This window comes from Streptomyces sp. SID14515 (assembly GCF_010548505.1).
GTDB lineage: Bacteria > Actinomycetota > Actinomycetes > Streptomycetales > Streptomycetaceae > Streptomyces > Streptomyces caviscabies.
In genome coordinates, this window is the sequence record NZ_JAAGMH010000040.1 from 115344 (window position 1) to 171361 (window position 56018).

Genomic DNA, 56018 nt, shown 5'->3' on the forward strand with positions numbered 1-56018 from the left:
CTGGCGCTTGGGCTGCTGGCGCCGGTGCGCCTGGCTGCCCTCGGCATCGGCGGTGGCGGTCTCGCTCTTCTGCACCGTGCCGTCCTCCTGGGGCGCGAGACCCAGCTTGCCGAGACCGGTGACGAACTTGCGCTCGATGTCGTTGCGGTCGGTCCCCTTGGCGACGATCGCCTTGACCATCTTGCGCCGGGTGCGGCCGCGCACTTCGCCGTGGGAGGTCACGCTCTTGAGGAGTCGCTGGAGGTAGGCGTCCTGCGCCTTGCTGCCCGGCGTCGGGTTCTGGTTGATCACGTACATCTGCTGACCCATGGTCCAGACGTTGGTGGTCAGCCAGTAGACGAGGACACCGACGGGGAAGTTGATGCCCATCACGGCGAAGATGACCGGGAAGATGTACATCAGCATCTTCTGCTGCTGCATGTACGGGGTCTTCACCGTCAGATCGACGTTCTTCGTCATCAGCTGGCGCTGGGTGAAGAACTGCGAGGCCGACATCAGCACGATCATGATCGCGGTGACGATCCGGACGTCCGTGAGGGACGCGTCGAGCGAGGTGACCTTCTCGACGCTGTCCGTGAACTTCGCGGCCAGCGGGGCGCCGAAGATGTGCGCCTGACGGGCGCTGTCCAGCAGGTCCTGGTTGATCGCGCCGATCTTCTTGCCCGAGGCGATGGAAGACAGCACGTGGTACAGGGCGAAGAAGAACGGCGACTGCGCCAGGATGGGAAGACACGAGGAGAGCGGGTTGGTGCCCGTCTCCTTGTACAGCTTCATCATCTCTTCGGACTGACGCTGCTTGTCGTTCTTGTAGCGCTCCTGGATCGCCTTCATCTTCGGCTGGAGCACCTGCATGTTGCGGGTCGACTTGATCTGCTTCACGAAGAGCGGGATCAGGCAGATCCGGATCAGCACCACCAGGGACACGATCGACAGACCCCAGGCCCAGCCGGAGTCGTCACCGAAGAGCGCCCCATAGACCTTGTGGAACTGAACGATGACCCATGAGACAGGTGTGGTGATAAAGCTGAACAGACTGGCAATCGTGTCCACTAATCAGGCTCCTTGAGCATTGGGCGAGGTCTCTGCGGCCGGGCTCGGAGGTTCGGAGACCGACCCCCCGGACGGCACATCAGCGGCGGACTCCCCGCCCTTTTCGCCGCGCAGGGCATTGCGCAGCAGCTCGTGCCACCGCGGACGCTTGCGTGGCGGAACATGATCCACGCCGCCGGGTGACCACGGATTGCACCGCAGGATGCGCCAGGCTGTCAGCGCTGTTCCCTTGATGGCACCGTGCCTGTCGATCGACGTATATCCATAGTGGGAACACGACGGGTAATAACGGCAGACAGGCCCGAGGAGTGGACTGATCGTCCACTGGTACAGCTTGATGAGAGCAAGCAGCGGGTACTTCATCGCGCGCCCCCTCCCAGCAGCCGCTGCAGAGCGGCGTCCAGGTCTCGGGCCAGCTGTGCATGATCGGCGTCGCCCGCACCGGGCAGCGCCCGTACGACAACAAGGCTACCGGGGGGCAACTGAGCCAGCCGGTCGCGGACCAGGTGGCGAAGCTTCCGCTTCACCGCGGTACGGACGACGGCGTTCCCCACGGCCTTGCTGACAACGAAACCCGCACGCGGCGCGGGAAGAGTCTCCCCCGTCACGTGCGGGTCCGTTTCACCGCTGCGTAGATGGACGACGAGCAGCGGACGTCCGGCTCGACGTCCTCGTCGTACCGCGGTCGCGAAGTCCTCGCGCCGCCTCAGCCGATTCTCGGTAGGCAGCACGTCATGGACCTGTAAGCGATCAGGCGGACAGGCTGCTGCGGCCCTTGCCGCGGCGGTTCGCGAGGATCGCACGGCCGGCACGGGTACGCATGCGCAGACGGAAGCCGTGGGTCTTGGCGCGACGGCGGTTGTTCGGCTGGAAGGTGCGCTTGCTCACTCGGGGGCTCCAGAAATGATTCGTGTCTTGGCGGGACATCGCCTGGCTGTCACCGTGCGCCCACGAGGAACTCGCGTAAACGCCTTAGTGCACCGCTTCACAATCACAGATCGTGATCTTTGCCCATCGGAGGCAGGCGGCAGCAGCCATCGACAACTCGACCTGGTCACGGTACGCGCGGCTACGCCATCCGGTCAAACCGGCTTCGCGTGACCCCCCATTGTGCACAGCCTGTGGACAACAACTTGAACCGCGCGGGTCGGCCTGACTACCGTGGCTGAACTCCGGTTCTTTTCCTTCCCGACTGCCGGGCCTCACCCGACCCGACCCATCCCGTCCCGAGAACCACACATTCGTGGGACATGCGAGAGAGCGTGCCTTGTGGCTGACGTACCTGCCGATCTTGCCGCAGTGTGGCCGCGAGTGCTGGAACAACTCCTCGGGGAGGGCCAGCAGGGCATCGAGCCGAAGGACAAGCAGTGGATCGAGCGCTGCCAGCCGCTGGCACTCGTCGCCGACACCGCACTGCTGGCCGTTCCCAATGAATGGGGCAAGCACGTCCTGGAGGGCCGGCTCGCGCCGCTCCTCAGCGAGACGCTGACCCGCGAGTGCGGCCGCCCCATCCGGATCGCCATCACCGTCGACGACTCGGCGGGCGAGCAGCCCGCTCCGCCGGCGCCTCCGATGCACCAGTCGCACCAGAGCCAGCAGGGCCACCGCTACCCGTCGCAGCCGCGTGAGGACGCCCAGCGCAACGACGGGTACGACGGATACGGTCACCGGCCCTCCGACGACGGGATGCCGACGGCCCGGCCCGCCTACCCGGACTACCAGCAGCAGCGCCCGGAGCCCGGCGCCTGGCCGCGTACCCAGGAGGACCTCTCCTGGCAGCAGCCGCGGCACGGCGGGTACCAGGACCGCGAGCAGCCGTCCGGCGAGCCGTACCGCGAGAGCGAGGCGTACCGGGAGCGGGAGAACGAGCAGTACCGCGAGAACGAGCAGTACCGGGAGCAGCCCTCCGAGCAGTGGCGCGAGCCGTACGGCACCGGGCGCCCCCAGCAGCCGAGCCACGACTACCGCTCGCAGCCGCCCGAGCACCAGGGGTACGAGCAGCAGCGTCCCGACCGGCAGGACCAGCAGCCGCAGCACCGCCAGGGCGGTCACGGCCCCGGCCGGACCGGCGGCTCGGTCCCCGGCCCGATGGGCGCCCAGCCGGCCCCCGCGCCGGGCCCCGGCGAACCGCATGCCCGGCTGAACCCGAAGTACCTCTTCGACACCTTCGTCATCGGGGCGTCCAACCGGTTCGCGCACGCCGCGGCCGTCGCCGTCGCCGAGGCGCCCGCGAAGGCGTACAACCCCCTCTTCATCTACGGGGAGTCGGGGCTCGGCAAGACCCACCTGCTGCACGCCATCGGGCACTACGCGCGGAGCCTCTACCCGGGGACCCGGGTGCGGTACGTGAGCTCGGAGGAGTTCACCAACGAGTTCATCAACTCGATCCGCGACGGCAAGGGCGACACCTTCCGCAAGCGGTACCGCGACGTGGACATCCTGCTGGTCGACGACATCCAGTTCCTGGCGAGCAAGGAGTCGACGCAGGAGGAGTTCTTCCACACCTTCAATACGCTGCACAACGCGAACAAGCAGATCGTGCTCTCCTCGGACCGGCCCCCCAAGCAGCTGGTGACGCTGGAGGACCGGCTGCGCAACCGCTTCGAGTGGGGCCTGACCACCGATGTCCAGCCGCCCGAGCTGGAGACCCGGATCGCGATCCTCCGCAAGAAGGCCGTGCAGGAGCAGCTCAACGCCCCTCCGGAGGTCCTGGAGTTCATCGCCTCGCGGATCTCGCGCAACATCCGTGAGCTGGAGGGCGCCCTGATCCGGGTGACGGCCTTCGCCTCCCTGAACCGGCAGCCGGTGGACCTCGGGCTGACCGAGATCGTCCTGAAGGACCTGATCCCGGGCGGCGAGGAGTCGGCCCCGGAGATCACCGCGCCGGCCATCATGGCGGCGACCGCGGACTACTTCGGCCTCACCGTGGACGACCTCTGCGGATCCTCGCGCAGCCGGGTACTGGTGACGGCGCGCCAGATCGCCATGTATCTGTGCCGCGAGCTGACCGACCTCTCGCTGCCGAAGATCGGTGCGCAGTTCGGCGGCCGCGACCATACGACGGTGATGCACGCGGACCGGAAGATCCGGGCGCTGATGGCGGAGCGGCGATCCATCTACAACCAGGTCACCGAGCTGACCAACCGCATCAAGAACGGCTGAAGCCGGACGCGAGAACGGCCGGCACCGGCTTCCGGGCTTCTCCTGGAGCGCTTCTCAGGGCGCCTGTCGCGGACTTCCACGGTCCGCGGCGGGCGCTTTTTCGCGTCCCCAGGACCTGTGAGCGGTGTTCCCGGAGCCCGTATCGGGGTTCCGGACGCCTTCGTCGAGCGCCCCGCCGGACCCGTGATGTTCGAATACGGGCTGCTCAGAGGCCCTTCTCCACAGATGTGCGGGAAATCTTCCGTCCACAGCCTGGGGACTGGGAAGTTGTCCATATTGCGTCCACAGGGAGCGCTGCCGATACTCCATCAGGCCAGGTCACATGGTTGGGGATTTGTGGTCAACCGTGATCCACAGCCTGTGGACAGAGTTTTCGTCCACAGGGGGCCGTCGATGTTGTCCACCGGCGGCCCACAGGCTGAGCCCTGTTGTCCCCAGCTTCTCCCGGCTTCTCCACACCCCTGTCCACTGTTCGGCAACGCAACACACGCTCTCACCGCCCGGAGTGAAAGGCGTCACACCAAGGTGGTCGGTTGGGCTGTGGGGAACGTGGGTAAAGCTGGGGACAGGCCTGGGGAGAAGTGGCCCCCTCCTGTGCATCGGGTGTGCAGAACTTTCGCCCGTCCACAGAAAGCCCCGGTTGTCCACGGGCGCCACCCACAGGACCGGTGGACAAAAAACAGTCGCTGACCTGCGCAAACGACGTTATCCACGGTATCCACAAGGCCTACTACTACTACCACCCAGAGTTAGCCAGGAATCCGCTTCGAAGTGGGGCCTGTGTACAACTCGACCGTCGACCGCCGCGAAGCTCTTGGCCCGACTTGACCCCGAGCAGCAACGACTGTCGGTGCCGTACGTCAGACTGGACCCCGGAGCCTCCCCAGCCCTCGGCAGGGAGCTCCGGTCCAGACGACGAAGGCCAGCAGGGCGAGCGAGCAACAGCAGGAGGCGGTTCCGGTGAAGATCCGGGTGGAGCGCGATGTACTCGCGGAGGCGGTGGCCTGGGTGGCCCGCAGCCTCCCGGCCCGTCCGCCGGCGCCCGTTCTCGCGGGCCTTCTGCTGAAGGCCGAGGACGGGGCTCTCAGCTTCTCCAGCTTCGACTACGAGGTATCCGCCAGGGTCTCCGTCGACGCGGAGATCGACGAGGACGGCACGGTGCTCGTCTCCGGCCGGCTGCTCGCCGACATCTGCCGCGCCCTGCCCAACCGCCCGGTGGAGATCTCCACCGACGGTGTGCGGGCCACGGTCGTCTGCGGCTCCTCCCGCTTCACCCTCCACACACTGCCTGTGGAGGAGTACCCCGCGCTGCCGCAGATGCCGACCGCCACGGGCACCGTCCCCGGTGAGGTCTTCGCCTCCGCCGCCGCGCAGGTCGCCATCGCCGCCGGCCGCGACGACACGCTGCCGGTGCTCACCGGTGTGCGGATCGAGATCGAGGGCGACACCGTCACCCTCGCCTCCACCGACCGCTACCGCTTCGCGGTCCGCGAGTTCCTGTGGAAGCCGGAGAACGCGGACGCCTCGGCGGTCGCCCTGGTGCCCGCCAAGACGCTCCTGGACACCGCCAAGGCACTCACCAGCGGCGACACGGTCACCCTGGCGCTCTCCGGCTCCGGTGCGGGCGAGGGCCTGATCGGTTTCGAGGGCGCCGGACGCCGCACGACCACGCGGCTGCTCGAAGGCGACCTGCCGAAGTACCGCACGCTCTTCCCGACCGAGTTCAACTCCGTCGCGGTGATCGAGACGGCCCCCTTCGTCGAGGCCGTCAAGCGTGTGGCCCTGGTCGCCGAGCGCAACACCCCCGTACGGCTCAGCTTCGAGCAGGGCGTGCTCATCCTGGAAGCCGGTTCCAGCGACGACGCACAGGCTGTGGAGCGCGTCGACGCGGTGCTGGAGGGCGACGACATCTCGATCGCCTTCAACCCGACGTTCCTGCTGGACGGTCTGAGCGCGATCGACTCCCCGGTCGCCCAGCTCTCGTTCACCACGTCCACCAAGCCCGCCCTGCTCAGCGGCCGCCCGGCCGTCGACGCCGAGGCGGACGACGCGTACAAGTACCTGATCATGCCGGTGCGGCTCTCCGGCTGACCCCGGCCGATCCCGGTTCCCCCGGCTGATCGGGGGACGTATCCGCGGCAGTTTCCGGCGGGCCCGCTCGGCGCGGAGCGGGCCCGCCGTGCTGTCCCCGGCCGGGCGTAGGCTCGGTCCTGGGCGCACCTGCCCCGACGCTTATCGCCACGACGCTTAAGGAATCTCTGATGGAGCTCGGTCTCGTCGGCCTCGGCAAGATGGGCGGCAACATGCGCGAGCGCATCCGCCGCGCAGGCCACACCGTCATCGGTTACGACCGCAATCCGGATGTCGCCGATGTCCACAGTCTCGAAGAGCTTGTGGGCAAGCTGAAGGGCCCGCGGGTCGTCTGGGTCATGGTCCCGGCCGGTGCCGCGACCCAGTCCACGATCGACGAGCTGGCCGCGCTGCTCTCGCCCGGCGACGTCGTCGTCGACGGTGGGAACTCGCGCTGGACCGACGACGAGAAGCACGCCGTCGAGCTGGGCATCAAGGACATCGGCTTCGTCGACTGCGGCGTCTCCGGTGGCGTCTGGGGCCTGGAGAACGGCTACGCCCTGATGTACGGCGGCACCGAGGAGAACGTGGCGAAGGTCCAGCCGATCTTCGACGCGCTGAAGCCCGAGGGCGACTTCGGCTCCGTGCACGCGGGCAAGGTCGGCGCCGGCCACTTCGCGAAGATGGTCCACAACGGCATCGAGTACGCCATGATGCAGGCCTACGCCGAGGGCTGGGAGCTGCTGGAGAAGGTCGACTCCGTCACCGATGTGCGCGAGGTCTTCCGCTCCTGGCAGGAGGGCACGGTCATCCGTTCCTGGCTGCTCGACCTCGCGGTCAACGCGCTCGACGACGACGAGCACCTGGACAAGCTCCGGGGCTTCGCCGCCGACTCGGGCGAGGGCCGCTGGACGGTGGAGGCCGCGATCGACAACGCGGTGCCGCTGCCCGCGATCACGGCGTCGCTGTTCGCGCGGTTCGCCTCGCGCCAGGACGACTCGCCGCAGATGAAGATGATCGCCGCGCTGCGCAACCAGTTCGGCGGGCACGCGGTCGAGAACAAGAAGTAGTCCCGCCGCACAACCCGCGAGAGCGGCACCAGCACCAACAGCGGAACGGAAAGGCCCGGGAGGTCGGCGCACATGCATGTCACCCATCTCTCGTTGGCCGACTTCCGCTCGTACGCCCGGGTCGAGGTCCCTCTCGACCCGGGCGTCACCGCGTTCGTGGGGCCCAACGGCCAGGGCAAGACCAATCTCGTCGAGGCCGTCGGCTATCTCGCCACCCTCGGCAGCCACCGGGTCTCCTCGGACGCCCCGCTGGTGCGGATGGGCGCGGAGCGGGCGGTGATCCGCGCGGCGGTGACCCAGGGCGAGCGTTCGCAGCTGATCGAGCTGGAGCTGAACCCCGGCCGCGCCAACAGGGCCCGGATCAACCGGTCCTCGCAGGTCAGACCGCGTGATGTGCTCGGCATCGTACGGACGGTGCTCTTCGCGCCGGAGGATCTGGCCCTGGTCAAGGGCGACCCCGGCGAGCGGCGGCGTTTCCTGGACGAGCTGATCACCGCGCGTTCGCCCCGGATGGCCGGGGTCCGCTCCGACTACGAGCGGGTGCTCAAGCAGCGCAACACCCTGCTGAAGTCCGCCGCGATGGCCCGGCGGCACGGCGGCCGCTCGATGGACATGTCCACGCTCGACGTCTGGGACCAGCACCTGGGCCGGGTGGGCGCGGAGCTGCTGGCGCAGCGGCTCGATCTGATCGCCACGCTCCAGCCGCTGGCCGACAAGGCGTACGGGGACGTCGCGCCGGGCGGCGGTCCGGTGGCGCTGGAGTACCGCAGCTCGGTCGGCGATGACGTGAGTCCCGCGCGCACCCGCGACGAGCTGTACGAGCAGCTGATCGCGGCGCTCGTGGGGGTCCGCAAGCAGGAGATCGAGCGGGGTGTGACCCTCGTCGGCCCGCACCGCGACGATCTGCTGCTCGGTCTGCGGGGCATGCCGGCGAAGGGGTACGCGAGTCACGGCGAGTCCTGGAGTTACGCGCTGGCGCTGCGGCTTGCCAGTTACGAGCTGCTGCGCTCCGAGGGCAACGAGCCGGTGCTGGTCCTGGACGACGTCTTCGCCGAGCTGGACGCCCGCCGCCGGGAGCGGCTGGCGGAGCTGGTGGCCCCGGGCGAGCAGGTGCTCGTGACGGCCGCGGTGGCGGAGGACGTTCCGGGGGTGCTGGCGGGGACGCGGTACGCGGTGACCGCGGGCGAGGTGGAGCGCGTATGACCGGCCGGGGCGAGAACGCGGCGGGCCGTCGGGGATCGGCCTCCCGCGCGAGCGGTACGGCAGCCTCCGGCCCGGGCGGTACGGGAGCGGGTGCGGGAGACGCCCTGCCGGATCCGGCCGCTTCCGGAGCCGGTTCCGAGGCCGCTTCCGGAGCGTCAGCCGCGGCGGCGAAGCCGCCCGAGGTGACCGGGGTCGATCTCGCCCGGGTCGCGTTGCGGGCGGCGAAGGAGCAGGCCAGGGCGCGGGGCGCGGCGGCGCAGCAGAAGAAGCAGGCCCGGCGGGGCGGTGGGCTGCGCTCGGGGGCCCGGTCGGACGGCCGGGATCCGCTGGCGCTGGGCTCCGCGATCAACCGGCTGATCACCGAGCGGGGCTGGGAGACGCCCGCGGCGGTCGGCGGGGTGATGGGGCGGTGGCCGCAGATCGTCGGCGACGATCTGGCGAAGCACTGCGTACCGCTGCGGTACGACGACGATCCGGACGCCCGGGTGCTGACCGTGAGCTGTGACTCGACGGCGTGGGCGACGCAGCTGCGGCTGCTGGCTCCGCAGCTGGTGGCCCGGCTGAACGCGGATCTGGGTCAGGGCACCGTACGGCTGATCAAAGTGGTCGGGCCCGGCGGTCCGGAGCGCCGGTACGGGCCGCTGCGGGCGCCCGGCAGCAAGGGTCCGGGCGACACCTACGGGTGAGGCTCCGGATCGGCCTCCGGACGCCGGCGGGCCGCCAGGGGCCCCGCGGTAGGGTTTCCCGCTTCCGCGCCGCTTCCGTACGGATCGCCGCTCGGCAAGGCTGAGCTGCACTTTCGGCGTAAAATTGTCGTGTACTGGGCGAGCTTTGCGTCGGGTTCGTCACGGTTCGCGCCGGAGGAAACCGGACGGTACGGCCGGAGCGTCCCTCACCGTAGCGGGAGGTTGACAGGCCGAAGCGCTCAAAGCCCGTCAGGGCCTCTTGGAGCCCCTTCCTGAATATGGGGAGTCGTCAGCCGCTCATTCAGGGCGGCACAGCCGGACTCAGGTACCGGCAAACCGCCAATCATGTCGGCGCTACCGGTAGACTGGTGAGTAATCCCGCCGCTGAGGCGGGAGTCGTTGATACAAGCCGAACGACGCAGCCGCTCCCGCCTGTCCGGAGAACGGCCTGTGCTGTGCCAGAAAGGGCGCTTCGTGGCCGATTCCGGCAACCCCAACGAGAACATTCCGTCCACAGCCGGTGAGCACGGCGAGGTCACCACCTCGTACGACGCCAGCGCGATCACCGTGCTGGAAGGGCTGGACGCGGTCCGCAAGCGACCTGGCATGTACATCGGCTCGACCGGTGAGCGCGGCCTGCACCACCTGGTGCAGGAGGTCGTCGACAACTCGGTCGACGAGGCGATGGCCGGCCACGCGGACACCATCGACGTCACGATCCTCGCCGACGGCGGGGTGCGCGTGATCGACAACGGCCGCGGCATCCCGGTCGGCATCGTGCCGTCCGAAGGGAAGCCGGCCGTCGAGGTCGTGCTGACCGTCCTGCACGCGGGCGGCAAGTTCGGCGGCGGCGGCTACGCCGTCTCCGGCGGTCTGCACGGCGTCGGCGTCTCCGTCGTCAACGCCCTGTCCACCCGGGTCGCCGTCGAGGTCAAGACCGACGGCTACCGCTGGACCCAGGACTACAAGCTCGGTGTCCCGACCGCGCCGCTGGCGAAGCACGAGGCCACCGAGGAGACCGGTACGTCGGTCACCTTCTGGGCCGACGGGGACATCTTCGAGACCACCGAGTACAGCTTCGAGACCCTCTCGCGCCGCTTCCAGGAGATGGCGTTCCTCAACAAGGGCCTCACGCTCAAGCTCACCGACGAGCGCGAGTCGGCGAAGGCGACCGCGGGCGCGGACAGCGCGGACGCGGCCGAGCCCGCCGAGGAGGAGACCGCCCGCTCGGTCACGTACCACTACGAAAACGGCATCGTCGATTTCGTGAAGTACCTCAACTCCCGCAAGGGCGACGTCATTCACCAGTCGGTGATCGACATCGAGGCCGAGGACAAGGACCGTCTGCTCTCGGCCGAGATCGCCATGCAGTGGAACACGCAGTACACCGAAGGCGTCTACTCCTTCGCCAACGCGATCCACACGCACGAGGGCGGTACGCACGAGGAGGGCTTCCGGGCGGCGCTGACCTCGCTGGTCAACCGGTACGCGCGCGACAAGAAGCTGCTCCGCGAGAAGGACGACAACCTCACCGGCGAGGACGTCCGCGAGGGTCTCACCGCGATCATCTCGGTGAAGCTGGGCGAGCCGCAGTTCGAGGGCCAGACGAAGACCAAGCTGGGCAACACGGAGGCCAAGACCTTCGTGCAGAAGGTCGTCCACGAGCAGCTGACGGACTGGTTCGACCGGAATCCCAACGAGGCCGCCGACATCATCCGCAAGGGCATCGCCGCCTCGACCGCCCGCGTGGCGGCCCGCAAGGCGCGCGACCTGACGCGGCGCAAGGGGCTCCTGGAGAGCGCCTCGCTGCCCGGCAAGCTGAGCGACTGCCAGTCGAACGACCCCACCAAGTGCGAGATCTTCATCGTCGAGGGTGACTCCGCCGGTGGTTCGGCGAAGTCCGGCCGCAACCCGATGTACCAGGCGATCCTGCCCATCCGCGGCAAGATCCTGAACGTCGAGAAGGCCCGGATCGACAAGATCCTCCAGAACACCGAGGTCCAGGCGCTGATCTCGGCGTTCGGCACCGGGGTCCACGAGGACTTCGACATCGAGAAGCTCCGCTATCACAAGATCATTCTGATGGCGGACGCCGATGTCGACGGTCAGCACATCAACACCCTGCTGCTGACCTTCCTCTTCCGCTTCATGCGGCCGCTGGTGGAGGCGGGGCACGTCTACCTCTCGCGCCCGCCGCTGTACAAGATCAAGTGGGGCCGGGACGACTTCGAGTACGCGTACTCGGACCGGGAGCGCGACGCGCTCGTGGCGCTCGGCAAGCAGAACGGCAAGCGGATCAAGGAAGACTCGATCCAGCGCTTCAAGGGTCTCGGCGAGATGAACGCCGAAGAGCTGCGCGTCACGACCATGGACGTCGACCACCGGGTCCTCGGCCAGGTCACGCTGGACGACGCGGCGCAGGCCGACGACCTGTTCTCGGTGCTCATGGGTGAGGACGTCGAGGCACGGCGCTCGTTCATCCAGCGCAATGCCAAGGACGTCCGCTTCCTCGACATCTGAGTCGGCCGTACCAGCGACGCCGCAGCTCGAAAGGACTTTGACCAGCAATGGCCGACGAGAACACCCCTGTGACACCTGAACCCGTGATGCCCGAGGAAGAGACCGTCCCCGGTGTGGGCATGCGTGTCGAGCCCGTCGGGCTCGAGACGGAGATGCAGCGCTCCTACCTCGACTACGCGATGTCCGTCATCGTCTCGCGTGCGCTCCCCGACGTACGGGACGGCCTCAAGCCCGTCCACCGCCGGGTGCTGTACGCGATGTACGACGGCGGCTACCGCCCCGAGAAGGGGTTCTACAAGTGCGCCCGCGTCGTCGGCGACGTCATGGGTACGTACCACCCGCACGGCGACTCCTCCATCTACGACGCCCTGGTGCGCCTCGCGCAGCACTGGTCGATGCGCATGCCGCTGGTGGACTCCAACGGCAACTTCGGTTCCCCGGGCAACGACCCGGCCGCCGCCATGCGGTACACCGAGTGCAAGATGATGCCGCTGTCCATGGAGATGGTCCGGGACATCGACGAGGAGACCGTCGACTTCCAGGACAACTACGACGGCCGCAACCAGGAGCCGACGGTCCTGCCGGCCCGCTTCCCGAACCTGCTGGTCAACGGCTCCGCGGGGATCGCGGTCGGCATGGCGACCAACATCCCGCCGCACAACCTCCGCGAGGTCGCCGCCGGCGCCCAGTGGTATCTGGAGCACCCCGAGGCCTCGCACGAGGAGCTGCTCGACGCGCTGATCGAGCGCATCAAGGGCCCGGACTTCCCGACCGGCGCGCTGGTCGTGGGCCGCAAGGGCATCGAGGAGGCGTACCGCACCGGCCGCGGCTCCATCACGATGCGCGCGGTCGTCGCGGTCGAGGAGATCCAGGGCCGCCAGTGCCTGGTCGTCACGGAGCTGCCGTACCAGACCAACCCCGACAACCTCGCGCAGAAGATCGCCGACCTGGTCAAGGACGGCAAGGTCGGCGGCATCGCGGACGTCCGCGACGAGACCTCCTCGCGTACGGGTCAGCGCCTGGTCGTCGTCCTCAAGCGGGACGCGGTCGCCAAGGTCGTCCTGAACAACCTGTACAAGCACACCGACCTCCAGACGAACTTCGGCGCGAACATGCTGGCGCTCGTCGACGGGGTGCCGCGCACGCTGTCGATCGACGCGTTCATCCGCCACTGGGTGACGCACCAGATCGAGGTCATCGTCCGGCGGACGAAGTTCCGGCTGCGCAAGGCGGAGGAGCGGGCGCACATCCTGCGCGGCCTCCTCAAGGCCCTGAACGCCATCGACGAGGTCATCGCCCTCATCCGGCGCTCCAACACCGTGGAGATCGCGCGCGAGGGCCTGATGGGCCTGCTGGAGATCGACGAGCTCCAGGCCAACGCGATCCTGGAGATGCAGCTGCGCCGGCTGGCCGCGCTGGAGCACCAGAAGATCACCGCCGAGCACGACGAGCTCCAGGCGAAGATCAACGAGTACAACGAGATCCTGTCCTCGCCCGCCAAGCAGCGCTCCATCGTGAGCGAGGAGCTGGCTGCGATCGTCGAGAAGTTCGGCGACGACCGGCGCTCGAAGCTGGTGCCCTTCGACGGTGACATGTCCATCGAGGACCTGATCGCCGAGGAGGACATCGTCGTCACGATCTCCCGCAGCGGCTATGTGAAGCGCACGAAGACGGACGACTACCGCTCGCAGAAGCGCGGCGGCAAGGGCGTACGCGGGACGAAGCTGCGGGAAGACGACATCGTCGACCACTTCTTCGTCTCGACGACGCACCACTGGCTGCTGTTCTTCACGAACAAGGGCCGGGTCTACCGCGCCAAGGCGTACGAGCTCCCGGACGCCGGCCGGGACGCGCGCGGCCAGCACGTCGCCAACCTGCTGGCCTTCCAGCCGGACGAGAAGATCGCCCAGATCCTGGCGATCCGCGACTACGAGGCCGTGCCGTACCTGATCCTGGCGACGAAGGGCGGTCTGGTGAAGAAGACCGCGCTCAAGGACTACGACTCGCCCCGCTCCGGCGGTGTCATCGCGATCAACCTGCGCGAGATGCCGGAGGGCGGCGACGACGAGCTGATCGGCGCCGAGCTGGTGTCGGCCGAGGACGATCTGCTGCTCATCAGCAAGAAGGCCCAGTCGATCAGGTTCACCGCGACGGACGACGCGTTGCGCCCGATGGGCCGTGCCACCTCGGGCGTCAAGGGGATGAGTTTCCGCGAGGGCGACGAACTGCTCTCGATGAATGTCGTCCGGCCCGGTACGTTCGTCTTCACTGCCACCGACGGCGGGTACGCGAAGCGGACTCCCGTCGACGAGTACCGCGTCCAGGGTCGCGGCGGCCTCGGCATCAAGGCCGCCAAGATCGTGGAGGACCGCGGATCGCTCGTCGGTGCGCTGGTGGTCGAGGAGACCGACGAGATTCTCGCCATCACGCTCGGCGGTGGTGTGATTCGTACGCGAGTCAATGAAGTCAGGGAGACGGGCCGTGACACCATGGGCGTCCAACTGATCAATCTGGGCAAGCGCGACGCCGTCGTCGGCATCGCGCGCAATGCCGAGGCCGGTCGTGAGGCGGAAGAGGTCGATGGGGCCGATGACGTCGACGGCGAGCCGTCCGAGGCCCACGCCGAGGGCGTGGCAGAGGGCACTGTCGAGGGCACGGAGCCTTCGACCGGGGAGCACGAGGAGTAGAGCGTGAGTGGAGCCACGGGCGCAGGTTCGGCCGCTTCCGGAGCCGGTGCGAACGGCGCCCGTGGCCCTGCCACGGACTCCCAAGGGGGCACTGTGACGGACACACGAGGGCCTCAGCCCCAGTACGAGGGTTACGCGACCGGGCCGCTGCCCGGCGAGCGTGAGCCCGCACCGGGGCCGTCGGGGCCGTACCACCCGCCCCAGGCGTATCAGGCGCCCGGCGGCGGCACCCAGGGCGGCCAGCGCCCCGGACAGCCGGGCGGCGGCACGCTGGGCGGTGCGCAGGGCGTGGGCGGCGCCCAGGCGACGCGCAAGCCGCGCACGGGGGCGCGGACCACTCCGCGTACCCGCAAGGCCCGTCTGCGGGTGGCCAAGGCCGACCCGTGGTCGGTGATGAAGGTCAGCTTCCTGCTGTCCATCGCGCTGGGCATCTGCACGGTGGTGGCGTCGGCGGTGCTGTGGATGGTCATGGACGCGATGGGCGTCTTCGAGACCGTCGGCGGCACCATCAGCGAGGCCACCGGTTCGAACGAGAGCAACGGCTTCGATCTGCAGTCGTTCCTGTCGCTGCCGCGCGTGCTCATCTTCACCTCGGTCATCGCCGTGATCGACGTGGTGCTGGCCACCGCGCTGGCGACGCTGGGCGCGTTCATCTACAACCTGTCGGCGGGCTTCGTGGGCGGCGTCGAGCTCACGCTGGCCGAGGACGAGTAGCGCGCCGGGTATCGATTTTGGGACTGGCCCCGACGTGCGCTAATCTTCAGAAGTCAGCGCGACAGCGCGGCGGGGCTATAGCTCAGTTGGTTAGAGCGCATCCCTGATAAGGATGAGGCCACAGGTTCAAATCCTGTTAGCCCCACCAGCGAAAAGACCCCCAACCGATCACGGTTGGGGGTCTTTGACATCCACGGCTGACATCAGCCGATCAGTGGATCTTCCAAAAGGTCGGCCAGCAGCGTCACCGCTTCGCGCTCTCCGTCGCCCACCACGTGGGTGTAGACATCCATGGTCATGCTGATCTGACTGTGCCGGAGGATCGCCTGAGCGACCTTGGGATGCACCTTCAGGAAGGCCAGCAGAGTGCCGCAGGTATGCCGAGCCAGCCGGACCGTGATCCTGCGGACCCCGGACCGCTTCACCAGGGCATTGAAGGTCCGGGAGAAGCCGGTCGGGTCGGTCAGCCCGCCGTTCTCCGACGAGAAGATGACATCGTGGTCCGGCTCCTGGTTCCAGTCGTCGCCCGCGATCTGCCGTTCCAGCTCCTGAAGGTGCCGGCGCTCTTCCAGGGCTCGCGCACAGAACTCGGGAAGGGGCAGCACGGCCTGCGACGACTCCGTCTTCAGATCCTTGAGGACCAGTCCGACTCGCTTCTCTCGCTGCACCTGCTTGACCGGAGTGAAGTGGCGATTCTCGAAGTCGATGTCCTGCCAGCGCAGCCCCAGCAGCTCGCTGCGCCGCAGGCCGAGGACAAGCACCAGGACGCAGGCCGCGTAGAAGCGGTGGGCCCGAGCGGAGCGGAGGAAGGTGACTGCCTCGCGGGCGTCCCACGGCTTGGCCTTGCCCTTGCTGACCTTGGGCATGTCCACGAGTAGCGCGACGTTGCGGGTCAGGATCTCCTCACGGATGGCCCGGTTAAGCGCGTTGCGGAGTGTGCGGAGCACTTCGAAGCGCGTCGCCGCGCCGACCTGCTCACGCTTGAGTGTGGCCATGAAGGCGCGGACCTGTGCGGGCGTCAGCTTCAGCAGCGGCTTCTTGCGGAGGTGGGGCAGCAGGTACAGCCTCACCTTGGACTCGTACTTCACGTACGTGTTGTGCTCGCGCTCCGGCTTCACGATGTGCTCCAGCCAGTAGGCCAGCCACTCACCGAGGGTCCACGAGCGCGAAGGAACCGGGATGCCCGAGCGCTCCTGATCCTGGAGCTTGCTCAGCTTCTCGGCGGTCTCGTCCCATGTCGCGCCGTAGACGAACTTCCGTACTCGCTGACCATCGGTGTTGGTGACGTAGGCGGCCCCCTGGTACCGGCCGTCCTTTCGGAGCGTGATGGTTCCCCCGCCGTTGGGGCGACGCTTGGCCATCAGGCGGCCTCCTCGATCTGGTTGCGGATGAAGCGGTGGAGAGAGTCGGCGGGGATGCGGCGAGCCCTGCCGATGGTGAAGCTGGGGAGCGCGCCCGAGCGGATGAGGTCGTAGACCTTCGGGCGGCTGATGCGAAGGGCCACCATCGCCTCGGCAACGGTCACGGCCTGATGGTTGGAGGGGAGCTGAACTGTGGTGCTCATGGACGTTCCTCCGTGAGGGACGTAGCCAGGGCCGCCACAGAAACCACGTAATACACAGAAACCCTGTTTGGGTGCTCTGACCTGCGCTTTTGGTGGTGGGGGTGGGCTGCCACAGAAAGCGCGGGAAGTTCCACAGAAATAAGGGGCCGGTGGGCGGCTGGTATTTGTGTGGTTCTTCTGCGGGTTTCTGTGGCAGCCGCCCCCGGACCGCTCAGGGCGGTGTTGTCGCAGGTCAGGGGTAGTGTCGGGTTATTTCTGTGATTCTGTGGTTTCTGTGGCGGGGTTCAGGCGGTGGGTTCGCTGAGCTGGGGGTGGGTGAGGTAGCGCGGGGAGGGCGGTCGGCCGCGTCCCCCGGTCTTGGCGACGGGCAGAGCCCGGACGTACCCGTGGTCTTCCAGCAGGTCCAGGGCGGGATCGAGGTCCGCGACGGTGGGGAACTCGGCGCGGGAGAGCTTGGTCATGACCTCGCGTTTGCTGACCTCGGCCCACTGGTTGGCCCGGAGCAGGTCCAGGACGGTGCGGGCGCGGTTGGCGGTGTGGTCGGCTCCCATGAGGTCGAAGACCGCCAGGGCGTGGCCGGTGAAGTAGTCGGCGAGCTTGATGGCGTCGCGCATGGTGTCGGCGGTGACGGGCTGGGTGTGCCCGTTCTCGGTGTGCGCGGCGAGGTGGAGCAGCCCGGCGAGTCGGGCGGTCGCGCCGCCCAGCTTCGCGGCCCAGTTCCGGATGTGCCCCAGGTCCCCGCCCCGCTTCCGCAGCCGCGGTTCCTGCCGACGCTCGTAAGAGGCCAAAGCCTCGTTGGCCTCCGGGGTGAGCTGGAGTACGGCCGGGTCGGTCCAGCCCGCCAGGGACATCACCAGGGAGGTGACGCGCTCCTCGTAAAGGTCGGCCACGTCCTCGGCCAGGGGCTCGGGGGTGACTTCCCGATAGCCCACCAGGTCTTCGGGGAGGGAGTACAGGAACCTGCCCAACAGGCCCCTGTCCCCCGCGCCCTTGATGCGGCTGATGTCTTCCAGGACGGAAGGCTGGACGGTCTGGCCCATGGTGAGTGCGGGGGAGTCGATGAACTCCTCACGCCCCCTACGGTCGACCCGCAGGCGGTCCCCGGCGTGGCCCTTGAGGAAGGGCTCCATGTTGGGGGTGCCGGAGTAGCGTCCGGCGATGATGTCGAAGATCCCGCCCTCGGCCGACATGACGGAGAGCCTGCCGCCCTGTTCCGCCAGCAGTGAGGAGATGACTTCCGGGGTGGCGTCGTCGGCCAGCAGCCGGGGCTTGTTGGGCACGGTGATGGCTTCGGCGGCTTGCCCGAGGCTGATGGCTTCGGCCATGAGCTGATCGCGCTTGTCGGCGTCCGCGCGGGCTGCCTTGGTGGCTGCGTTGTCCGCGACTTCCTTGGCGAGGCGTGCGGTGAGTTCGGCCTCGATGATGGCCCCGGCCGCCTTGGTCGCCATCAGCTTCTCGCACGTGTAGAGCGGGTCCGTCATCAGCCCGAACACGGCGCTCTTGCGGCTGCCCGGGGGCAGCGCCATGACGACGAAGAGGTTCAGCGGCTCGCGCCACCGGCCCCGGACATGGACGGTGGCGCGGCCTCCGGCAGCGGTCGCCAGGACCGCGAGAGCGAGCGACCCCGCAGCATCCACCGCCGTTTGCGTCTCCTCCGCGACCCCGCGCACGAAGTCACCGAGCCAGGCCGGGAACACCTCCGTGGGGAACGCCGGCAGTTCGCGGCGGGCGGTCAGCGGGATCGGGTCGTCCCACACAGCCGCGGCTTCCTGCTGTGCGTCCAGAGCGGCGAATCCGGCCCACAGATCCTGGCTGTCCACAGGCTGTGTGCTCATGCCGCACTCGCCTCCAGAGCGCCGCCCCGGACGAGGCCGGAGCGGATCGCGGTGCGGCACTCCGATGCGGACAGGCCCGCCGACTGCCCGGCGCTCATCAGCTCACCGGTGACGGTGGCCTCGGTCAGGTCCTCGGTGCGGATGAGGCGGGCCAGGGCGTATGCGGCGAAGTACACCGACCGATTACGACCGCCCTCACGGGCGGACAGCACCTTCTCCAGCTCCCCGCGCAGGGCCGTGGTGCTGTAGGCGGTGGCGTTGCGCATCCGGGCCGACAGCTCCGACAGAGGCATCGGGGCCGGTGCGGGCGGGGTGGTGAGCAGGTCACTAAGCCACGCAGGGAGGGGGGCGGCCGGGGCCTCGTGAATGACCTCATAGCCCCCGGTGCCGACAAGGCTTCCGGCGCCGACCACGTACCCGCCCCAAGCCCGGGTGTCGACCTTCCACCCCAGGGTGCCGCCCGTGCTGCGTAGCGTCTTTTCCTCGGGAGCGGTGAAGTACAGGTGCTGTCCGCCACGGCGGGTCCGCACGGTGTACGTCTCGGTCGGCAGCCGGACCCCGGCGCGCTCGCACAGGGCGGCGAACACGTCCAGCCCATCGGCCATGCCCGCCCACTCCGAGGGGGCGGTGTCGGCGGCGTCCTTGGGAAGGTCCAGGTCCACCACGAGGAGACCAGCGGGGCCCGTGGCAATGCCGACGTTGTACGGGGCCGACCCCCAGCACGCGCCGACGCTGTCCGCGTCCAGGGTGGCGCGCTGTTCCGGGGTGCGGTGGCCCTCCGCACAGCGGCCGGTACCAGGGCAGGACCGTTCCGGGTGTCCGGCAGGGCGCTTGTCACCGGGCCGCACGGGGAAGACGGGCCAGCCGCGCTCAATGGCGGAAAGAGCTGCTTTGAGCAGCGCGGGGTTGTGGGGTGCTGTCATGATGATGGTTCTCCTGTTTCTGCGAAGGGACGGAGAAACCGGGGCGGTCGCGGTCTTGTGGTGAGAGGCGACCGCCCCGGGCACAGCTACAGGTCGGTGAGAGCGCCGGTGGGGATCTCGTACACGTCGAACACGTCGTCGGCGTTCGACCAGTGACCCCGGGCGTAGTGGACGTAGGCGACGTGCAGGGCGCTGCCGTCGCGGCCGGTGAAGGCGTAGACGTTCACCGCGTCCACGGCCTTGGGGCTCTTGCGGGCCTTACGGACGCCGGACAGAGCCGCGTACAGACTGATCGGCTCGGGGTGAAAGTTGCGGCCATCGACCTGGGTGAACAGGGTCGCGGGCCTGACATTGATGCGGGTGCTGGTGCTCATGGCTGGGTGATCCTCTCGGGTTAGAACGGCGGCTCGTCGCTGTAGAGGTGGCGGTCGCGTCGCCAGCGCAGAGGCAGGCGGGGCAGCGGGAGCAGGACCCAGCGGCGGGCTTCGTCCCAGCAGGGGCAGGGGTACCAGTCGGTACCGTCGAACTCCCCCTCGGCGGTGACGCTGGTGTGCTCGTGGCCGCCCTCGCCCCGGCAGTCCGGGCAGCGGGGGCGAGGGGTGTCGGTCAGGACCAGGGCGGGCCGGGGCCAGTCAGTCCGGCGCACTCGGAGGCGGAGACTCACTTCAACTCACCTTCTATTGAGGGAAGTTCGGGGAGCCCGGCGCGGGTGATGGCGTGGGGGTCGTAGCCGGGCAGGGTGGCGCGGGTGATGAGCGCGGTGGCGAGCTGTTCGGCGTACGCAGCCCCGGTTCGGGCGGCTTCGATCTGTGCTCCGGCACGGAGGGCTTCGACGCGTTCGACGTGGGCGTGTTCCTCGCGCCGCACGGTGGTGTGGCGTTCGTGGGCGGTGCGGTCGCGGCGGTCGGTGCGCCAGTAGCGGGCGGCGATCCCGTACGCCACGGCGGTGGCCACCGCCCACAGCAGGATCGGCAGCGACCACCCGTCGGCGTATCCGGCGACTCCGGCGAGCGCGAGGGCTCCGGAGGTGGCGAACGCGGTCCCGGCGAGGACCCCGTCACCACCGCTGCGCCCTGCGGCGGCGAACGCGCCGGCGGTCGCGGCTCCGGCCGCGAGGGCGACCATCAACACGGCGTTGCCGGTGGAGTGTTCGGCCCCGTTGGCGTTCCAGATCCGCCCGAGGATCAGCACCGTCGACGTGCCGATGGCCGGGGCCACCTTCGGGGCCGCGAGCGCGGCCCAGTGACGCTGGACGAGAGGTTCGTTCATCGCACGCCTCACAGGTTCGGGATGGCGGCGACGACGGCGGCGGTCAGCTCGTTGATGGGGCCGGAGGCTCCGGTGGAGGCGAGGAAGAACCCGAACATCACGGCGATGAACGCGGATCCCCAGCCGAGGGAGTTGGAGCGGAGGAGGAAGAACAGCACGCCTCCGAAGAGGAAGACGAACGAGACGGTGACGGCCACGACGGGCCCCTTTCCGAGGGTGGTCGACGGTGCGGTGGCGGGAGTGGTCAGCGGGTGCCGTTGCGGTGGAGGCGGGCGGCGACGTTGTAGAGGTGGCGGCCGATCCGGATGCGTTTGCCGGTGGCCTTGCAGCGGCGGCAGTCCTTGCCGCGCTTGGCCCGGCCCTTGCGGTCGGTCTTCATCGCGAAGCCCCAACCACGGCAGCGGCGGCAGTTCCCGAACGGCGAGGCCGCACACAGGGATGCGTAACTGAGCGTGATGAACATGAGGAGGGTGCTAGCGAGCAGGGCAGGGGTCATCAAGGGCCTCCCAGGCCGGTTTCCGAGGTTTTCGCAGGTGGGGCGCTAGGTACTAGCGTGCTGATCACGCGGCCTATGGGCCGCTAGCGGTGCCGCTAGACCTAGCGGGGGTGGCTGCTAGGTCTAGCGGCGATCCGGGGTCAGCTCGCGTCCCGCTTTCCGTCACGCTCCGCAATCGCGGTGAGGATGCGGGAGCGTTCGATACCGCGCCGGTTCGCGCCCTTCCCGGCCTCGGTCTTGCCCCACACCTGACCGGTGGGGACGCCGTGCGGCTTGAGCGCGGTGGCGAGCTGCTCCGGCTCCCAGCCCCCGTACACGTCCGGGCGGAGGTCGGCGAGGCGGGCGACGACGATCTCGGACCAGCACTTGGGCTCTTCGGCCGGCACGACCGCGAGGATGTCGGCGAGCAGGTCGAACCCGGAGTGCTCGCGGTCCTCGAAGGACTCGCCCGCGGCGTGGCCGGTGAGGGTTCCGGCGGCTTCGCGCAGGCGGCGGGCCCGCAGCCCGATCGCTTCGGCGGTGGGGGCGTCGACGTAGACGGACGAGACGATCCGCGCGTCAGCGCCTTCACCGACGAAGTAGTGGATCCCCTTGTCATTCCAGGAGAACATCGTGGCCCGGATTCCCCGCTTGTAGCTGGACGTGCCGAGGACCATGTCGTTTTCGAGCTGGCCCATGACCTTCAGGCACCACCGGGCCGACGCGTTCGCGCTGATGCCGGTGGGCAGGGCCTTGGCGTCCGGGCGCTGCGTGGCGAGCAGGAGGACGATGCCGGTGGCGGGTCCGCGCTTGACCAGGTCGGTGCAGATTTCCTCGAACTCCCCGCCGTGCTTGGGGTGTTCAAACCACCTCTGGCACTCATCCACCCCGATCACGATGGGGTGGAGCCCGAGTTCCTTCTTGTTTGCCAGCTCGGAGGTGACCTTGGACTCCGGGCAGATGTCCCGGGGAAGCGACCGGATCATCTTGGCCCGGCGGCGCAGCTCGGTGCGCAGGGCCCGCAGGTCCTCCAGGGCGTACTCGAAGTCCTCGTCGTCGTCCCCGGCCCGGTGCCGGTGGGAGACCCGCTCGCCCACGGGGTCGAGGTCGCCGGTGCCCTTGAGGTCGTAGGTGTGGACCTCGGCCCTACTGTCCAACGCGGCGATGAGCAGGAGCAGACGCAGGAGGAACGTCTTGCCCATGCGGGGGATCGCGCCGATGACTCCGGCGATGTACATGAGGGTGATGTCGACCCAGCGTCCACGCTGGTCAGTGCCGAAGGAGACGGGCTTGAACAGGTCGACGGCCCCGGCCTTGACCAGCGGCCATGCGGGCTTGGCGGCGGTCGACATGTCCTGGTCCCCGACCCAGAGCACGAGGCGGCCGGTGTGTTCGTCGGGGACGGCTTCGGGCCAGACGCAGCCGAGCGGGCGGCGCAGGCCGGAGGCGAGCTTGTCGCGGCGCTCGATCACATCCGTCACGGTGACCCCGTACGGGAGGTCGCCCTCCGCACGCCAGCCGGGCCCGTCGCGGGTGATCGGGGCGGTGAACGTGAACCCGTCCCGCCCCTTCCCCTGTGCCTGGCTGATAGCCGTGATCCCGAGCGCGCCGAGGGCCCGCAGGACGATGTCGGAGGTGAGCTTGGGTGCCTTCGTCATCTCGACTGCGCGGGTGATGACCGGGGCGTCGGCCTGCGTTCCGGCCGACCCGAGCGCCATCAACAACGCCCCGACGGTGAGGAGTTGGAGCCAGTCGGGGGCGAGGACGTAGATGGCGAGCGCGGCCCCGATCCCGACGAACAGGGCCAGCGTCGCCACGACGGTGCGCAGCCGCACCCGGCCGTCGCGCTGCCGAGAGAGCTTCAGGTACTCGGCTGCGTCCTCGCGCCGGACGGACGCGAGGCGGACGGGTTCGCCCTCGCGGTCGGCCACCCACCGCATCGTCCCGCCCACGAACTTCGCCGCCCCGGCAGGAGCCTGGAAGGTGAGTCGGGCGGCGTAGTACGGGGAGCGCAGCGCGTGGTACCCGGCCAGGTGGCCGTAGTGTCCGGCAGCCCACTTCGCGGCGGTCTGGAACTCCTTGCCCGACCGCAGCCAGGCGGGGACGATCGCCCGCCGCTTCGCCCCCATGAGTCGGCCCACGAACCCGGGGCCGACTTCGGTCGGTCCGTCAACCATGACGGGCTCGGTCGGGTCGGTCTCTGCCAGTTCGGTCGGGGTCGACTCACGGGCGGCGCGGGCCTTGCCGAGGTCGACCACTTCTGCCCCGTCATCAGCGGCCATCTCGGCTTCCAGCCGGTTGAACAGTTCGTCGTCGTCAGGGTGTTTCACTGGGAGTCCTTCCACTTTCGGGTGTGAGGGAGGCGGGTCCGGCCGACGCTGTAGGAGGTGAGCGGCCGGACCCGTGAAATCGATACTGACCCCGGATTCCGTGAACGAGGGGCGCACTCTGCGCCCCTACCTCACGGCCCGCTCAGGCGGCGAGCTGCGGGGAGTCCGCGCAGGTCACGCACATGCCGAGCGAGGTGGGGATGCGGTATCCGGCATCGGTGCGGCACTCGGGGCAGACCTGCCGGGCGGTGTTCGCCTTGGCGAGGGCCGCCCATTTGGCCGGCGTCATCGGCCGGACCGTCTTGGCCAGGTCGATCCGGTAGAGGTAGGCGACGCGGACCGGGCTGGTGCCCTTGCGCCAGTAGCGGCGCGAGTGCCACAGGACCTGTGCGGCGATGTCCTGCCCACCGGGCCTGAGCCCTGCCGCCCTGAGCTGTCGGCGCGTGGCATAGCCGTCCGGGGCCATGCGCCACGGGAACGTGGGCACCCCGTAGCGGGAACCGGTCGGGTCGTAGAAGCGGTGGCTGTCCATCAGGCGGCCTCAGCCTCAGCCACCACCCGCGCGGCCCGCTCAGCCTTCAGCGCGTCCCGCAGGAGGCGGCCGTTGGCCGACGAGGTACGGGCCACCTTGCGGATCGCCTCGGCCGTCAGCTTCTCGTCGGGCCAGTCGGCCGTCGCCGACCGCGCGTCGGCCAGCAGCTCATCCGGGGTGCGGGTCGATCGGGGCGTGCGGGCCGCCTGCGGTACCCGACCGGTCGCCCGGCGCGGACCCGACTCGACAGCGGCCACCGGCCGCAGCACGGGCGGCTCAGCCGACTTCACCGGCTCGACTTCCGCGACCGGTCCGCCCACCGGCTCCGGGGCGACCACCGGAGCCGGGTCGGGCGACTGGGGGGCCGGGGACTCGGCCACGGCGGGAGGGGCCTCGGGGGCCGACTCTTGCAGGTCAGAACCCAACCGATTTGTTAGTGACTGCTGGGTTTCGTCCTGATCTGCACTGCGGGTGGCCCGGTGGTGCAGGACCTTGGCGACGAGGTCGGAGCCGAAGAAGATGGCCCCGACCGGAAGAGAGGTCGCCAGGAGGACGAGGGCCCAGTTGGCTGGGGCCCAGTCGGCCAACTGCATTCGGGCCTCGCCGCCGCGCAGTGCGGGCACGAGGCCGTGCACGTAGTTGAGGACGAGGGACGCGGCGGTGTATCCGGCCAGGACCCGCAGGGCGAAGGTGCGGTCCTTGCCGGTGAGGACGAGGGTGGCGACGAGGGCCAGGGCCATCAGGCCGTCCACCACGAACGGGTAGAGGAAGGCTGCGGTGTCGTCGGCTCCGACCGTGCGGGCCACGTCGTGCTGTGCGTTCCACGAGACGCGGAAGGCCATGCCGACCACGGCGACCAGAGCGGCGACAAGCAGCCCCTTGGCGAAGCGGTTCATGCTGCCGCCCCCGTCCCGCTCGTGGTGCCGGGGCGGCCCTCGCGGCGGCCGTTGACCGTCCGCAGCCCGGGGACCGAACCGGGCACCGGAGCGACGCTCCAACCCCCGCCCTCCTGCTTGGTCCGGTACATCCGCTCATCCGCCCGCCGCAGCAGCGCCGACAGCTCCCGGGCAGGCCCCTCGGGGGCGTCGCTGGAGAGCGCGGCACCGACCGAGGCACCCACCGTGAGGTCGCGTCCGTCGTGCCGGAGGGGGGCGGTGATCTCGCCGTGCAGACCTCCCAGCAGCCACGGCAGGGCGGCCGGGTCGGGCAGGGCGACAGCGGCGGCGAACTCATCGCCCCCGATCCGCCCCGCAACCGAGCGCAGGTGGCCGCTGAGCGCGTCAGCGAAGCTCGCGCCGGTGGCCCGGATCACGGCGTCTCCCGCCGCGTGGCCGTGGGTGTCGTTGACCGCCTTGAAGCCGTCCAGGTCCACCAGGACCACGGCGACGTGCGGGTGTCGGGTGAGGAGGCGGGTGGCCTGCTCCTCGAACGCGTCCCGCGTCCACAGGTTCGACAGCGGGTCGCGGCGGGCGCTCTCGTACCGGCGGTGCATCCGAAGGCCGTGCACGGCCCACCCGGAGGCGAGCGGCAGAGCGGCCGACAGTGCGGTCAGGGCGTGGCTCATGCCACTTCCCCCGCCCCGGTGAAACGGCCGGCGGACTGGGCGGCGCGCAGGAAGGGGACGGTGCGGGTCAGCGCATCGGCGTAGAGCGCGTCCCACGCGGCGATCTCGTCGCCGCCCTCCCCCTCGGCGGCCAGCTCCTTGATGACCTCGCGGGCCACGTCCAGACGCGCGGCGCGCTCCTCGGGGGACTCGTGGGTGAGCGGGCCCCGGAACAGGTCACGGTCCAGGCCACCGGGCAACTCGTCGAACCCCAGGGCCAGTTCCTCGAACTCGGCGGGGCTGAGCACCTGGTGGGTGCCGATGTACGTACGCATGGTGGATCTCCTGAGAGGCGAAGGGACGGAGAGTCGGGGCGGTCGCGGTCTTGTGGTGAGAGGCGACCAGCCCCGGGCGAGAGAGAGGGTTCAGACGGTGGAGATGATCAGCGAGGCGACCAGAAGCCACAGGTGGTGGAAGGACTGGTCCAGGGCGTAGGCCCCGGTGCCCAGGTGCGCGGCGGGCTTGCCCTCGGTGGTGACAGGGGCGAGGGGGTGGGCGGGTGTGCCCAGTTCGTAGAACTCGGACTTCCCGAGGGACTTGGCCAGGCGGGCGAGGGTGGTGCGGCGGTCCGCCCACCAGTGCGTCACCGCGTCCACCCCCAGACCGAGCACGAGACCGAGGAGGGACAGGTTCAGTCCCAGCAGCCAGGCCACGGGCAGCAGTACGGCGAGCTTGGTGGCGGTCAGCGAGGCGACGTGCCGGGCGTCGGCCAGGCGGCCGACCCATCCGGGCTTGCCCTTGGTGGCCGACTGGTGCGAGGTCTGCACCCAGTGATCACCCACACTGTGGGCGACGAAAACAGCGGCGAACGTAGCGGCATCCATGCCGGACTCCTCGGTCAGAGCGGACGAAGTCAGCGAGTGCGGACGTCGCCGCTGACGCTGTGAGCGCTGACGTGCAGGTTGCGGGCCCCGCTGACATGCACGTCGCCGGAGACGCTGGTGGCGCGCAGGGGGCCGGAGGCGGTGAGCGAGGCGCGTACCTGTACGTCGCCGGACGTGGTGCTCAGCTCCGCTCCCTGGCCGCCGTAGAGGTCGATGGCCAGGTCGCCGGAGACCGAGTGGGCGGTGATCCGCTCCTCGACGCGCCGCAAGAGCACGTCGCCGGAGGTGGTGGAGGCGAACAAGGTCCGGGCTCCGGAGGCCCGCAGGCTGCCGGAGGTGGAGCGGAACTCCATCCGGTCCACCTCGCCGTCAACGACCGCGTCGGCGGAGGTGGAGACCACGGCGAGCGAGGAACGGTCCGGCAGGGAAATCCGGGCCTCGATCGGGCTGACCGTGGCCATGCCACCCGAACCGCCGGTCACTACGCGGCCGTTGATGATGACGGCTCCGGTGACCGACCCGTGAATGGTGCCGATGGTCTGCGTGATCCGGTTGCCTCGGACGCTCTGCGTCATCACGTTGCCGGGCATCTCGGGGACCTCGACCGCGATGGTCTGGCCCCTCTCGGTGAAGCGCGCCGCGTTCACCGCCTCGGCGGCCGGGCCCGAACTGTCAGCGGTCCAGAGCCTGACCTCGGCCCGGGACAGGCCGTCGACCACTTCCACGTGGGCACTGCCTGCCGGAAGGCCCAGCCCGAGAACGACGGGGCCGACCGATTCGGAAACGAAGGTACGAACAGTCATGCCGGGCACTCCTAAGTGCGCGAAGGGAAGGAGGAGTTCAGGGCGGTTGTGGTCCTGTGGTGAGAGACGACCCGCCCCGGGGTGGAACCCGTAACTTCCGGCTCCCCTCGGCCCTGCCCGTACAGCCGAAACGGCCGGACGGGCAGGGGAGGCAACCGGCGCAGCACGAGGCGCTGCGAGCAGGAAGGGGTAGCGCTGTACATCACGCGGAGACCCGCGTGGCCGCCTACTTGGCCGAGGAGAGGCGGCGTGATCCCCATTCAGTTGTCAAGGAACAGGCGCTTCCTTCGAACCCGTTTCACGGGGCCCTCCGGGCGCTGGTGCTGCGGAATTGCAGGTCAAGCGATTGCCCCTTTAGGTCGGGGCGACCTCTTGCTAACTAGCTTGCACTAGTCTGCTGTGGTGCGCAACCCCCGCAGAGTGATGCGCACTAGCTCGCTGTGGTGGGTACCCTCAAGGCATGACTGTCACAAGAGGGCCCAAGCCGAAGGCGGTGCAGGTCGCGGACGCACTCCGCAGCGACATCAAGAAGATGAAGCCTGGGGAGAAACTCCCGTCTCAGCGAGAGCTGATCGACCGCTTCGGATACGCAAGCCAGACCATCCAGAACGGGCTAGCCACGCTCCGTGCCGAGGGATTGATCGTGTCGGCGGGGAACCTGGGCAACTTCGTCAGCGACGGGTCTGCACCCAACGACGACGTACGTGATGACATCAAGGAAATTCACTCCCAGCTTCGGGCGTTGAGTGAACGGCTCGAAGCGCTGGAGAACCGCTCCGAACCGACTGGCGCTTGATCTGCAACCAGCATGGAAGTAACGGAGGGTGTGAGGTAAGTGACAGCCAGGGGACGGCAGAGCGGAGTGGGGGACATGTCCGGTGACACCTCCCTGTCCCCTTCCCTGTCCCCCCACCTCGCGCGCGAGACTCGGGGTACAGGCACTCGGAGGAGGGCGCATGACTGACGACAGGCCCGCATGGGCGCGGCGAATCGCTGCCGAACGAAAGGCCCGCGACTGGTCGCAGCGCGACGCGGTCAGGGCCCTCCGGGCGCATGCCTCTACGGAGCTGCCCGCAGAGGACAGCATGATTCGCCAGTGGAAGCGCTGGGAGTCAGGCCAGGCACCAAACGACTTCTACCAACCGATCATCGCGGCCGTATTCGGCACAGTGACTCACGCGCTCTTCCCCGCACCCTCCCGCCGAGACGGAGAGAAGGAGATCCTGGCCGCGAGCGGTATGGAGACTCTGGAGATCGTGAGTCGCCTCAACCGGTCCGACGTCGACGGTGCCACTCTCGACGCTCTGCGAATCACAACCGACCGGCTGTGCTCGGAGTACCCGTTTATGCCGAGTGGGCAGCTCATCATCGAGGGGCGGCAGTGGCTGCGCCGGGTTGTCGAACTACACACGAAGAGCCTCACGCTTGCCCAGCATCGAGAGGTGCTAGCGCTGTCCGGCTGGCTCGCGCTCCTGGTCGGTTGTGTCGAGTACGACATGGGAGACCGGCACGCCGCAGAGTCGACACGCCGCGCCGCCCTCTCGCTCGCCACTGAGGCCGACCACTCAGAGGTCGCCGGATGGGCGCATGAGATGCGGGCTTGGTTCGCTCTGACGACCGGCGACTATCGCGGCGTCATCTCGGCTGCGCAAGCCGGAGCAGAGACAGCACCGAACCACAGCGTTGCCGTGCAGCTTGCGGGCCAGGAAGCCAAGGCATGGGCTCGTCTTGGAGACCGCCGGCAGGTTGAGGTGGCCCTCGACAAGGGGCGGCGACTGCTTGAGGGGATGCCACATCCCGAGAACCTCGACAACCACTTTGTGGTGGACCCTGCGAAGTTCGACTTCTACTCGATGGATTGCTATCGGCTGGTCGGGGAGGACCGGCTTGCACGGACGCTCGCGGAAGAGGTTCTGAGGGCTGGTACTGACTTCGACGGTACAGAGCGCTCACCCATGCGGAACGCCGAAGCACGAGTGACCCTGGGAGTTGCCGCCGCGCGCGAGGGCGACCTTGATCAGGCCCTCATCCATGGGGAGCGGGCACTACAGGGCGATCGTCAGTCCGTCCCCTCGCTCATCATGACCAGTCGGGAACTCGCGGCCGTCATGCGGCAGCGCTACAGCACCGAGCCCACGGCGCAGGAGTACCTGAACCACCTACAAGACCTGGGAAGGGAGAAGCCGGGGTTCCTCCCTTCCTGACCACGTCAACCCAGGGACGGGCGCGGCCTCGCAATGAGGCCGCGCCCGTCTCGGTTTCCGATTGGCATCCGCTTAGAGGCAAGCCCGACGTAGCGGATATGGGACTCATCGTCAAGCGATGGGCCGCCCGTGACATCCATGGCTGACATCAACATCGGCTTACATCAGCTGCTTCCGGCTTCCAAGGCGCGGGCGAAATGGCTGTACGGGGCGGGGCGGATGGCAGCTCGTAAGTCCGGCCTCAGCGACCGAACCGACCTGATAAGGATGAGGCCACAGGTTCAAATCCTGTTAGCCCCACAGTGTGTAGCATGTGTTGAGAGGGCCTTCCCCGAGTGGGAGGGCCCTCTCGGCGTTTCCGTGGCGGGGCGTGGCCCTGTGAACGTCTCCGGCCGCGGAACGCCTGCGGAGCATCTGATTCCTCCCTGATGACCTCGGCTTTTGCGCTCCTCTCGAAGAGCCTGGTGGGTAATGCTCAGGTCAAGGATGCTCGAACCCAACGAGGCGCGAGGGGCTGGACCCTGGCGTCGTGGACGGGGAGGGACTCATGAAGGTGAGCCGAGTGAAGTACGGGGTCGGTGCGGCGGCAGTGGCGATGAGCGTGGTCGTGCTCAGTGCCGGACCCGCGTCCGCCGCCAGTAAGACGTGGTACCGCGACTGTGCCAAGGACACCAAGTACGTCGCCAAGGTCTCGGCGCACGAGGCGACCACCACGAAGTCCGGAGGCGGTTGCGCCGGCCACGCCTGGGTGCGGATCAAGGTGGAGGGCGGCGGCTGGGGTTCCTGGGCGCACAGCAACTCGACCGCGAAGAGGATCAGCCCCGTGTACAAGATCGTGGCCTCGGAGCACAAGGACTGCGACTGCAGTACGGCGAACAAGTACACGCTGAAGCCGTAGTCCGGGCACACGGAAAGGGCCCCCGGCCGGTGTGAACCGGACCAGGGGCCCCGGAAGTGCGGTGGCGCCGGGATCAGGGGGGTGGCGCCGGGGAGTCGCCTTCCGGGGCTGTGGAGTGGGAGCCGGTCTGGCCGGTGGTGCGGGTGGTGTCCGCGGGGTCGAGCGACAGGTGGCGGGTGGCCGGGGAGGAGCCGTGGGCCTCGGCTCGGATGCGCTGCTTCATCGTGGGCGGCAGGGCCCGGTCACGCGGAAGGGTCCATCGGACCGAGGGGGCGAGTGGGGTTGCCGCGGTGGCACCCGTGTGCTCGTGGGTCGTGGCGCTCGGCTGCGCGGCGGCGTTCGTGGCGTTCGTGGCGCTCGCCGTGGCGGTGGCGAGGCCCAGCGACGCCAGGAGGGCGAAGAAGGCGGTGATGAAGGCGGTCCAGATGTTCTTGGGCTGGAAGGTGCTCATGGCCCCTCGCTTTCGGACGGTCCGGTTGCTGACTTCTCCGATCATGTGGATCCGGGCCGCGATTTCGAGGAGCGACGCCCGCTCTGCGCCGATCTTCGGATTAACACCACTCGTATGGTGCAACCGGGGTGGACAGGCCCTCGTGCGGGGTCGGAACGGGTCGACGGGAGGTCGTTCGGGGCGCCGGGAAAGGGCTGCTTCTGGGTTCCGGGCAGGTCACCGATCGGTATCGGCCGGTGTGTATAGTCGGCGGCAGAAGGCCCCTACGCCAAGGAAAGACGAGGTAGCGCGGTGAAGAAGCTTCTCCTGGTCGCACTGGCCGCCATCGGCGGGCTCCTCGTGTACCGCCAGATCCAGGCGGATCGCGCCGAGCAGGATCTGTGGACGGAGGCTACCGACTCCGTGCCCGCAGGTTCGGGTGTGTGAGACGGCACAGTCTGTTACGAGCCCCGGTCGCTGAGCGGCCGGGGCTTCGTGCTGTCCGGGGCCCGGCCCGTTCACCGGAGTGCGGGCTCTTCTGGTTCGCGTTGCTCAAGTGAAGTGACCTGAGGGCGTCGACGGGCCGGGAACGCGGACAAGAAGGGCAATCCGGTTGTGGCCGGAGACAGCGGCGGGGCGGGCGGGGCAGGATGGACCGGCATCGCGGTCGGGCTGTCGACGGGCACCGGCGCGTGAGGACGACGAGGGGAAGCGCGTGAAGAGGCAGCGGCAGCGCAACAGGGGGCGGGCGGTGGCCGCGGTACTCGCGGCGATGTGCGCGGCGGCGGTCCTGCCGGGGCAGGCGCACGCGGCAGGCCCCGGGGCGTACGCGTTCGACCCCGACGCGAAGAACGTGCAGGGCGCGACGGCGAACGTCGAGGCCTCCGAACTCGACGAGGGCGTCCCGTACCGCAGCACGATCAGGCCGGGCGAGAAGCTCTACTACCGGGTCACCCTGGACGACGTCTCCGACGCCTATGTCTCGGCGGTCGCGGTGCCCGGCGACAGCGGCCCGGCCGGCTACGGCGACGGCATCAACGTCAGCCTCCGGGAGACCGACGACACCCAGTGCAGCTCGGTGCGGGCGAGCTTCGGGTCGGGCCAGTACGCCCGTCCCATCGCCGCGTACGCCTTCCGGGCCGTCAAGGAGGGCAGCGGCTTCTGCCAGGAGAGCGGCCACTACGACGTCCTCGTCGAGCGCGAGAGCAAGTCGCCGGCCGACACCGGGACCTGGGACCTGGAGCTGCGCTTCCTCCAGGAGCCGCGGCTGAAGAGCGGGACCTCCACGCCGACCGAGGGGCCCGACAGCTGGCCATCGGCCTCGCCGCAGCCCTTGACCGGGAAGCAGCAGAAGCGCTCCGGCGGTGCCGGGTACTCCGAGGCCACCAGCCTGGAGAACGGCCGCTGGCAGGACACCGTCGCCCCGGGGCAGACCCGCTTCTACCGGGTGCCGGTGGACTGGGGCCAGCAGATCTACGCCACCGCCGGGCTCTCCAACAGCACCGGCGCCGAGAAGGAGTTCGTGAGCAACGCGCTCACCCTGTCGCTGGACAACCCGGCCCAGGGGCCCGTCTCCGACGCCACGCTCTCGTACTCCGGAGGGCCCGCGTCCGCGTCGCTGCGACCGCTGCCGCCGGTGGCCTACCGCAACCGGTTCGCCCCCTCGAACCAGATCAGCGCCATGCGCTTCGCGGGCTGGTACTACCTGTCGGTCTCCCTCAGCCCGAAGCTGAAGGAGTCCTACGGCTCCGAGCCCATCCCGTTCGAACTGTCGGTCCAGGTGAAGAACAAGGCCGAGGAATCCCCGTACGAGGGTGACGCCGGGGTCTTCGGCGTCACCGACCAGGACCGGGAAGTGGCCCGGGACGGGAAGAACGCCCGCCAGGCCGCGCGGAGCGGCCCGATGACGGTGGTCGCCGCGGCCGGGATCGGCACGGGGTCCGTGCTGGTGCTCGGGCTGGGCGTCTGGACGCTGCTGGCCCGCCGCCGCGCGGCGGCCGACGCCCCGGCCCCCGGCTACCCGGCCGGTGGGAGCCACCAGCCGCCACAGGGCTGGTAGTCGGGCAGCCGGGCCGGTGGTCGGGGCCGCCGACCCGGCCTCGGTCGTCCGGCCGGGCCCCGGACCCGTCAGATCTGGGTCAGGGCCCAGATGCCGACCGCGAAGCAGATCAGCGCCACCACCAGCACCGGGACCGCCACCTTCGGGGGCGGTCCCGGACGCGTCCGCGGTGCGGGTGCGTGGGGCGCGGCGTGCTGCACCGGTGGGGACGGTACCGGCGGGTGCTGCTGCTGGGCGGTGTAGGCGCGGGTGGAAGCGGGGTCGTGCGGTACGGCGGAGGTCGGCGCCTGGGAGAGGTGCGGTGCGCCGACGGCGTACGGGGGCGGCGCGTCCGTCGTGAACGGGGCGGCGGGCGGCGGCTGCTGGAACCCCGGCTGCGCGTACGGCTGTTGCTGCGGGGGCGCGGCCGCGGGCGGGGGCGCGAGGTGGAAGCTGCCCGTCTCCGACATGGAGACCGGGGGCGGTGCGGAGGGCTGTCCGCCGGGCGTCTGCGGAGCGGCGCCGGTCGTGGGGCCGGTCGTCGCGGGGCCGGGTGTGGGTTCCGCGGGCTGCTGGGGGGCGGTGACGGGGCCGTCGGGGCCGAACCCCGCGGGCAGCGGACCGATCTGGTCGAACACCTCCACCGGTTCGTCGTCCGGGCCGGGTTCGGGCAGCATCTCGACCGCCGCGGTCAGGGCCTTGCGCGCGCCCGTCGCGGTCCGGAACCGGGCGTGCGGGTCGGGCTGGAGCAGCCCGGCGAGAACCTGCCACAGCGGCTCGGGAATGCCGTTGGGCGCGCTCGGGGTGCCGTGCTCGGCGAAGTGCTCGACCAGCGCCTGGGAGTCGGGCTTCTGGCCCTGGAGGAGGTAGAGCGCGACCAGGCCGACCGCGAAGAGATCGGCGGGGAAGTCGGGCTCGGCGCCCATCATCTGCTCGGGGGCGAAGTAACCGGGCGTGCCGACCACGTAGTTGGTCTCGGTCAGTCGCGGTTCGCCCTTGCGCATCGAGATGCCGAAGTCGGAGAGGCGCAGATGCGGGCGGCCCGTTCCGGTCGCCTCCATCAGGATGTTGGCGGGCTTGATGTCGCGGTGCACCACCCCTTCGGCGTGCACCGTGGAGAGCCCGGAGAGCAGCTGGTCCAGCAGCAGGCAGACGAAGCGCGGGGGCAACGGGCCGTAGTCGCCTATGACATGGGCGAGCGAGCCGCCGCTCACCAGGTCCATGGTGAACAGGACCTTGTCGTCGTCGGCGGCCCAGCTGGCCGGGGCCAGCACATGCGGGTGCTCGATGCGCAGGGCCTGCTCGCGGACGAAGCGCAGCAGCGTGTGCGCGTCGCTCTGCTGGAGCACCTTGGCCGCGACGTACCTGCGGCGGCGGTGGTCCCAGGCCCGCCAGACGGCGCCGACCCCACCGCGTCCGATCGGATCGATCAGCTCGTACCGACCGGCGAAGACCTCACCCATTGCGCTGCGCCCGCTCCCCGTTCCTGTGGTGCCGCGGCGTTCGCCGCGGCCCTTGTCCGGCCCCCGTGTCCTGCCGGTACCAGGGCGCCGCGCGGTGCGCCTGCCCTGGCTCCGTCGTCGTTCCGTCGTGCACCGGAACCGCTCGCTAGCTCTGGTGCCCTTCGTAGTGCGCGACCGCGTCCGCGGTGCGTCCCGCTCCGTACACCTTGAGGAACTCTGCCAGCTCCGGGTGGGTCGGGGCGAGGGCGTCCGCGGCGTCGATGATGTCGCCGGCCGCCGCGACCGACCGCAGCAGGGACTGGATCTCGCGCACCACGCGGCGGACGGTGGGGGCGCCGCCGGTGGAGGCGGTCTGGCCGGTGGCGGTCAGGACGGACCCGCCCTGCGACTTCTTGATCTCCTCCATGCGGTCGGTGGCCTCGCCCGCGCTGACGCTGCCGTCGGCCACCTGGCTCGCCAGCTCCTGGAGGGCCTGGACGCGCTGCACCACCGCGGGGTTGCCGATCTTGGCCCGCTGGCCGCTCATCAGCTGGGAGAGCATCGGGGCGGAGAGCCCGAGAACAGCGGCCAGCCGGGCCTGATTCAGACCGAGATCATCGATCAGCCGGCGGAAGAGCGCCCCCAACGGCTCCCCGTACCAACTGCGTTGAAGCTCTCTGGCTCTTGCCGTCGCCTCTTGTTGCGCTGCGTCCATGGCGTCTCCCCATCGCTGCGGCTTCGCTGCTGCGAACCTTGCGAGCATCTTACGGAGCGTGGTCGTTCCCCGGGAGTCCCTATCCTTTTGCAGGATTACGGGGGTCACCCGGTACTCTGGTCTGCGACGGTAGCCCTGGCGCGGAAGTGCCGGGCGTTGCCCTCGTTCGTCGTGGCCCGGGGCCTTAGCTCAGTTGGTAGAGCGCTGCCTTTGCAAGGCAGATGTCAGGAGTTCGAATCTCCTAGGCTCCACAACGTAAGACCCCTCTGACCTGCAGGAATGCAGGCAGAGGGGTCTTTTTTTCGATCTCTCGTGCTGACGCCTGTGTGAAGTGCGCCGAGTCACTGACCACTGCGGTGCGCGTCATCGTGGACAGCGCGGGCAAGGCGGTCGAGGTGAGTCTCCCGCAGGTGAGGGGGGGCGCTGCCCGAGCCCGTCACAGAGTCGCGCGTCGAAGATCGCCGTTCCGTCGACTACGGGGATGAGCTGACCGCCGCTTCCGTGCGTCACGGCGTCACCGTTGAGTGAAGCGGAGCGGTGGGGGAAGCAAGGCGGCTGTGGGAACAGGGCTCCATCCGTGCGCGCCGGGCCTGGAGGGCGTGAATCGGCCGAATGCCTGGTCTCCGAAGTGGAAGGCGAAGCAGTAGGTCCGCGGAGCGCTCAGATGAGTGAGAAGCGTCTTGCGGGCGGTAAGCACGCCGTCGACGTCCGTGTCGGGTCCGGAGGGCCATTCCGGGTGTTCCATCTGAGCCGGAGTGTGGAAGGCGTCGCCGATCACCAGGATGCGTTTCCCGTGCCCGGCGGAGATGACGTAAGTCGTGTGTCCGGGGCTATGCCCTGGAGTGATCAGCGCGATCACACCGGGCCATACCTCGTCGTCATTCTCGAACTGGTTCATCGCTCGCGACATCGGCACCATGAACCCGTCCCACGACGGAGCTCCAGCTTCTATCTCACCGTTCCAGAATGGACCCCACTCGGCTCGGGCGACCAGATAGTTGGCGCGCGGAAACGCCTTGCGGAGTTCTCCGTCCGGCCCGGTCACGAATCCCATTCCGGTGTGGTCGGTGTGCAGGTGAGTGAAGGCCACGGTGTCGATGGAGTTCGGGGACACCTGTAGTGCGCGCAGCGTACGAAGCAGTGCTCCGCCGCGGGAGACACCGAATGAGGGTGAAAGCACGTTACTGCCCAGGCCCACGTCGATCAGCAGGCGTCGTCCGCGTCGCTCGACCAATACGCCGCCGGCCGAGGCGGCGACGCGCCTCGACCGGGTCAGCGCCTCGGGATGGTCTCGCCAGTACGAGGCCGGCACGGCGGGAAAGAACCCGACAGGGTCCAGTTCCATGGCCGCGTCGACGATGTAGGTGAGCCGGACGTCTCCCAGAGTGAGCGTACGTACCGCTGACTGGTCGCTGAGCGCCCCTGTCGAGGGGATGTGGGGCCGAGTGCTCGCGTGGACCTTCGAGCGGGTGCCGGCGAGTGGCACGGCTGCGGCTGCGGTGGAGGCCAGCGTGGTGCGCAGCATGCTGCGCCTGGAGAGAGACGGAAGACGGTCGGTCATTTCTTTGGCTCCTCTCGCGCTGCCTGCTGCACGCAGCTCGCGGCCACGGTGCACCTGCTCGGCGACATTGGCCAGGTGGAAGTACGTGGAGAAGGCGCGGCCCTCATGCCCCTCCTGACGTACGAGCGTCTCACCCAGCAGATCGCCGAGACGGCGGATGTCGTAGCGCAGGTGGGCAGGGCTGGTCGGGGTGGTCATCGCTCCTCCTGGACGGGAGGTGGTGAAGGTCCGTTCAGGACGCCGGATCACGGCGCGAGCAGGTGTGCGGGGTTCGTGCGTGTCACGGCCTTGATCTGCTGGTTCGTCAGGCCCGCAGCCCGGAACCACTGCCCACTCAGGTCCAGCCATTCCTTCACGTCCGGCTGGGTCGGCTGGCCGAGGTCGGAACTGAACACAACCCGCGGGTGGGCGCGTACGACCTCACCCAGATGCGCGGCATCTCGGTGGCCCAGCAGGAGCATCAGCGCTGTGAGTTCGACGTAGAGGCCGGGCAGGTGGGCCAGATCGGCCAGATCGGTGGGGGTGAACCCCGACATGGGGTGCGTGGCGTGGGTGAGCAGCAGGCGCGGTACGCCGAGGCGTACCGCCTCCTCCACCACACGCAGGGAAGCCTCCCGGTCGCAGTGTCCGGTCGCCACGGTGACGGGCAGGTCGCGCGCCGCCCGCAGCACCTCGGTCACCTCTCGCCGCAGTCGGCCCTCGCCGTCGACGACCGCGGCAGTGCGCCACTGATCCGGGTCCAACCGCGGGTGAAAGGACGTGCGCCGTAGCGTGGAGGTGTGCGCGGGCCCGGCCAGGGTGGGCAGATGGACGATCAGCCGGGCGGGGCTGTCGGGGCCATGGGCGTAGACGGCCTGTTCCATGGCGCCGGTGTGGACGCCGCCGCACAGATCGTTGAGGACGACAGCGCCGGAGACCGGCAGCCCTTCTTGGCGGGCTTCCCAAGCACGCGCGGCCGTCGAGGTGAGATGGCTCTTGAGCACCACCCAGCTGTTGACTTCCGCGTACGCCCGCCCGGCGCCGGCTGAAGTGAGCCGGCGCCGGTACAGGTCGGGGCCCGCGTGGTAGTGGACGTCCACCACCGCGCGCCCCGTCAGGTCAGGCACCGGGAGCCGGGGCGCTGTCGCCCCAGGGCTCCGCGTAGCCGTGCCGGCGGCGGGCTTCGTCGAGCCTCATCCCGGCTGCGACCGATGCGGCGATGGCATGCTCGGTCCGCTCTACACGCTCGGCCCGCTCGGCGACCTCGTCGGCGGATTCGGCGGGAACGACCAGAGCGCCGTTGTCGTCGGCGACGACGATGTCGCCGGGGCGGACGGTGACGTCTCCGATGACGATGTTCTGCCCGGTCGTGTCGAGTTCGACCCGGTTCTTGCCGCTGACCATCGTGGCGCCCGTGCTGAACAGCGGATACCCGGCGGCGCGGATCTCGGCGACATCACGGACCGAACCGTGTACGGCGGTGCCGCGTACGCCGCGCCGCTGCGCCAGACTCGTCAGCAGGGATCCCCAGTTGGTGCAGGTGGTGCTGCCCGCGTTGTCGACGACCACGAACGAGCCGGCGGGTACACCGTCCAGGTAGTCGGCCGCGTTGCGGAAGCCCTTTTCGGCGCCGGCGGAATCGACGGGTCGGTAGGTGACGGTGAAGGCGCGGCCGGCGGTGTGCGCGCCGGGCACCCGTGGCGCGATTCCGGCCAGAACGCCGCCGACGCCGAGGCTGTCGAGGGCATCCGACACGGACGCCGTGTCGAGACGGGCGAGCCGGTCCACCACAGCGTCGGTGGCCGGTACGTCGGCCGTGCTCGCGGCGAGTTCGGAGGCCACCGCGCGTGCCACCTCATCCGTGCGGGCGCTGCCGCCCAGGTCGTAGGTGACGGTGGTGCGAGCCCGGACGACGGTGCTGACGGCCGCGCGCAGCTCTTGGCCGGCGACCGGCACATCGAGGTGGTCCAGGAGCTGGGCGATGGTGAGCAGCATGGCCATGGGGTTGGCGCGCCCCTGACCCGCCATGCCCGGCGCGCTGCCGTGCACGGGCTCGAAGTAGCTGCCGTGGTCTCCGATGTTGCCGCTGGAGGCGAGGCCGAGACCGCCCATGACGCCCGCGCCGAGGTCGGAGAGGATGTCACCGAACATGTTTTCCGCGACGAGCACCCCGAAGCGTTCGGGCCGGCGCACCATCCACAGGGCAACCGCGTCGACGTTGAGGATCTCGGTGTCGATGCCCGGGTAGTCCTGGGCGATCAGTTCCAGCCGGTCGCGGAGGTGGTTGCCGCTGTGACGCAGCACGTTCGGCTTGTCAGCGACCGTGAGGAGGCGGTGGCCATGGCGCTGGGCGTACTCGAACCCGTACCGCAACAGTCGGTCGATACCGAACCGCGTCTGCAGTCGGAGGGTGACACTGGTGTCCTCGGGACCCGATGCGGCGGCGTTGGGGTGGCTGCTCACCGCGTTCCACAGCGACTCGTCGAGCCCGTGAAAGTCGTAGCCGGCGTACAGGCCTTCGGTGTTCTCCCGGATGACGGTGAAGTTGAACTCGCCCCGGTCGATGTCGGTGACGGGCCGGACGTTCGCGTACAGGCCCAGCCGCTGGCGCAGCTGAATGACGGGCGAGACGTATGGGACACCCGTGCCGCGCAGGTCCTGAGGGAGTTCGCCCTCCGCCTCACGTAGCGGCTTGCTGGTGACGGCACCGAGCAGGCAGGTGTCCGTCTCCTCGATGAGCTTCCAGGTGCGCTCGGGGACGACGACGCCTTCTTGGCGCCAGCACTCCCAGCCGATCTCACCGAAGCGCAGATCCAGTGGAAGGCCGAGCCGGTCCACGACGTTCAGCGCCTCGGAGATGACTTCTGGCCCGATGCCGTCGCCGGGCAGTACAGCGACGCTTTTCATGTGAGTCCCTTCTCTCGCAGGAAGGCGCCGACGAGGGCGGACACTTCTGCGGTGCGTTCGAAGTGGGGGCGCATGCCTGCCCCCGCGATGACGTGCACCCTGTGATGCGGTGCAGCCGCGGTGTGCCGTTGGGTGACGAGCTGTGAGTGGCTGCCGACGACTTGGAGCAGGGGTCCGGGGTGCGCCCGTACGGCCGGCGTGACGTCGATGCCGCACAGCAGTCGCATTCCGGCGGCCAGACGGCGCCCGGCTGTCGGGTCGTGCGGCGACGGTGTGTCGGCGTCCGCGACGGGGCAGTGGCCGTGCGGCTGTACCCGCTGGTTCAGCAGGGAGAGCGCGTAGTCGGAACGGCCGCCTGCGGCGAGATCGGCGATCTCCGTGAGACGCGACTCCAGGAGGGCGTCGGAGCGGGCCGGGCCCGAAACGAGCAGCGCCGCCGTGGCGGGAGCGACGTGCGGGAGCAGGGCTTGGGCGACGGCACCGCCCAGCGCGTTCCCGCACAGCAGGTCGACCGGCCCGTACTGGGGTAGAAGCGCCTGCCAGCGGGCGACGAAGGCGTCCATCGAGTGGCATCCCTCGTCCCACGCGGAGAGTGTGTCGACGACGGTCACTCGTAGACCGGCTTCGGTCAGGGCCTGGGTGACAGGGGTGAAGAACGCTCCCTCGTCCCAGCGGGGGGTGACGGGGGCGAAGACCAGGGCGTGGGCCGCCCCTGCGGCGGACTCCGGTCCGAAGACCGCCGCAGGGACAGCGAATCCGGCCTGGGTCACCGGACGGCGGCGAGGGTGCGTGCGGTGGCGACGCCCTCACGGTGGTTGCCGCCCAGAAGGTCCTTACGGTGCTCGACCGGAAGGTCGTAGCGGCCCAGAACCAGGTCGGGCAGCGGCAGCGAGGGGTGGCCCTCGGGGACGGTGGCGAGCAGTAGATCCGCCAACTCCAGGGCCGGTCCCAGGCGGAGACGGGACGCGGCCTCGGCATCGGTGCGGTCGAGGTGCGCGAGCCACTGCTCGGCGATGAGGTTGCCCGGGCCCTTGCCCATGCCCTGGATCGAGGAGTCCATCCAGGTGGCGCCCGCGGTGACCGCGCAGATCGCGTTGGACAGGGCGAGGCCCAGATTGTTGTGGGCGTGCAGGCCCACCGGGCTGCCGGTGACCGATTTGGTCAGCGTGGTGAGATCGGTGGTGTCGACGGGGGAGAGGCTCCCGTTGGAGTCGGCGAGGTAGACGAACTCGGCACCGGCATCGGTGGCGGCAGTCGCCACCTCGACGATGTCACGCCCCTCCCACTGGCTGATCCGGGCGAAGTTGACGCCGACGCGGAACCCGATGTCTCTGGCCTGGCGTATGTACTCCAGGCCCCGCTCGTAGCCCCTGGACGGGAGAATGATGCGCACCAGGCGGGCGCCGGCCGCGTACATGGCGGGAAGGTCGTGTTCGGTGATGTTCTTCGGGTGCAGGATCATCGCGACCTTGTCCGGGCCGACCTCTCGGGCCACCGCCGCGATGAACTCGTCTTCGCCGCGGCCGGTCAGTCCAAGGTTCGGAACCGGCAGCAGGGAACCCTTGCGATAGGCGATCTCGACCCAGTCGAAGCCCGACTCGACGCTGAGCCGTGCATGCGTGAGGGCGTAGTCCAGGGGGAAGTTGAAGCCGTTGCGGTACCCGCCGTCACGGAGGGTGACGTCGATGTTGACGATGCTCATGGTTCCTCCAGGGAGCTGGTGCGGACGGGTCAAACGGTTTGCTGGGCGGCGATGTGGCGGGCGGCGAGCCGGCCGAAGATCAGGGAGCGCAGCACGGACGTGGCCGGCGGGTAGGCGTGGTAGAAGAGGCCGGTGGCTTCGCCCGCCGCGTACAGGCCGGGGATGGCGGTGCCGGACGGGGTCACCACGCGGGCGTCGAGGTCGGTGCGGATGCCGCCGTAGGTGAAGCAGACGGCTGCGGTCAGCGGGACTCCGATGAACGGTGCGGCGTCCACGGGGACAGCCCAGTTGGACTTCTGCGGAGTGAGGCCGACGGTCGCCTTGCCGTCGCGGCGGGTCGGGTCGAACTCGCCCGGGCCGACGGCCGCGTTGAACTCCGCGACGGTCTTCTCCAGGGCTTCGGCGTCGATGCCGAGCTTGTCGGCGAGCTCGTCCAGGCTGTCGGCCTGCTCCGGCGGAATATCGCTGAGCAGTGCATTGAGGATGCCGGGGATGGCGAGCGTCTTGGCGTCCGCTATCCAGTACGCCTCCTGCTCCTGGTTCTTCCAGATCTCGTAGCCGACGTGCTCGAAGGTGTTGTCCCAGGTGTCCATGCCCTCGTCGAAGAAGCGCTGCATGCGTCCGTTGACGAAGATGCCGGTGCTGAAGCCGTACAGGACCGCATCGGCCTGCTGGCTGCGGGTGTCGACGGGCTCGGCGTGGATGCCGTCGAACTGGCCGGCGGTGTCGGCGCCCAGCTCCAGGGCCATGCGCAGCGCGTCGCCGCGGTTGTTGGCGATACCGGGCGCGATCAACGGCAGGTCGCAGGCCTTGTCACCGACGTAGCGGGTGAGCATCTCGGTGTTGCCCTCGAAACCTCCGCAGGCCAGGACGACGGCGCGGCCGGACAGACGCTGAGTGAGACCATCGGCGGTCCGCACCAGGACACCATCGACAACGCCCTCGTCCGAGGTCGACAGGCGCAGCGCCTCCGTCTCGTACCGGATGTCGACGCGCGGGTCGTCCTCCAGCGCGGCGCCCAGGTGCTCGACGATCGAGGCGCCGCCGCCGCGCGGGCTGGCCGGCGGTGTCATCGACGGGGTGCCGCCCGCAAAGGTGTGCGGCAGAGGGAAGTCCTCGAAGGCGATCTCGACTCCGTGCTTCTCCACGAAGTCCAGCGTCTGCGGCGTCTCGCGTTCCACCGTGCGGCAGTAATCGATGTCGGCGAGACCGCCTGAGACGCGGCCGACGTGCTCGGCCCAGTCGGTGTCCAGCTGACGGTCCTGGGTGATCCGCAGGAACGCGCCGGTCCAGCGCGTGGCGCCGCCGCGTTCCGCCTTACCGGATCGCTCCAGCACGGCGATCCTGGCGGGCTTCTCGCGGCCCTCGGTGGCCTCGGCGAAGGACAGGGCGGACGACAGTCCGGCGGCGCCGAAGCCGATGACGATCAGGTCGTACGGTTCGGTGGTGTGCGAAGCGGACATGCTTTCTCCTGTGCTCGGTAGGTGCGGTGCGGGTGCGGAGTGCCGCCGATTGCGCGGGCCGGTCATCGGTTGGGCGTGATGACGCGGCTGGTGCGGTACAGGCGGAACTTGGCGCCGGTCGTGGTGGTGGCGAACTCCTCGTAGCGGCGGGTGAATTCGGGATCCTTGAAGATCGCGTCGAACTTGTCCTGGTTCTCCCACGCCGCGAAATTGACGATGGCGTCGCCGCCGACGCTGGTCAGCAACCGTGAGCCGCGGAATCCGTCCGCGGTGGCGGCGACGTGGTCGACCGCGGAGGCGAGCGAGGCGACGCTGGCGGCCGCGTCCTCGGTGGTGGCGACATTGATGAGCAGGACGCCGTCGTCCGGCTCTGCGGCGGTGATCACACCGGGGCTCGCGTTGCGGCCCTCGAAGGCGAGCTGCTCGTAGGAGGCAACGCCGAGCTTGTGCCACGGATCGCTCTCGATGAGGTCGCGGACCTGAAGCTCGTCGAGGTCGGCGGTGACGATGACGGCGCCGCCCTCGGGCCGCGGCCCGCTGAGCAGAATGCGGCCCTGGTCGCCGTGCTCGCGCAGCCAGGCCTTGTGCTCGGGCATGTGCGCGAGCACGGTCTCGCGGGGAACGAGGTACGTCAGGGTCAGTACGTGGATCATGAGGGTCCTTCTGCGGTGAGGGAATTCAGGGGCGAGAGCTCAGGCGGTCGGGGAAGCGATCCGCTGGGCGAGGCCGGAAAGGATTTCCTCGGCCTCGGAGACGACGCCTCGGACGATCTCGGCGGCCGGCTTGATGTCGTGAATCAGGTCGAGCACTTCGCCGGCGAACATGGCGCGCTGGCTGGTGTCGTCGCGGGCGACGGCCTCGACCCAGGCGGGTTCGACCGACGAGCGCCGCGCGGCGAGTTCGGCATCCTTGCCGGTCCAGGCGCGGGTGAACTCGTTGCTCACCGATCGCGCGGGGTGCCCCGCGGGCCAGTTGATGCCTCGCACGACGTCGAAGGCGTGTGTGTTGACGGTGTCCGCGGTGCGCGCGGAAACGAGATGGGACTTGAAGCCGGCGGTGGCCAGCGACTCCTCGGCGGCAGCGAATCGGGTGCCCATCATCACGCCGTCGGCGCCGAGGGCGAGAGCTGCCGCGAGGCCCCTGCCATCCGCGAACCCGCCGGCCGCGACCACCGGGACGCGGCCGTCGGCCACCTCGATGACCGCCGGGATCAATGGCAGTGTGGCCTGGGTGCGGTGGTGTCCGCCGGCCTCGGCCCCCTGTGCGACGAGCACGCTCGCCCCGGCCGCGACGGCGATGGCGGCCTGCTCGGGGTCGTGAACCTGGACGACGACGTGGGAGCCGGCGTCGGCGGCGGATTTCACGTACTTCTGGACCTGCGCGGCATCACCAAAGGAAAGGGCGATGACCGGCGGTGCGTAATCGAGCACCTTGTCCCACAGACCGGGTCGGTCATCGAAGGTGAACATCACGCATCCCACGCCCCAGACGCCGCCGCCCTCGGCGGCCTGAGCCACGTGCTCGTCGATGAAAGCAGCGTCTCCGTAGCTGACACCGACGAGGCCGAGGCCTCCCGCCCGGGTCACGGCACCGGTGAGCCGGCCGCCGGACACGGAACCCATCGGTGCGCAGACGACCGGGTGGTCGATGCCGAGCAGTTCCGTCAGCTTGGTCGCGATCACAATGCTCCCTTGGTCCATTTCATTGACTGATACGGCCGATGCGCGGCCAAAAGGAAGGAGGGGAACCGTTGAATTCTTCATCGAATTCTCTGCGGCTGAAACAACGGGCGTGGCGGCTCAACTCCGCTGCGAATCCTGCCCTGTTTCGGTTTCAAAGATTAGCCAGGTCGCCGGGTTCACGTCCAAGACGTAAACCGCGTGATCGTCATAGGCCAACGCCTATGGCGGCTGGCTGACACGCAATGCACAAGGCGTGTGCCCCGGGCATGAGGAAGCCCGGGGCACACGCCTGAAGTCGCCCTGTCCGGGGCGTGGGTCGACCGGAGAGGGGCATGTCGCCGTGGGCGTGAAGCCCACCGTTGGGATGGTGGCCGCGCCATATCTTCCGGATGCTCAGCGAAGACAGCGCCTACGTCCGGTGTTCGCGACCGGCCACCGGCCGAAGAGGACGCGGTGGTGCTACTGGGCGAAAAACTTCCAGCCGCGTTCATCGGCAACCTGCTGCAGCAGGCGGGCGCTGCGAGTGCCGACGACAGCGGTAACCGCGAGCCGCTCACGTGGTGGCCTGCTGGTGGGGAGCGGTCGCCACACCAGATGCGGGTCCTGCAGCACTGCGCGCCGGGGACGCAGGGCCACGAGATCCACGGAGGTCTGCAGCGCGTGCATGAACAGGGCGTGCTGGTCCTGGTCGACAGGGTGCAGCATCGAGTTCCAGCCGAGCCGGGCCAGGTGGGCGGGCACCGAGTCGGCGAACCCCCGGGCGCAGCCGTCCTCGTACCACAGCAGGCGTTGGCGGGAGAGGTCGTCCCAGCTCGGCTCGGTGCGATGGGCCAGCGGGTGCTCGCGGGCCATCACGACACCGAGGGGCTCGTCCCAGACCACAGCGCGGACCAGATCAGGCGTTTCGATCGGGAGACGCACGATGCCGAAGGCGATCTCGCCATGCCGGAGCAGCTCGCCCTGGTCCGTGGTGTTCACCGAGCGCATCCGCAGCTTGGCAACGGTGTCACGGTCGGCCTTCGCACCCTTTGGAGGCGGCCCGACCAGCCCCAAGTGCACCTCGGTGAGTACATCCGCCGGAACGCCGCCGCACACGCCGACCGGCCAGATGCGCGGTGCAGGCGCTACGGCGGCGATAGCCGAACGCAGCTGACTCGGAATGCCCTGAATTTCTGTCAAAAACGCGCGGCCGCCAGTGGTGAGTTCCACGCCGCGTGAGCTTCGAATGAACAGAGCCGCACCAACTCGCTGCTCCAAACGCCTTATCTGTTGACTGAGGCTGGGTTGAGAAATGCGCAGTTCCTGGGCAGCGGCCGAAACAGTGCCGGCGCGGACTACGGTCAGGAAATACCTCAGATGCCGCATGTCGAAGTCATCGACATCGCGGGCATCCGAGACCGCACGCAGGACGACATCGTTCTGGGATGTGCCCGGGCTGTAAGCGGCCGATGCGCCCCGGGGCGCACGACTCGTCCACTCGTCCAGCACGCTCATGCATCCTCCAATGCATCGTCGCCCAGCCCCCGTGGCGGGCATGAACCCATCCGGCCGCAGGTCAGCCAGTCGGGCCCCGAGATGCAGCATGCCAGAACATTCCTTCCAGAAGGAAGTTTTTACGAGCCTGAAACGACCTCGCCTTCTTCGGGCGCTTCCTGCGTCACTTTCGCCGACAGCGCCGCGAACAACAGGCGCCCCACTGCCTCGGCTTCGGGGCCGCCGTCGCCCCTGCCCGGGGAGGCATGCAGCAGCCCCTGCATCATGATCATCAACAATTGGGCCACGAGGCGCGGTGAGTGCTCAGGGAAGCCACCGTCCCGCTGCGCCCGGCGGATCAACTCCACCAGGGCGCTCTCCACCTCGACCAGCACTTCGGACAGTGCCTGGGCCAGAACCGGACACTCGGACGCGAGCCGGACCGTCGCGCGCAGCCGCACGTCCGTCCGCAGCCGTCCGGCGAATCCCACGACGACGCCCTCGAGCACACGGCCGGCATCAGCCTTGGGAGTGTCGTCATCGACCCGCAGGCTCACCCACGTCTGTCTGGACTCGTCGATCAGAGCCCCGGCCAGCGACTTCTTCGACGGGAAGTGCCCATAGAGCGCGCCCTTGGTCATGCCCATGCGGTCCGCGACGGCATGTACCGTGGCCCTGCTGTACCCCTGTGCGGCGAACTCCTCCGCCGCTGCGGCCAGGACCTTTTCCCGGGTACGCCGCGCCCGGTCCTGTATGGCCATCTTCGTGCCTTTCATCGTCTACGGAAGCACGAGCGGGCCGTGGGGCGGAGCGCTCTCCAGAGCTTTCCGCCCCACGGATTTCCGTCATGCTCAATGCCTTCGGTGGCCCAGGAGACCTAACCTCACGGGCCGGCCGGTCTGCGGTGTCTCCTTGCCGATCGGGGAGGAAGCCGTGCCCTCGGAGGAGAGCCGCACACCCTGTGCGACCTCACCACTCTCATCGATCCGCCCTGTCGAACAAGGCTGAGACGTATGCCTCAGCCGCTGCATCCACGTCGAGGGCCCCGTGCCCGGCAGCTGTCGTGACATCGCGCCAAGCTCGTTGCACCCGGCTGTCCGGGGACTGTCCGCGCATGCCCGAAGCGTGGAAGATCTCATCGACGGTGTCCCGGCACAGCCTTGCCGCGGTCACGGCATCGCGCCGGGCTTCGGCCACCGTTCCCGCGGTAATCGTGCATACGTCAGCACGCTGCGCGGAATCGCTCAGGAGCAGGCCCGCGGCGTGGATCTGGGCAGAGGCCTGGGCGAGAAGCAGTTTCTGGCGGGGTGTGCTCGCGCCGTCCGGGAGACACTCCTCGATCCAGGCCCGCAGTGCCGCTCGCGCCGCGCCCAGCACAGGAGCTGCGAAGATCGACGCGGCGACCATCGGATAGGGAACACGGTGGCAGCGCGCTGCCCCCGGCAGCGGGTGCAGCAGCGCGTCCAGCGTGAAAGAGCGCCCTGCCGGAACTACGACACCGTCGGCCCGCACGCTGTTGCTGCCGCTGCCGCGCAGACCAACGGAATCCCATGTGTCACGCACCCTGATGGCCGTCCGCGGCACGGCGAAGATCCGATGCTGCTGAACCCCGTCATCGCCCGGAGTCCATGAGGCGAGCAGAACCCACTCCGCGTGTTCGATGCCGCTGGCGGTGCGCCACTCCCCGTCGAGCCGCCAGCCGCCGGATACTTCCGTGGCGTGGCCTTGTGCCGGAACGATAGAGGCAGCGATCCGCACATCGGGGCCGTTCGCCCACAGTTCGCGCTGCCCTTGCTCCGGCAGATAAGCGGCGAGCCTGCCGTGCGCCGCGTACAGCGCGGCGCACCACCCCGCCGAGGCACAGGCTCCCGCCACGTCCGCGGTGTCTGCGATCAGGCGTGAGAAACTCCCGGCGTCGCCCTGCCACTTGGTCGGGACGAAGTGGCGCGCGAACCCCGCGGCGACGATGCCTTCGGCGACCTGCGGTGCCAGGCCGCGCCGCAGATCGGCATCCGCCGCATCGTGCTGAGCGAGGTCCAGGAGCCGGTCACGCGCACCCGTGTCATCGCGACGGGCCTGCTCGGCCTGGGCATGCTCAGCCATGGTCTCTCCCCGAGGTGAGGTCAGCATGCTGTCTCTATTCGTACCGGGGCAGGGGTACCTGCTCCGCGGCGGATCCGTGCGTCAGCGAGTTCTCGGCCGTTCTGCCGCGCGTTGAAGGCGAACACGCCATCGCCGATCGGGTGTGCGGTAATCGACACGGGAGCGCTCAGCTCGCCGAACGCGGTGAACGACACATCGAGCAGGCTCACCTCGCCGGCTCCTGCTCGAGGGCTCGGCGCGATCATCCGACTGGCCTGACGGAAAGCCTCTACGAGTGCCATGCCCGGCACGTGGTCGGACTCGTGGTCGAAGAGGACAGGGTGTTCGGTGTCGAGCCGCAACCACCAACTGTCCGCCCGCACGGGATCGGCTGCTATCAGTACATCCCGTTCGGCGAGGTGGCCGACGTCGGCCGGTGTCAGTGGAATGTGGAGGGGAGCAGGCTCAGTTGGCGCCGTCGGGGCCCCTTGCCCGCCTCGTCTCCGTATCAAGGCGTAGCGCTGGGGCTCCATAGGCTCCCAGCGCAGCCGCACTCGCCCGAGGTGCCTGTGCTGCGCCCAGACGTCACCCTCGAGTTCCAGACGCAGTCGGCGGGCGTCTGCGCCGGGGTGGCGGCAGTTGACTACAAGGCCCACGCTGAGTGGAGCAGTGCTGAGGGAGGGCAGCGTTCCGACGAGGTCGACGCCGGCACCTCCGAGTACAAAGGGCATGCCGTGCGAAACGTCGAAGAAGCGGTGAGACAGGTGGATCGCCGCTTGCCGCACAGTCTCCACGAGCAGCACGGGATCAGCGGTCGGCCTTCCGTGGTGCGCCAGGTAGTGGTCACGGCGCCATGCGGCAGCGATCGCATACCGTTCGCCGCCCAGGTGGGCGGCATCAGTCAGCAGTACCTCTGCGTCATCCGCCTTGTGAACGGACTCACGCGGTACCCATTTTTCATAGTTCAGCCTCCGCCAGTGCGAATCCGGACCAGGTTGCCTGAAATGTGCGTCAGTTCCAGGCGTAGCTATCACGAGTGGCTTCCTCTCTTGGCCGCCGAGGTGGCCGCGCCCACCGCAAGGTCCCGGCGCGGTACAGGGCGACCGCTAAAACATCCCTTTCGGAAGGTATAATAGGAAGCTCTGTGGTCCGCTACGCCACCTGAAGCCACAGCGCATCGACAAATCAGGATCAGAGGGAACCCCTCGTGCCAGAGCCTCAAGTCAGTGTCTTCGCGACCAAAAGCATCGCCGTCCGGAGAGCCGCCGAGCCCAAGCAGGAACGCGCAGTCAAGACCCAGGCACGGGTTCTGATGGGAGCCGCGGAACTCTTCACGAAACGGGGTTTCCGTCAGACATCGGTCAGAGACGTGGCCGAACTCGTGGAGATGACCAAAGGGGCGGTGTATTTCCACTTCCCGACCAAGGAAGCACTGGCCGTCGCGATCGTGGAGGCACACTACGCGCGTTGGCCGAAACTTCTGGAAGAGGTCACCGCTGAAGGGCTCGGCCCGGCCGACACCGCCGCTTGCATGCTCGAGCGAGCCGCGGCGGCGTTCCAGAATGACGTGATCGTGCAGGCCGGGGCGCGGCTGCAGATCGAACGTCCCCAGATCGACGCGGAGTTGCCCACCCCCTACGTCGACTGGGTGTCGCTCCTCGAGTCGCTGCTGACCGCCGCACGGGAGGCGGGTGAGCTTCGCCCCGGGGTCGATCCGACCGCGGCCGCACGTGCCCTGGTTTCAGCGTTCTTCGGTTCCCAGCATGTATCCGATGTCCTCAGCGGCCGCGCTGACGTGGTGCAGCGCTGGCGAGAGCTGGGCGGCCTGCTTTTCGCGGCCATCAAAGCGGACTGAGCGACCCCCGGTCCGCTGGTCCGGGGTCCGCTCGATCCGACGCCCCTTCAGGCGGGATCGGTGATGTGACGCCGCGTGGCGCGCACGATCAGACCGCCGGCGACCGCCAAGGTCAGCAGGACGATACCGAAGATGGTGGCGCCATTGGTCAGCCCCACGGCGTCACTGAGGTAACCGGCCGAGACGGGCAGAAGGCCGGCGGGGATGTAGCCGCCCACGTTGAGGGCGGCGTTGGCCTCGGCCAGACGTCGCGGCGGCACACTGGAGTTGAGCAGCGACAGTCCCCCGAGCTGGCCCATGCCCTGACCCGCACCGGCCAACAGCGCGGCCAGGACGAGAACGGCCACCGTCGAGGTGTGCACGGCGATGATCAGCGTGACCATGCTGAGTGTGGTACTCACCGCTCCGGCGGTGAGGATGGTGCGCCTGCTCAGGCGCTGCACGGCGAACTGCACGCCGGTGGCGGCCAGGAACATCACGAACGCCATGGCGCCGGCAATGATGCGGCTGGTGGTGCCGAGCAGCCCGGACAGTAGCGAGGGGCCCAGCGAAAGCACGAAGGACGTGGCGGTGATGCCGGGGGCGAACACCGCGATGCCCAGAATGAGTTGACGCCTGTTGCCGTGCGGCACGCCGGGCACTCGCACCCAGGCGCCCTTGGCCCGCGCCTCAGGACGGCGCACCGGCATCCGCAGGACCGCGAGTACCGCGGTGGCCAGGAGTACGGCCTCGACGGCGAAGACGGTCACGGTCGGCGCGGGCGCCGTCTCGGAGAGCACGCCGGCGAGCAGCGGGCCGAGACCGGCTCCGAAAACCATCGCGCAGGAGGCGAGCAGGGCGGCGATCCGCTTGCGCGCGGGTCCCGCGACATCCGTCACCGCAGCCATACCCGCGGAGACGACGGCGCCTACCGCGATCCCGGTGAACAGCCGGGCCACGATCAGCGCGGGCACGCTGGTGGCGGTCGCGAAGATCAGGCAGGCGGCGAGGGCGAGCCCGAGAGCCGGCAGCAGGACCGGCTTACGGCCGAGCCGGTCGGAGACCACGCCGGAAACGAGCAGCGAGCCGATGAGCCCCACGATGTAGAAGGCGAACACCACGGTCAGTGTGCCTTTGGAGAACCCGATGTCCCGCTGCCACAGCACATACAACGGAGTCGCGGCGTTGGAGAGCACGAAGACGGCGGTGACCGGCCAGGCGGCCAGCCACACCCACCACAGCGGCGCCACAGGCGTCTCGCCGGTGGGCTCGCCGGCTACGTCTCGCCTCCCATCAACAGCGTGGACGGACGTGGTCCGAGTCTCGGACATGACAGTTCCTCCCGGTCATTCCTGCCGATCCAGCGACAGTACGAGTCCAGTCGAACTTAGCATGCAGTACGATTGAAGTCGTACATAGGAATCACGTTATGAGGTCCCGCCTATGCCCGAGCGTCTGACCGCCACGCCGACTTTCCAACTGCTTCCCGCACCCCCTGACCTGCCCGAACCTCTCCCGGAGCCGAGCGTGGAGGAGCTGCGCCTGGAAACCGTCCTCGGTGCCCTCAGCGATCCACTGCGTCTGACGATCGTCCGCAAGCTGCTGCTTGAGTCCGAAGAGTTCGATCACACCTGCGGCTGGTTCGGCTTCGACCGCCCCAAGTCATCGCTGACCCACCACTTCAAGGCGCTGCGCGAGGCTGGGATCACACGCCAGCGCCAGTACGGCCTGGAACGCCGCAGCCACGTCCGTATCGACGATCTCGCCGCGCGCTTCCCCGGTCTGCTGGAACTCGTCGCCGACTCGACTCACCAGGTCTGACAGGACCGGATCTCTCACGCAGCCGAGCGAAGGGGCCCGCTCCGGGGCGGGATACTCGGCCGGATCCGGACCGCGGCGCACAGCTCCCCACTGGGCGTGCTGCCGAGAACGAAAGGGGCGGGACCACCATGGGCAGCAGCGCACGTACTGAACCGACGTATCTGGTGTTCAGCGACGTCGACGAGACGCTCATCTCGTGCAAGAGCATGTTCGACTTCCTGCACTTCGCACTGGTGCGACTCCACGGCACCGAAGGCGAAACGCTGTACCGTGCCACCCGCGCCCACCTCGACGCGATGTCCGCAGCCGGTGCGGCCCGGGAAGACGTCAACCGCGCCTACTACCGGACCGCCTGGGCCGGCTACTCCGTCCAGCGACTCACCGACCTCGGCCGGGCCTGGTACGAGCAACGCACGGCACAACCCGGCTTCTTCATCGACGAGACTCTTGACGCGCTGCGCCGCCACCGGGAACAAGGCGCCGACATCATTCTGATCAGCGGGTCCTTCGCTCCCTGCCTGACCCCTATCAGCAGCGCGGTGAACGCGACGCGCCTCCTGAGCAGCGAACCCGTCATCCACCGGGGCACCCTCACCGGCGACATGGCATCAACCATGATCGGAGAGGGCAAGCGTGCCGCCGTGCTGCGCGTCCTCGCCGAACACCCTCACCTCGGCCCCGAGACTTGCTATGCCTACGGAGACCATCCCTCCGACATCCCGATGATGGACTGCGTCGGCAACCCCCGCGGCGTGGGAGGAAACCCCCGGTTGCGCGCCTACCTGGCGGAACGCGCCCAGGCGGCACACGAATGACGTGGCGCACGCTGGAGCACCACCACGACCTGCACGTCCGGAGCAGTCGCCATCGGACCGACCGCACCACTCCTGTGCCATCGAATGCCGCTGGGTCTCAGAACATCGAGTGCCGCTGGGGCTCAGAACAGGGTGCGTGAGCCCTCCGGTACGCCCATCGCCTCGAACAGCGCGTCCGCCCGGTGTCGGCAGTCGGCGGCCTCAGTGGGTTCCTGTGCCTGTGCGTGGGCCTTGGCCATGCCGTCCAGGGCGAGTGCTTCCTCGAAGCGGAAGCCGATGCCGGCCGAGAGGTCCCGGGCCTGCCGGTGGTGGCGGAGGGCTTCCGTCGGTTCGCCCAGGGCGCGGTGGACCCGGCCCGCGGCGTTCATCACCGCCGCCTGTCGTACGGCCACATCCGCCTGTTGCACCAGGGCCCGGGCGCGGTCGATCAGGGTGAGTGCCGCGTCCGCCCTGTTGAGCAGGGTCATGACATCGGCGGTGCAGGCCAGGACGAACGCCGTGTTGGCGGGGCTGTGCACCTGTTCGCAGAGGTCCTGGGCGGCCGTGAGCAGCTGCACCGCCTCCTCCGGGTTGCCCAGCGCGGTGCGGGCGAGGGCCAGGTGGGTGAGGCCGAGGGCGGAGTTGTGGGTCTCTCCGGTCGCCTCGAAGATCTTGATGGATTCCTCGGCGGCCTCCGCGGCCTCGATGAACCGGCCGGTGCGCAGGCGGACGGAGCTCAGGATGTTCAGCGACGAGGCCAGGCCCCGGACCAGGCCGAGCCGCGCCTCCATCCGGGCCGCCTCCTCGGTGTGGCGGAGCGCGGAGGGGAAGTCTCCGAGGCTGTTGTAGTTCTGCCCCAGACCGCCCAGGCACGCCGCTTCGGCGCGTTCGTCGCGGAGCTCCCGGGCGAGGCCCCTGGCCTCCTCCAGGCAGGCCACGCTCTCCCGGAAGCGGCCCAGCGGCCACAGGTGCATGGCCAGGTTGGTGAGGTTGAGCCGCAGCAGGGCGACGTCCTCCAGCTCCCGTGAGGCGTCGACCGCCCTGCGGTAGGCGGTGCAGGCCATGCGCGGGTAGTTCCTGATGTCGGAGTGGAAGCCCAGCTCGCGCGGCAGGGTGGCCGCATGGCGCGGCAGCCCGTGCGCGTGGGCGACCTCGACCGCGGCGAGCAGGTCGTCGCGGTGCAGGTCCAGCCAGGCCAGCGCGTCGTCCCTGCTGCCGAAGCCGGGGTGCAGCGAGCGGCCCGGGGGCAGGAAGTCGCCGTAGGGGACCCGCTCCGGGAAGAGGGTGGCGTTGGCCCGTTCCGCCGTGTGGACGTAGTGGTCGAGCAGCCGCCGGGTCGCCGCGGCGTCCTCCGCCGCGGTGCTCTCGTCGGACAGGCCGCCCGCGAAACTACGGACGAGATCGTGGAGGGTGTACCAGCCCGGCCGGTTCTCCTGGAGCAGATGCGCGTCCGTGAGGGCTTCCATCAGCTGCTCGGCGTCCTCGGTGCCCGTGCCGAGCAGCGCCGCCGCGTCCTCGGTCCCGATCACCCGGCCCGGGTGCAGGCTCAGCAGGCGCAGACCGGTGCGCTGTTCCGGCGGCATGGAGTCGTACGACAGGCGCAGCACCCCGGCCACGCTGCGGCCGCCGGAGCTGAGCTCGGCCAGCCGCCGTGCGTCGTCGTTGAGCCGTTCGACGAGCCGCCGCACCGTCCAGTTGGTGCGGTTGCGGAGCCGTCCGGCGGCGATGCGGATCGCCAGCGGGAGGCGGCCGCACAGCCGTACGAGTTCGATCACGGCGTCCGGCTCGCGGTCGACCCGCCCGGCCCCGACGATCCGTTTGATCAGCTCGATGCCGTCCTGCTCGGGCAGTACGTCGAGGGAGAGCCACTCGACGGCGTCCAGGTCGACCAGGCGGGGGCGGCTGGTGATCAGGGTGAGGCAGTGCGGCGAGGACGGGATGAGGGAGCGCACCTGCTCGGAGTCGGCGGCGTTGTCGAGGACGACGACGAGTCTGCGCCGCCGGGTGACCGACTGCCACAGCGCGGCCCGGCCCGCGGCGGTCGCCGGCAGTTCCGTGCCCGACACCCCGGCCATGGCCAGCAGCGCCTCGTGGGCGGCCGACGGGGAGAGCGGTTCCTGGCCCGGGGTGAACCCCCGGAGGTCGATGAACAGTTGACCGTCCGGATACCACTCGGCGAGCTGCCAGGCCGCGCGCGCCGCCAGCGCGGTCTTGCCGCTGCCGCCCATGCCGTCGATGGCGACGATATGGGCCGACTGCCCCCGGGTGCGCTCCGCGGCGTCCCGGATCCAGTCGAGCTCGGTGGCCCGCCCGGAGAAGTCCTGCAGGCCGTAGGGCAGGGTGTTGGGCTCGTCGGCCTCCACGGCCACCGGCCCCGCGGACCTCGTGTAGCCCGGGTGGCCCGCCGTCCCCGGTCTTCCCGCGGTGCCCGCCGTCCCCGGTCTTCCCCCGGTGCCCGCCGTCCTCGGCGTCCCCGCCGGTCCGGCCGTCTCCGCCGGTTCCTTCGGCGCGGGCGCGGGCGGTACGGCCGCCGGGTGGCGGAGCGGGGCGAGGTCCGGGCTCTGCCGCAGGATGCGCTCGTACAGACCGCACAGCTCGGCGCTGGGGTCGATGCCGAACTCCTCGGCCAGCAGTGTCCGGGCGCGCCCGTACTCCTCCAGCGCCTCCGCCTGCTGACCGGTGCGGTAGAGCGCCAGCATCAGCTGGCGGCGCAGGGTCTCGCGCAGCGGATGCCGCTGGACCAGGGTGCGCAGCGCGCCGATGATCTCGGCGTCCTTGCCGGCGTCCAGCCGCAGCTCGAACAGCTGCTCCGTGGCGCCGAGATGCTGCTCCTCCAGGGCCGCCGAAGCGCCGTTGATCACCGGGCCGCCCTCGCCCGCCAGGACGGGGCCGCGCCAGAGTTCGAGGGCCTGGTGGAGGCAGTCGGCGGTGGTGGCGGACTCGCCCCGCGCCTTCGCCTCCCGGGCCTGCCCCAGCAGGGCCAGATACCGGCCGAGGTCGACCTGCTCCGGGGTGACGCAGGCCCGGTAGCCGGGCCCGTCGGTGACGATGGTCTCGGGGCCGTACGGGATGTTCTGCCGCAGCTCGGCTATGGCCTTCCGCACCTGGTGAGCGGCGCTGCTGGGCGGCTCGTCGTCCCAGCCGGCGGCCACCAGCCGGTGCACCGGGATGACGCGGTCGGCTTCGAGCAGCAGCATCGTCAGCGTACGTTCGCGCAGCCGCCCGCCCAGCCGTAGCGGATGCTCGCCCTGCCACCCCTTCAGGGCGCCGAGGATCTGGAAAGTCGGCTTCGTGAGCGTCCCCGTGCGTGCTCTTTCGCCCATGGTGATGTGCTGCCCCCCGCAGATACGTACCATCCAACGTGAGGATCGAGCCGCACCGGTGTTGTGTCAACCGCGCCTCGACCGAGCAGGGTTGGGGCGCGCGAGGGGGCGCACGGGGCCGGAGGCGAGGGCCGGGCCGCTCAGCCGTTGCCCTTGTTGTCCTCCAGCTTGCCGTCGTCACCGGCCGCCGCGGCCGCCTGGGTCGAGGAAGCCGACCGGGCGTCCGTCGCCTCCGCGCCGAACGGGGCGGCGCCGCCCCAGATGAGCACCGCTGCCGCGGCGAGTGCTACGAGCCCTGCGAATCCGGTGGTACCGCGCATTTTCTGTTCCCCCTGTGGGTGTCGGTCGTG

The 56018-nt window shown here is 69.3% G+C and carries 54 protein-coding genes and 2 tRNA genes (1 of these 56 only partly in view); 18 read left to right on the forward strand and 38 right to left on the reverse strand.

Going from position 1 to position 56018, the window contains the following annotated elements:
• The 4 genes in view from yidC to rpmH are tightly spaced (at most 19 nt apart) and all read right to left on the reverse strand, a layout consistent with a single transcriptional unit that may run on beyond the window.
• Positions 1-1050: the 5' portion of a membrane protein insertase YidC gene (gene yidC / locus G3I54_RS07840; protein WP_164612420.1), read on the reverse strand. 216 nt of this gene lie to the left of the window's left edge; the window shows 1050 of its 1266 coding nt (coding positions 1-1050); it begins with the start codon at positions 1048-1050; its stop codon lies off the left edge, out of view.
• 3 nt (positions 1051-1053) lie between these two features.
• The gene (gene yidD / locus G3I54_RS07845) at positions 1054-1413 is read right to left on the reverse strand and encodes a membrane protein insertion efficiency factor YidD (RefSeq protein WP_006125986.1); all 360 of its coding nucleotides are present in this window, start codon (positions 1411-1413) and stop codon (positions 1054-1056) included.
• The gene (gene rnpA / locus G3I54_RS07850) at positions 1410-1781 is read right to left on the reverse strand and encodes a ribonuclease P protein component (protein WP_164612422.1); all 372 of its coding nucleotides are present in this window, start codon (positions 1779-1781) and stop codon (positions 1410-1412) included. Before rnpA ends, yidD begins: the two co-directional genes overlap by 4 nt.
• A 19-nt stretch (positions 1782-1800) precedes the next feature.
• On the reverse strand, positions 1801-1938 hold the full coding sequence (rpmH, locus tag G3I54_RS07855; RefSeq protein WP_003967884.1) for a 50S ribosomal protein L34: 138 nt from the start codon (positions 1936-1938) through the stop codon (positions 1801-1803).
• Between the two features lie 381 nt (positions 1939-2319).
• On the opposite strand from rpmH, the gene dnaA reads away from it, so the two are divergent.
• From dnaA to G3I54_RS07900, 9 genes are all read left to right on the forward strand, one after another.
• Positions 2320-4212: a chromosomal replication initiator protein DnaA gene (gene dnaA, locus G3I54_RS07860; protein ID WP_164612424.1), complete on the forward strand. Its 1893-nt coding sequence runs from the start codon at positions 2320-2322 to the stop codon at positions 4210-4212.
• A 960-nt stretch (positions 4213-5172) separates the two neighbouring features.
• Positions 5173-6303: a DNA polymerase III subunit beta gene (gene dnaN / locus G3I54_RS07865; RefSeq protein WP_003967886.1), complete on the forward strand. Its 1131-nt coding sequence runs from the start codon at positions 5173-5175 to the stop codon at positions 6301-6303.
• A 170-nt stretch (positions 6304-6473) separates the two neighbouring features.
• Entirely contained in the window at positions 6474-7352 is an 879-nt protein-coding gene (gnd, locus tag G3I54_RS07870; protein ID WP_103509458.1) for a phosphogluconate dehydrogenase (NAD(+)-dependent, decarboxylating), read from the forward strand.
• Between the two features lie 72 nt (positions 7353-7424).
• Positions 7425-8555, forward strand: coding sequence for a DNA replication/repair protein RecF (gene recF / locus G3I54_RS07875; RefSeq protein ID WP_164612426.1), 1131 nt, complete (start codon positions 7425-7427; stop codon positions 8553-8555).
• Positions 8552-9241, forward strand: coding sequence for a DciA family protein (locus G3I54_RS07880; RefSeq protein ID WP_239144277.1), 690 nt, complete (start codon positions 8552-8554; stop codon positions 9239-9241). The genes recF and G3I54_RS07880 overlap by 4 nt, the downstream gene beginning before the upstream one ends.
• Before the next feature lie 450 nt (positions 9242-9691).
• Positions 9692-11761 carry a DNA topoisomerase (ATP-hydrolyzing) subunit B gene (gyrB, locus tag G3I54_RS07885; RefSeq protein ID WP_164612428.1) on the forward strand — a complete coding sequence of 690 codons (2070 nt, stop codon included), beginning with the start codon at positions 9692-9694 and terminating at the stop codon, positions 11759-11761.
• Positions 11762-11808: 47 nt separating this feature from the next.
• On the forward strand, positions 11809-14448 hold the full coding sequence (gene gyrA / locus G3I54_RS07890) for a DNA gyrase subunit A (RefSeq protein WP_164612430.1): 2640 nt from the start codon (positions 11809-11811) through the stop codon (positions 14446-14448).
• Between the two features lie 93 nt (positions 14449-14541).
• Positions 14542-15162, forward strand: coding sequence for a DUF3566 domain-containing protein (locus tag G3I54_RS07895; RefSeq protein WP_030077224.1), 621 nt, complete (start codon positions 14542-14544; stop codon positions 15160-15162).
• 71 nt (positions 15163-15233) lie between these two features.
• A tRNA-Ile gene (locus G3I54_RS07900) sits at positions 15234-15310 on the forward strand.
• A 55-nt stretch (positions 15311-15365) separates the two neighbouring features.
• Here G3I54_RS07900 and G3I54_RS07905 read toward each other — a convergent pair.
• The 16 genes from G3I54_RS07905 to G3I54_RS07980 form a co-directional block, all read right to left on the reverse strand.
• Positions 15366-16523, reverse strand: a complete 1158-nt coding sequence (locus G3I54_RS07905) for a tyrosine-type recombinase/integrase (RefSeq protein WP_164612432.1) — start codon at positions 16521-16523, stop codon at positions 15366-15368.
• Complete coding sequence (locus tag G3I54_RS07910; protein WP_164612434.1) at positions 16523-16726, reverse strand: helix-turn-helix domain-containing protein; 204 nt, start codon at positions 16724-16726, stop codon at positions 16523-16525. Before G3I54_RS07910 ends, G3I54_RS07905 begins: the two co-directional genes overlap by 1 nt.
• Before the next feature lie 284 nt (positions 16727-17010).
• Positions 17011-18561 (reverse strand): YfjI family protein, encoded by a 1551-nt coding sequence (locus tag G3I54_RS07915; RefSeq protein ID WP_164612436.1) that lies wholly within the window; start codon positions 18559-18561, stop codon positions 17011-17013.
• The gene (locus tag G3I54_RS07920) at positions 18558-19484 is read right to left on the reverse strand and encodes a bifunctional DNA primase/polymerase (RefSeq protein WP_164612438.1); all 927 of its coding nucleotides are present in this window, start codon (positions 19482-19484) and stop codon (positions 18558-18560) included. Before G3I54_RS07920 ends, G3I54_RS07915 begins: the two co-directional genes overlap by 4 nt.
• Before the next feature lie 86 nt (positions 19485-19570).
• On the reverse strand, positions 19571-19858 hold the full coding sequence (locus G3I54_RS07925; protein WP_164612440.1) for a hypothetical protein: 288 nt from the start codon (positions 19856-19858) through the stop codon (positions 19571-19573).
• A gap of 20 nt (positions 19859-19878) precedes the next feature.
• Positions 19879-20148, reverse strand: a complete 270-nt coding sequence (locus G3I54_RS07930; protein ID WP_164612442.1) for a hypothetical protein — start codon at positions 20146-20148, stop codon at positions 19879-19881.
• Positions 20145-20753: a hypothetical protein gene (locus G3I54_RS07935; RefSeq protein WP_164612444.1), complete on the reverse strand. Its 609-nt coding sequence runs from the start codon at positions 20751-20753 to the stop codon at positions 20145-20147. Before G3I54_RS07935 ends, G3I54_RS07930 begins: the two co-directional genes overlap by 4 nt.
• A gap of 8 nt (positions 20754-20761) precedes the next feature.
• Complete coding sequence (locus G3I54_RS07940; RefSeq protein ID WP_073867655.1) at positions 20762-20950, reverse strand: hypothetical protein; 189 nt, start codon at positions 20948-20950, stop codon at positions 20762-20764.
• Positions 20951-20997: 47 nt separating this feature from the next.
• Entirely contained in the window at positions 20998-21249 is a 252-nt protein-coding gene (locus tag G3I54_RS07945; RefSeq protein ID WP_164612446.1) for a hypothetical protein, read from the reverse strand.
• A gap of 140 nt (positions 21250-21389) precedes the next feature.
• On the reverse strand, positions 21390-23558 hold the full coding sequence (locus G3I54_RS07950; RefSeq protein ID WP_164612447.1) for a cell division protein FtsK: 2169 nt from the start codon (positions 23556-23558) through the stop codon (positions 21390-21392).
• A gap of 142 nt (positions 23559-23700) precedes the next feature.
• Positions 23701-24090: an RRQRL motif-containing zinc-binding protein gene (locus G3I54_RS07955; protein WP_164612449.1), complete on the reverse strand. Its 390-nt coding sequence runs from the start codon at positions 24088-24090 to the stop codon at positions 23701-23703.
• Positions 24090-24986 carry a DUF2637 domain-containing protein gene (locus G3I54_RS07960; RefSeq protein WP_164612451.1) on the reverse strand — a complete coding sequence of 299 codons (897 nt, stop codon included), beginning with the start codon at positions 24984-24986 and terminating at the stop codon, positions 24090-24092. The genes G3I54_RS07955 and G3I54_RS07960 overlap by 1 nt, the downstream gene beginning before the upstream one ends.
• Entirely contained in the window at positions 24983-25654 is a 672-nt protein-coding gene (locus G3I54_RS07965; protein WP_203685648.1) for a GGDEF domain-containing protein, read from the reverse strand. Before G3I54_RS07965 ends, G3I54_RS07960 begins: the two co-directional genes overlap by 4 nt.
• Positions 25651-25968, reverse strand: a complete 318-nt coding sequence (locus tag G3I54_RS07970) for a hypothetical protein (RefSeq protein ID WP_164612453.1) — start codon at positions 25966-25968, stop codon at positions 25651-25653. Before G3I54_RS07970 ends, G3I54_RS07965 begins: the two co-directional genes overlap by 4 nt.
• A gap of 90 nt (positions 25969-26058) precedes the next feature.
• The gene (locus tag G3I54_RS07975) at positions 26059-26517 is read right to left on the reverse strand and encodes a transcriptional regulator (protein WP_164612455.1); all 459 of its coding nucleotides are present in this window, start codon (positions 26515-26517) and stop codon (positions 26059-26061) included.
• A gap of 29 nt (positions 26518-26546) precedes the next feature.
• Positions 26547-27320, reverse strand: coding sequence for a DUF4097 family beta strand repeat-containing protein (locus G3I54_RS07980; RefSeq protein WP_164612457.1), 774 nt, complete (start codon positions 27318-27320; stop codon positions 26547-26549).
• Between the two features lie 460 nt (positions 27321-27780).
• Between G3I54_RS07980 and G3I54_RS07985 the strand changes: the two genes are divergently transcribed.
• The 3 genes from G3I54_RS07985 to G3I54_RS07995 all read left to right on the forward strand — a co-directional run bounded on the left by G3I54_RS07985 (position 27781) and on the right by G3I54_RS07995 (position 30422).
• Entirely contained in the window at positions 27781-28116 is a 336-nt protein-coding gene (locus G3I54_RS07985) for a winged helix-turn-helix domain-containing protein (RefSeq protein WP_203685649.1), read from the forward strand.
• Between the two features lie 160 nt (positions 28117-28276).
• The gene (locus tag G3I54_RS07990) at positions 28277-29524 is read left to right on the forward strand and encodes an XRE family transcriptional regulator (RefSeq protein WP_164612459.1); all 1248 of its coding nucleotides are present in this window, start codon (positions 28277-28279) and stop codon (positions 29522-29524) included.
• A 547-nt stretch (positions 29525-30071) separates the two neighbouring features.
• Positions 30072-30422 (forward strand): hypothetical protein, encoded by a 351-nt coding sequence (locus G3I54_RS07995; RefSeq protein ID WP_164612461.1) that lies wholly within the window; start codon positions 30072-30074, stop codon positions 30420-30422.
• A gap of 73 nt (positions 30423-30495) precedes the next feature.
• Here the strand turns inward: G3I54_RS07995 and G3I54_RS08000 are convergent, their stop codons facing one another.
• Positions 30496-30873 carry a DUF6344 domain-containing protein gene (locus G3I54_RS08000; protein WP_164612463.1) on the reverse strand — a complete coding sequence of 126 codons (378 nt, stop codon included), beginning with the start codon at positions 30871-30873 and terminating at the stop codon, positions 30496-30498.
• A gap of 291 nt (positions 30874-31164) precedes the next feature.
• Here G3I54_RS08000 and G3I54_RS39365 point away from each other — a divergent pair, with 291 nt between their 5' ends.
• Together G3I54_RS39365 and G3I54_RS08010 are read left to right on the forward strand one after the other, a co-directional pair.
• Positions 31165-31299 (forward strand): DLW-39 family protein, encoded by a 135-nt coding sequence (locus tag G3I54_RS39365; protein ID WP_003958712.1) that lies wholly within the window; start codon positions 31165-31167, stop codon positions 31297-31299.
• 325 nt (positions 31300-31624) lie between these two features.
• Positions 31625-32911 (forward strand): hypothetical protein, encoded by a 1287-nt coding sequence (locus tag G3I54_RS08010; protein WP_164612568.1) that lies wholly within the window; start codon positions 31625-31627, stop codon positions 32909-32911.
• A 68-nt stretch (positions 32912-32979) separates the two neighbouring features.
• On the opposite strand, the gene G3I54_RS08015 is transcribed toward G3I54_RS08010, so the two are convergent.
• Together G3I54_RS08015 and G3I54_RS08020 are read right to left on the reverse strand one after the other, a co-directional pair.
• On the reverse strand, positions 32980-34353 hold the full coding sequence (locus G3I54_RS08015; protein WP_164612465.1) for a serine/threonine-protein kinase: 1374 nt from the start codon (positions 34351-34353) through the stop codon (positions 32980-32982).
• A 145-nt stretch (positions 34354-34498) separates the two neighbouring features.
• Complete coding sequence (locus tag G3I54_RS08020) at positions 34499-35047, reverse strand: DNA-binding protein (protein WP_164612467.1); 549 nt, start codon at positions 35045-35047, stop codon at positions 34499-34501.
• Positions 35048-35225: 178 nt separating this feature from the next.
• On the opposite strand from G3I54_RS08020, the gene G3I54_RS08025 reads away from it, so the two are divergent.
• Positions 35226-35298 (forward strand) — tRNA-Ala (locus G3I54_RS08025).
• 263 nt (positions 35299-35561) lie between these two features.
• Here the strand turns inward: G3I54_RS08025 and G3I54_RS08030 are convergent.
• The 12 genes from G3I54_RS08030 to G3I54_RS39975 all read right to left on the reverse strand — a co-directional run bounded on the left by G3I54_RS08030 (position 35562) and on the right by G3I54_RS39975 (position 48930).
• A complete protein-coding gene (locus G3I54_RS08030; RefSeq protein ID WP_239144278.1) occupies positions 35562-36806 on the reverse strand; it encodes an MBL fold metallo-hydrolase in 1245 nt (414 codons plus the stop codon).
• Between the two features lie 47 nt (positions 36807-36853).
• Positions 36854-37714: a DUF6282 family protein gene (locus G3I54_RS08035; RefSeq protein WP_164612469.1), complete on the reverse strand. Its 861-nt coding sequence runs from the start codon at positions 37712-37714 to the stop codon at positions 36854-36856.
• Complete coding sequence (locus tag G3I54_RS08040; RefSeq protein WP_164612471.1) at positions 37707-39494, reverse strand: isocitrate/isopropylmalate family dehydrogenase; 1788 nt, start codon at positions 39492-39494, stop codon at positions 37707-37709. Before G3I54_RS08040 ends, G3I54_RS08035 begins: the two co-directional genes overlap by 8 nt.
• Positions 39491-40264: an alpha/beta hydrolase gene (locus G3I54_RS08045; RefSeq protein WP_164612473.1), complete on the reverse strand. Its 774-nt coding sequence runs from the start codon at positions 40262-40264 to the stop codon at positions 39491-39493. The genes G3I54_RS08040 and G3I54_RS08045 overlap by 4 nt, the downstream gene beginning before the upstream one ends.
• Positions 40261-41196 carry a 3-hydroxy-3-methylglutaryl-CoA lyase gene (locus tag G3I54_RS08050; protein ID WP_164612475.1) on the reverse strand — a complete coding sequence of 312 codons (936 nt, stop codon included), beginning with the start codon at positions 41194-41196 and terminating at the stop codon, positions 40261-40263. Before G3I54_RS08050 ends, G3I54_RS08045 begins: the two co-directional genes overlap by 4 nt.
• Positions 41197-41225: 29 nt before the next feature.
• Complete coding sequence (locus tag G3I54_RS08055; protein ID WP_164612477.1) at positions 41226-42659, reverse strand: FAD-binding protein; 1434 nt, start codon at positions 42657-42659, stop codon at positions 41226-41228.
• A 62-nt stretch (positions 42660-42721) separates the two neighbouring features.
• Positions 42722-43312 (reverse strand): antibiotic biosynthesis monooxygenase, encoded by a 591-nt coding sequence (locus G3I54_RS08060; protein WP_164612479.1) that lies wholly within the window; start codon positions 43310-43312, stop codon positions 42722-42724.
• Positions 43313-43351: 39 nt separating this feature from the next.
• Positions 43352-44341: a nitronate monooxygenase gene (locus tag G3I54_RS08065; protein ID WP_203685650.1), complete on the reverse strand. Its 990-nt coding sequence runs from the start codon at positions 44339-44341 to the stop codon at positions 43352-43354.
• 459 nt (positions 44342-44800) lie between these two features.
• On the reverse strand, positions 44801-45835 hold the full coding sequence (locus G3I54_RS08070; RefSeq protein ID WP_164612481.1) for a LysR family transcriptional regulator: 1035 nt from the start codon (positions 45833-45835) through the stop codon (positions 44801-44803).
• A 119-nt stretch (positions 45836-45954) separates the two neighbouring features.
• Complete coding sequence (locus G3I54_RS08075) at positions 45955-46575, reverse strand: TetR/AcrR family transcriptional regulator (RefSeq protein ID WP_164612483.1); 621 nt, start codon at positions 46573-46575, stop codon at positions 45955-45957.
• Between the two features lie 217 nt (positions 46576-46792).
• Positions 46793-47917, reverse strand: a complete 1125-nt coding sequence (locus tag G3I54_RS08080) for an oxidoreductase (RefSeq protein WP_164612485.1) — start codon at positions 47915-47917, stop codon at positions 46793-46795.
• Between the two features lie 20 nt (positions 47918-47937).
• The gene (locus G3I54_RS39975) at positions 47938-48930 is read right to left on the reverse strand and encodes a ScbA/BarX family gamma-butyrolactone biosynthesis protein (RefSeq protein WP_164612487.1); all 993 of its coding nucleotides are present in this window, start codon (positions 48928-48930) and stop codon (positions 47938-47940) included.
• A 173-nt stretch (positions 48931-49103) separates the two neighbouring features.
• On the opposite strand from G3I54_RS39975, the gene G3I54_RS08090 reads away from it, so the two are divergent.
• Positions 49104-49751, forward strand: a complete 648-nt coding sequence (locus G3I54_RS08090; protein ID WP_343240287.1) for a ScbR family autoregulator-binding transcription factor — start codon at positions 49104-49106, stop codon at positions 49749-49751.
• A 47-nt stretch (positions 49752-49798) separates the two neighbouring features.
• On the opposite strand, the gene G3I54_RS08095 is transcribed toward G3I54_RS08090, so the two are convergent.
• Positions 49799-51061, reverse strand: a complete 1263-nt coding sequence (locus G3I54_RS08095; protein ID WP_164612489.1) for an MFS transporter — start codon at positions 51059-51061, stop codon at positions 49799-49801.
• 112 nt (positions 51062-51173) lie between these two features.
• Here G3I54_RS08095 and G3I54_RS08100 point away from each other — a divergent pair, with 112 nt between their 5' ends.
• Together G3I54_RS08100 and G3I54_RS08105 are read left to right on the forward strand one after the other, a co-directional pair.
• A complete protein-coding gene (locus G3I54_RS08100) occupies positions 51174-51551 on the forward strand; it encodes a helix-turn-helix domain-containing protein (protein ID WP_164612491.1) in 378 nt (125 codons plus the stop codon).
• 128 nt (positions 51552-51679) lie between these two features.
• Positions 51680-52366: an HAD-IB family hydrolase gene (locus tag G3I54_RS08105; protein ID WP_164612493.1), complete on the forward strand. Its 687-nt coding sequence runs from the start codon at positions 51680-51682 to the stop codon at positions 52364-52366.
• 122 nt (positions 52367-52488) lie between these two features.
• On the opposite strand, the gene G3I54_RS08110 is transcribed toward G3I54_RS08105, so the two are convergent.
• Both G3I54_RS08110 and G3I54_RS08115 read right to left on the reverse strand, forming a co-directional pair.
• The gene (locus tag G3I54_RS08110; RefSeq protein WP_164612495.1) at positions 52489-55668 is read right to left on the reverse strand and encodes a BTAD domain-containing putative transcriptional regulator; all 3180 of its coding nucleotides are present in this window, start codon (positions 55666-55668) and stop codon (positions 52489-52491) included.
• A 140-nt stretch (positions 55669-55808) separates the two neighbouring features.
• Complete coding sequence (locus G3I54_RS08115) at positions 55809-55988, reverse strand: hypothetical protein (protein ID WP_164612497.1); 180 nt, start codon at positions 55986-55988, stop codon at positions 55809-55811.
• Positions 55989-56018: the final 30 nt, after the last annotated feature.

What these genes read in the sequence shown, in the direction of transcription:
- G3I54_RS08010 (WP_164612568.1), top strand. Translation starts at nt 31,625, where the DNA reads ATGTGCGCGGCGGCGGTCCTGCCGGGGCAGGCGCACGCGGCAGGCCCC.
- G3I54_RS08095 (WP_164612489.1), bottom strand. Translation starts at nt 51,061, where the DNA reads ATGTCCGAGACTCGGACCACGTCCGTCCACGCTGTTGATGGGAGGCGA.
- G3I54_RS08070 (WP_164612481.1), bottom strand. Translation starts at nt 45,835, where the DNA reads ATGAGCGTGCTGGACGAGTGGACGAGTCGTGCGCCCCGGGGCGCATCG.
- recF (WP_164612426.1), top strand. Translation starts at nt 7,425, where the DNA reads ATGCATGTCACCCATCTCTCGTTGGCCGACTTCCGCTCGTACGCCCGG.
- G3I54_RS07975 (WP_164612455.1), bottom strand. Translation starts at nt 26,517, where the DNA reads ATGGATGCCGCTACGTTCGCCGCTGTTTTCGTCGCCCACAGTGTGGGT.
- G3I54_RS08055 (WP_164612477.1), bottom strand. Translation starts at nt 42,659, where the DNA reads ATGTCCGCTTCGCACACCACCGAACCGTACGACCTGATCGTCATCGGC.
- G3I54_RS08080 (WP_164612485.1), bottom strand. Translation starts at nt 47,917, where the DNA reads ATGGCTGAGCATGCCCAGGCCGAGCAGGCCCGTCGCGATGACACGGGT.
- G3I54_RS08015 (WP_164612465.1), bottom strand. Translation starts at nt 34,353, where the DNA reads ATGGGTGAGGTCTTCGCCGGTCGGTACGAGCTGATCGATCCGATCGGA.
- G3I54_RS07960 (WP_164612451.1), bottom strand. Translation starts at nt 24,986, where the DNA reads ATGAACCGCTTCGCCAAGGGGCTGCTTGTCGCCGCTCTGGTCGCCGTG.
- G3I54_RS07995 (WP_164612461.1), top strand. Translation starts at nt 30,072, where the DNA reads ATGAAGGTGAGCCGAGTGAAGTACGGGGTCGGTGCGGCGGCAGTGGCG.
- G3I54_RS07990 (WP_164612459.1), top strand. Translation starts at nt 28,277, where the DNA reads ATGACTGACGACAGGCCCGCATGGGCGCGGCGAATCGCTGCCGAACGA.
- G3I54_RS07955 (WP_164612449.1), bottom strand. Translation starts at nt 24,090, where the DNA reads ATGGACAGCCACCGCTTCTACGACCCGACCGGTTCCCGCTACGGGGTG.
- G3I54_RS08100 (WP_164612491.1), top strand. Translation starts at nt 51,174, where the DNA reads ATGCCCGAGCGTCTGACCGCCACGCCGACTTTCCAACTGCTTCCCGCA.
- G3I54_RS08040 (WP_164612471.1), bottom strand. Translation starts at nt 39,494, where the DNA reads ATGAAAAGCGTCGCTGTACTGCCCGGCGACGGCATCGGGCCAGAAGTC.
- G3I54_RS08115 (WP_164612497.1), bottom strand. Translation starts at nt 55,988, where the DNA reads ATGCGCGGTACCACCGGATTCGCAGGGCTCGTAGCACTCGCCGCGGCA.
- G3I54_RS07915 (WP_164612436.1), bottom strand. Translation starts at nt 18,561, where the DNA reads ATGAGCACACAGCCTGTGGACAGCCAGGATCTGTGGGCCGGATTCGCC.
- G3I54_RS07935 (WP_164612444.1), bottom strand. Translation starts at nt 20,753, where the DNA reads ATGAACGAACCTCTCGTCCAGCGTCACTGGGCCGCGCTCGCGGCCCCG.
- G3I54_RS08050 (WP_164612475.1), bottom strand. Translation starts at nt 41,196, where the DNA reads ATGAGCATCGTCAACATCGACGTCACCCTCCGTGACGGCGGGTACCGC.
- G3I54_RS07910 (WP_164612434.1), bottom strand. Translation starts at nt 16,726, where the DNA reads ATGAGCACCACAGTTCAGCTCCCCTCCAACCATCAGGCCGTGACCGTT.
- gyrA (WP_164612430.1), top strand. Translation starts at nt 11,809, where the DNA reads ATGGCCGACGAGAACACCCCTGTGACACCTGAACCCGTGATGCCCGAG.
- G3I54_RS08075 (WP_164612483.1), bottom strand. Translation starts at nt 46,575, where the DNA reads ATGGCCATACAGGACCGGGCGCGGCGTACCCGGGAAAAGGTCCTGGCC.
- gnd (WP_103509458.1), top strand. Translation starts at nt 6,474, where the DNA reads ATGGAGCTCGGTCTCGTCGGCCTCGGCAAGATGGGCGGCAACATGCGC.
- G3I54_RS07965 (WP_203685648.1), bottom strand. Translation starts at nt 25,654, where the DNA reads ATGAGCCACGCCCTGACCGCACTGTCGGCCGCTCTGCCGCTCGCCTCC.
- G3I54_RS08030 (WP_239144278.1), bottom strand. Translation starts at nt 36,806, where the DNA reads ATGACCACCCCGACCAGCCCTGCCCACCTGCGCTACGACATCCGCCGT.
- G3I54_RS07920 (WP_164612438.1), bottom strand. Translation starts at nt 19,484, where the DNA reads ATGACAGCACCCCACAACCCCGCGCTGCTCAAAGCAGCTCTTTCCGCC.
- G3I54_RS07970 (WP_164612453.1), bottom strand. Translation starts at nt 25,968, where the DNA reads ATGCGTACGTACATCGGCACCCACCAGGTGCTCAGCCCCGCCGAGTTC.
- G3I54_RS08020 (WP_164612467.1), bottom strand. Translation starts at nt 35,047, where the DNA reads ATGGACGCAGCGCAACAAGAGGCGACGGCAAGAGCCAGAGAGCTTCAA.
- G3I54_RS08060 (WP_164612479.1), bottom strand. Translation starts at nt 43,312, where the DNA reads ATGATCCACGTACTGACCCTGACGTACCTCGTTCCCCGCGAGACCGTG.
- G3I54_RS07945 (WP_164612446.1), bottom strand. Translation starts at nt 21,249, where the DNA reads ATGACCCCTGCCCTGCTCGCTAGCACCCTCCTCATGTTCATCACGCTC.
- G3I54_RS07880 (WP_239144277.1), top strand. Translation starts at nt 8,552, where the DNA reads ATGACCGGCCGGGGCGAGAACGCGGCGGGCCGTCGGGGATCGGCCTCC.
- G3I54_RS08110 (WP_164612495.1), bottom strand. Translation starts at nt 55,668, where the DNA reads ATGGGCGAAAGAGCACGCACGGGGACGCTCACGAAGCCGACTTTCCAG.
- G3I54_RS07985 (WP_203685649.1), top strand. Translation starts at nt 27,781, where the DNA reads ATGACTGTCACAAGAGGGCCCAAGCCGAAGGCGGTGCAGGTCGCGGAC.
- G3I54_RS08105 (WP_164612493.1), top strand. Translation starts at nt 51,680, where the DNA reads ATGGGCAGCAGCGCACGTACTGAACCGACGTATCTGGTGTTCAGCGAC.
- G3I54_RS07980 (WP_164612457.1), bottom strand. Translation starts at nt 27,320, where the DNA reads ATGACTGTTCGTACCTTCGTTTCCGAATCGGTCGGCCCCGTCGTTCTC.
- G3I54_RS08000 (WP_164612463.1), bottom strand. Translation starts at nt 30,873, where the DNA reads ATGAGCACCTTCCAGCCCAAGAACATCTGGACCGCCTTCATCACCGCC.
- G3I54_RS07925 (WP_164612440.1), bottom strand. Translation starts at nt 19,858, where the DNA reads ATGAGCACCAGCACCCGCATCAATGTCAGGCCCGCGACCCTGTTCACC.
- G3I54_RS07905 (WP_164612432.1), bottom strand. Translation starts at nt 16,523, where the DNA reads ATGGCCAAGCGTCGCCCCAACGGCGGGGGAACCATCACGCTCCGAAAG.
- yidD (WP_006125986.1), bottom strand. Translation starts at nt 1,413, where the DNA reads ATGAAGTACCCGCTGCTTGCTCTCATCAAGCTGTACCAGTGGACGATC.